Genomic DNA, 57,671 nt, shown 5'->3' with positions numbered 1-57,671 from the left:
CCTGGACGTCGACGCCGACGGTTACCCGAAGACGGCCCGGTTGGTCCTCGACGCCACGGTGCTCAAGGACACCATGGTGTTCGCCTACCGGTGGCCCGCCGACCGCAAGTCGGTGAGCTGGTCCCTGGTGTCCAGCACTCTGCTGAAGGCGCTCGAAGGCACATACCGCTTGTCGCCCAAGGGTTCTGGCACCGAGGTAACGTACGAACTGGCGGTCGATCTGATGATTCCGATGATCGGACTGCTCAAACGCAAGGCCGAGCGCCGCTTGACCGACACGGCGCTCAAGGACCTGAAGAAGCGAGTCGAGTCTGAGTGACGCGGACCCTGCTGGGCGTGCCAGGATCAGTCTGTTCGTCGGTAAGGGTGGAGTAGGTAAATCGACGGTGGCCACGGCCACCGCGGTGCGTGATGCCCGGGCCGGGCAGCGGGTCCTCATCGTGTCGACGGACCAGGCCCACTCCACCGGTGATGTGCTCGGCGCGGACGTCCCGCCGACCGGGCTGCGGACGCCGACGCAGGTTCCCGTCGATGACGGCGCCGGCGTCGTGCTGGACGCCCTGGCGCTCGACACCCTGGCGCTGCTGGAGGCCAGGTGGCGTGAGGTGGCCGCGGTGCTGGTCGCCCGGTTCCCGGACTCCGATGTGGGAGACGTTGCACCGGAGGAACTTTCGGCGCTGCCCGGGATTCAGGAGGTGCTGGGTCTGCACGAGGTCGCCGAGCTGGCGGCATCGGGCAACTGGGACCACGTGATCGTCGACTGCGCCTCGACCGCTGATGCGATGCGGATGCTGACGCTGCCGGGCGCGTTCGCCCTGTACCTGGAGAAGGCCTGGCCGCGGCACCGGCGCCTGTCGGTCGGTCTGGCCGATGCGAAGACGGCCGCCATGGTCGTCCTGGTCGAGCGCCTCGCCGCCGCCACCGAGGCGCTGGGGGAGCTGCTCGACCAGCCGGACGTCACCGCGCACCTGGTGCTCACCCCGGAACGGGTGGTGGTGGCCGAGGCGGTGCGGACGCTGGCGTCGCTCACCTTGATGGGCGTGCACGTGTCCGAGCTGATCGTGAATCAGGTTCTGATCCAAGACGATTCGTACGAGTATGTGAACCTGCCCGCGCACCCCGCCTTCGACTGGTATGCCGAGCGGATCGCCGAGCAGCGCAGCATGCTCAGCGATCTGGATGCCGCCGTCGGCGACGTGCGTCTGGTACTTGTGCCGCACCTGGCCGGCGAACCCATCGGGCCGAAGGCGCTCGGGGAACTGCTGGAGGTGTCGAGGCTGCGGCACGGCGCCGCGCCCCCCGCACCGCCGCGGCCCATCGTCGACCGGGAATCGGGCTCAGGATTGGCCGCTGTCTACCGGCTCCGGATAGAATTGCCGCAAATCGACCCGGGGTCTCTGACGCTGGGCCGCGTCGACGATGACCTGATCATCGGCTCGGGTGGCACCCGGCGCCGGGTCCCGTTGGCATCAGTCCTGCGCCGTTGCATCGTGACCGGCGCGTCGCTGCGCGGCTGTGAACTGACTGTCCGTTTTCGCCCCGACCCGGAGGTGTGGCCCAAGTGACGCACACCGATTTCGGGGCCGATTCCCTCGGCGACCTACCGATGGACCTGCGGCTGCTGGCCCAGGCGCTGCTCGACAAGATCGATCCCGTCGTCCGGTTGTCCGTGGCCATGCTCGCCGACGGCGAGAACCCGAGTGACTGCAACCAGGTGTGGTGCCCGGTGTGCGCACTGGTCGCCCTGGCCAACGACGAACAGCATCCGATGCTGACAGCCATCGCCGAACACAGCACGACGTTTCTCGACGCGGTGCGCGCCGCGCTGGCCCACCAGGGCCCCACCGGCCCGCACCCCGAGCCGCCGACGGACCCGTCCGGTCCGAGTGGCCGACACCGTCAGCCCGACGATCCGGTGCCGCCACCAGGTCCGGGTCGATATCAGTCCATTCCGGTATCTGTGGAGGAATGACCAGTCCGCTGCGGGCTGTGGTCGGGCCGACAGTCGGTGGGTAAAGTTGTCGGGGGCACCGTCCGGGGGCCCTCAGCGGGAGGTTCGATGTTCTTCTGGTTCTACAAGTACATCTTGATGGGCCCGTTGCTGCGTTTTCTGGGCCGTCCGAAGGTCACGGGGCTGGAATACGTTCCCGATCACGGCCCCGTGCTGCTGGCCAGCAATCACCTCGCCGTCGTCGACAGCTTCTACCTGCCGCTGGTGCTGCGCCGGCGAATTTTCTTCCTGGCCAAGGCCGAGTACTTCACCGGTACCGGCATCAAGGGCAAACTGATCAAGTTCTTCTATTCGTCGACCGGGCAGGTGCCCATCGACCGCACGAACGCCGACTCCGCGGCCGACGCGCTGACGGCCGCCGCCAAAATCCTCGACCAGGGCAAGCTGCTCGGCATGTACCCCGAGGGCACGCGGTCGCCGGACGGCAAGCTCTACAAGGGCAAGACGGGCCTGGCCCGCATCGCGCTGGAGACCGGCATCCCCGTCATTCCCGTCGCCATGATCAATACCGACGTCGTGAACCCGCCGGGAAGCAAGATGTGGCACTTCGCCCGCGTCGAGGTGAAGTTCGGTAAGCCGATGGACTTCCGCCGTTTCGAGGGTCTGGCCGGCAACCGGTTCATCGAACGCGCGGTGATCGACGAGGTCATGTACGAGCTGATGCGGCTGTCCGGCCAGGAGTACGTCGACCTCTACGCGGCCGATGTCAAAGAAGGCAAGACGCCGCCGCCGGCGATCAAAGCAGGCTGAGCGGCCAGAACGATAAGGCCGAGGATTGGTGTCACCCAGGTAGGTGGCCGCAATCCTCGGCTTTCGTCATTTCACTGGCGGCTGACCGCTTCGCCACCGTAACGTCGCGGCGGGAAATCGGCTTCTGGACCGCCGTGGGGTTACCGTCGCGCGGGCCGGGGGCCGGGGTCAGTTGGTCGCCGAGACCGGAGCGACGTGCTCGGTCGCATCGGCAGCGGGTGTGCCTCGGCCGGTGATGGTGCCCGCCGCGGCGATGACGGCCAGGCCCCACCACACGTACGAGCTGCCGATCACCTGACGCCACAGCGTCGCGTCGACCTCGTGGTGCTCGGGCAACAGCCGGATGGGCGTGCAGACCAGCAGGAACGCGCCGAGCGCGCTCACCGCGGCGAGGACGGCGCTGCGTTCCCGGTAGGCGACCACGGTGATGGTGACCATGGTCGGCAGGGCCCACACCCAGTGGTGCGACCACGACACCGGCGACACCACCAGACCGAACATCGCCACGCACATCAGCGCCAGCACCGGCTGTCCCGCGCGGAGCACGCGATGGGCCGCCCACACCGTCAGTGCCAGCACCGCGAAGCACAGCACGACCCAGAGCACGAACCGCGGCGTCGCCGACATCCCGAACCGCGCCAGCGTGCCGGAGATGTTCTGGTTGGTGTTCAGCGTCGCGGTGCCGATGCGGTCGGTGTTGCGGACCGTCTTGGTCCAGTACTCCCACGAGTCACCCCAGGCCAGCGCGAACGCGATCAGCGTGACCACGACCGACGACGCCACCGTGGTCAGCAGCGCGCGGAAATCACGGCGCAGCAGGAAGAACAGCAGGAACACGGCCGGGGTCAGCTTGAGGGCGATCGCCACCCCGAGCAGGACGCCGCGCGGCCACGGGGTGCGGCGGGGGACACAGTCGGCGATCACCAGCGTCATGAGGACGACGTTGATCTGACCGAAGTTGAAGTTGGACCGCACCGGCTCGAGGAACAGCACGGCCGGTCCGACGATGGCGACGGCGAGCCAGCAGCGGCGGGCCAGGGCCGAGCCTCCGAACGGTGAGTGCGGCCAGACATCCAGCCGCGTCAGCACGATCACGATCGACACCAGCAACAACACGAACGTCGTCACCGTGATGGCGACGCTCGCGGCGGGCAGGGGGAGCCAGGCGAACGGGGCGAACATGATCGCGGCCAAGGGCGGGTAGGTGAACGGCAGGTCGATGCCGGCCTCGGTACGGAAGATCGTGCTCTCGCTGTACAGCGGCGTGTTGTTGAGCCAGGCGCGGCCGCCCATCCGGTACACGTCGATGTCGATCCGGTACGGCGTATGACCCAGCAGCCGCCAGGCGCCCCATACCAACGTCAACATGGCCAGCAACTGCAACAGCCGCCAGGCCAGCCGTTGTCCGGAGGCGGGCCACGACCAAGTTCCCATACGCATCTCGCCGGACAGCCTATCGGGGGGACCGGCGCGTCGGCGCCCTGCGGGGCAGTGACACGCATGCACGGGCGTAAGTTTCTTCCCCGTGCGGTCGCCCCTACCTACGGAGTTCGTGTCCAGTGGGCGGCTGCCGTTGTTGTGGTGCCTGATTGCGTTCATCCTGACGTTTTTCGTGACCCGGACCGTGGTGCGCTACATCCGGGCCCACGCCGACAATCCGGCGCCGCGCAAGTGGTGGCAGCCGCGCAACATCGGCCATGGCGGCCTGCACATCCACCACGCGGTGATCGGCGTGGTGCTCGTGATGGTGTCGGGGGTGACGATGGTGACGCTCGCCGTCGACGGCGGCGTCCCGGAATTCACCGTGGCGGCAATCTTTTTCGGTATCGGCGCCGCCCTGGTCCTCGACGAGTTCGCGCTGATCCTGCACTTGTCCGACGTGTACTGGGCCGAGGACGGCCGCACCTCGGTCGACGCGGTGTTCGTCGCGATCGCGGTGGCCGGGCTGCTGATCCTGGGTTTCAACCCGTTGTCGTTCTTCGACATCACCGTCTGGCGTGACGACCAGGACGTGGCTGCCCGGATCATGGTCGTGGCGCTGGCCCTGATCACGCTGGCCATGGCGGTCATCGTGCTGCTCAAAGGCAAGGTGTGGACCGGCCTGATTGGGATGTTCATCACACCGCTGCTGGTCATCGGTGCGATCCGGCTGTCGCGGCCGCACGCGCCGTGGGCCCGTTGGCGCTACACGAGCCGGCCGCGCAAGATGCACAAAGCGCTGGAACGCGAGCGGTGGCTGCGCCGGCCGGTGGTGCGGGCGAAGCTGTGGTTACAGGATGCGATCGCCGGTATGCCAAAGTTTCCCGACGAAGCGGACGTGGACCAACAGCTCGACCGCGAGATCCACGCGGCACCCGCGCCGCCGGACCGAACGCCGACCGAGGTTGCCTGAATGAAGTTTTTTTACGACACCGAGTTCATCGACGACGGTCGCACCATCGACCTGATCTCGATCGGTGTGGCCGCCGAGGACGGGCGCGAGTACTACGCCGTCTCCTCGGAGTTCGACCCCGACCGGGCGGGTTCCTGGGTGCGCAAGAACGTGCTGCCGAAGCTGCCGTCGCCGTCGTCGCAGGTGTGGCGTTCGCGCCGGCAGATCCGGTCGGAGCTGGAGGACTTCTTCAACATCGACGGGGACGAGCCGATCGAGCTGTGGGCGTGGGTCGGTGCCTACGACCACGTGGTGCTGTGCCAGTTGTGGGGGCCGATGGCCGACCTGCCGCCGGCCATGCCGCGCTTCACCCGGGAACTGCGGCAGTTCTGGGAGGACTGCGGCAGTCCGCGGATGCCACCGCGGCCGCGCGATTCGCACGACGCGCTGGTCGATGCGCGACACAACCTGAACCGTTACCGGCTGATCGCCGAGATGATGACGGCGCCGCGGTAATTCAGGATCACCAGGCGCGGAACGGCACGCTGGCAACGGCGGCGTCGTTCGGGCCGAACTGGACCGTCAGCTGCAGCGTCCACAGGCCCGGCCGTGGCGCGGTGGCATATGTGCTGCGCCAGCGACCGTCGGGACCCACGGTGAAACGCACGGGCAGGGAGGCGATCTCGGCGCTCGACAGGGTGCCGCGCAGCCCGGTGGCGCCGGGCGCGGTGACGTCGATCGGGATGGCGCCGTGGCGCGTGGTGTCGAGATGCACCTGCGCCTGCCGGCCCTCATCGAGCGCCGCGGTGGCCGTGAACGCGGGGCCGTAGGTGGTACGGGCGGGCGGCTCGCCGGTGAGCACCGTGGTCATGACCAACACCAGCACCGCGAGCGCGGTTTCCAGCGGCACGGTGCGGCGCAGCCGCTCCGGGGTGAGCCGGCGCCGGCCGAGGTAGGCCAGGGCGGCCATGAGCGTGACCAGGAAAACCTTGGCGCACAAGGCCATTCCGTAGCCCGTCGACCACAGGGACTCGATCGGCGACACCTGCCGCCAGGCCTGGTACTCGCCGGTGAGCAGGACCGCCGCGACACAGCCGAACGCCACCCGGGACCAGCGCTGCAGGTCGTTGCTGCGCCGGGCGGGCAGGACCACCAGCGTCAGCAGACACAAACCGCCCAGCCACAGCGCCATGGCCAGCAGGTGGACGGTGGTGACGGTGGTGGCCAGCCACGGGTCCGGGCCGGCCGAGGCATGCCCGGAGGCGGCGACGCCGGCCGCGAGCGCCGTCGCGAGCACGACGAACAGCGCGGTACCGGCGCGCACGGTCGCCGCGAGCAGCACGAGCAGGGCTGCCTGCGCGTAGAGCGCGGCGTCGGGTCCGGTGGTGACGGCGGCGATGACGGTCGCGGCGGCCAGCAGCAGCCAGCCGATGCCGGCCAGGACCCGGGTGCGGCGCAGTGCGAGCGCCCACCCCCACACCAACCGGGCCGCCGCCAGCACCCCGACGTACAGCACCAGGCCGATGTACGTCAGACCGCGCGCGATGTCAGACGCCGCCGACGACGAGGCGACCGGATGAATGTCCGGCGGTGCGTCCGGTGCCTGCTGCACGCCGAAGCTCACCGACCCGGCCACCTCGTGCCCGTCGGCCGACATCAGCCGCCAGGTGGCCGTGTAGCTGCCGCGCGGCAGTCCCGGAGGTAGGTCGAGTTCGACGGTGGTGTCACCCGACCGCTGCCGGACGTCCCGGTCGACCCGGGCGCCGGTATTCGAAATCACCTGGACCGCACCCGGAATCAAGCGAACCGGCTCGTCGAACGTCAGTGTGACCCGGCTCGGCGCGGCCGGCAGGGTGGCGCCGTCGACCGGATCGCTGGAGACCAGGACGGCGTGCGCGTGTGCGAGGGGAGCCGGCAGCAGGAGCGCGAGCAGAGCCGCGAGCAGCGCTGCGACCGGCCTCAGTTCTCTAGTCGTGACTCGTCTTTCGTCGGGAAGACGCCAGGCTAGCGATCGCCACCAGCAGCGCGACCACCGACACGGCCAGCGCCGTCAGACCCGGCCAGGCGGGCGTCGCGGCAGCCGGGGCAACGGCTGCGGGCCGGTCGTGGTCGCCGCCGCCGGCGGGCTTCAGGTGCAGCGAGGGCGCCGGGTGCTCGGGCTCGGGCTGGCCCGGGTTGGCCTTCTCGTTCCAGTTGACCGTCTTGCCGTCGCTGTAGGTCTGGACAGCGGGCAGCGTCAGTGTGTTGACCTTGGGCAGCGGGCCGGCCGAGATGGCGAACACGTTGAACTGGTGCGGCGGGATGGGTGCATCCGGCGCGGTGGCCTTCCACTCGACGGACGAGACGTACTCGGTGACCTCGGCGCCGTCGTCGTCCTTCTGCGGGGTGGGCAGCTTCTTCTTGGTCAGGGTGGCGGTCCAGCCGGCCTTCTGCTGAGTGCTGACCGAGATGATCGGCTGGTCGTCGGGCAGCACGACCAGGAGGCCCGTGGTGGACGCGGTATCCGACTCGGTGGGCACGCGGAAGTTCAGTACGCCCCAGCCACCCTGGGGGGCGTCGCCGGTCACCTTGACGTGGGCGGCGGCCGGTGCGGCCAGGGCGACGGCGCACGCCGTCGTCGCGGTGACGGCGGCAATGACCCGAAAAGCCTTGGGGGTCTGGATCAGCTTGGGCATGTTGTCCTTTCGAGAGGGGTCAGACGGCCATGACGGCGAAGGCGGCGCTCATTCCGAACGCCATGAGCAGGTCGGCGTACGGGCGCTTCGGCCCGCGCACCAGCAGGTAGAACCACCACAGCGCGGCGGCGCAGAATCCGGCCGCGAGCACGACGCACACCGTCGTGAACCAGCCGGGGGGAGTCACGGCGATGGCGCCGTGACCGAGGTGGGCGCTGTGATGACCGGAAGCCTGTGCCGTCGCGACCGGAACACCGGCGTTCGGCGCCATCAGCAGACCCATCAGAGCCATCGCGGCCATCATCGTGCAGTGGTAGACGGGGTGCGGTAGCTCGAAGCCGAACAGGGCGAGGTAGGCGAAGTACAGGGCACCGGCCGTGAACACCAGCACGTACAGCAGCGGGGACACCCGCATACCGGCCGGCCAGAGCATCGCGATCATGCCCACTGACGCCACCGCGTGCAGGACCCCGACGCCGTGCTGCCCGGGTGCGCGTCGTCCGGCGCCCACGAACAGCAGCGCGGCCACCGCGAACACGGCGGTCAGCGCCCAGCGCAGGGCGGAATCGGCGATCACGCTGTCATTAGTCGTACGGAGTGGGTCTTCAGTTCCCGGACGGCTTGAACCGCATGTCGGGTTGCGACCGTTCCAGTGGCGTCAGCACCACACCCAGCCAGCACACGGCCGAGACCGCGGCCGCGACGAAACCCGCCAGCGGCCACCACACCGCGACCCGCGCCGGCGAGGTCTGGCACCACCAGACCGCACCGAACCCCGCCGCCGTGGCCACGCCCGACAGGTACAGTGCCGCGCAACTCACGCGGAACCGCTTGCGCCACAGCGCTGTTGCCGATGCCACGGCCGCCAGGGTGAACAGGATCGCGACGACCTTCAGCACCCACCGATGGGATTCCGACCAGCTGACCCCGGCAGACACCGCCAGCACGACGATCGCCGCGGCGGTGGGGTAGCCGCGGGCGGGACCGATCCAGACCTCGTCGAAAACCCGGCGCCCGATGGCGCGCAGCGTGTGCTCGAGGTCGATCGCATGGCGGGTGGACAAGCCGAACTCCGTTCAGTCTGTAGGCCAGTTTCGCAGAGTTGGTCGGATGCGCGGCGGCGCGGGTTCCGCGGTGGTTCAGCCCGCGCTCTGGTCCTGGTTTCCGGCGCGCAGCAGGTCGTCGCGGGCGCGGGCGACCCGGGAGCGGATGGTGCCGACGGGGCAGCCGCAGATTTCGGCGGCCTCGGCGTAGGACAGGCCCAGTACCTGGGTCAGCAGCAGCGCTTCGCGGCGATCGCTGTCGACGCCGTCGAGCAGCATGCGGATCTCGACGATGTCCTCGAACCGGGCGGTCGGCTGGTGCATGTCGACGACGGTCTCGGGCTCGATGGCCGCGCTGCTGCGCGGGCGGCACTGCTTGCGCCGGATGTGGTCGACGACGACGCGGCGCGCGATCGACAGCAGCCAGGTGCGCGCGGTCGACCGGCCGCGGAATCGCGACAGCGAGCCGAGGGCCCGCAGGTAGGTCTCCTGCGTCAGGTCGTCGGCATTGCCGGGCTCGTCGAGGTAGGCGACGGTGCGCCAGACATCGCGCTGGGTAGCCTTGATGAACTGGTCCAATGCGGCACGATCGCCCCGACCGGCAGCCAGTGCCAGGCGGGTCACTTCGTCGTCGTCGCCGCGGCTGTTCACGGCCCGACCATATGTGACGAGTGCCGGGAACTCACAGCCGGGCACGTCCGACCAATATTTTTGGGTAGCTCCGCTTCACGGGGACAATAGGAGGATGATGACGGCCGGCTCGGTGAGCACAGTGGTGGGCAGCGCCGACGACACGACAGTCGCTGCCGCAGCTGCCGACGAGGCCCGTCGGGTGCAGCTCGACGTCACCGGCATGACATGTGGCGCCTGTGCCGCGCGGGTCGAGCGCACGCTCAACAAGATGCCGGGTGTCCGCGCCTCCGTGAACTTCGGCACCCGCGTGGCGACGGTCGACGCGGTCCCGGAGGTCGCCGACACCGAGCTGTGCGATGTGATCCGCAAGGCCGGTTACGACGCCGAGCCGCGGTCCGGGGTCATCGCCGGGGACCGCGACGACGAAGACCTCTCGCACGCCCACTACCTGCTGCGCCGTCTGCTCGTGGCCGCGGTGCTGTTCGTCCCGCTCGCCGATCTGTCGGTGATGTTCGCCGTCGTGCCCAGCACCCGGATCACCGGGTGGCAGTGGATTCTGACGGCCCTGGCCCTGCCGGTCGTGACGTGGGCCGCTTGGCCGTTCCACCGCGTGGCCCTGCGCAACGCCCGGAACCGGGCCGCGTCCATGGAGACACTGATCTCGGTCGGCGTGACCGCCGCGACGGTGTGGTCGCTCTACACGATGTTCGCCGGACACCACGCCACCACGAGTACCGGCATCTGGCAGGCCCTGGCCGGCAGCGACGCCATCTACTTCGAGGTCGCCGCGGGCGTCACGGTGTTCGTGCTGGCCGGCCGCTACTTCGAGGCCCGCGCCAAGTCGAAGGCGGGCAGCGCGCTGCGGGCGCTCGCGGCGCTGAGCGCCAAGAACGTCACGATCCTGCTGGCCGACGGCTCCGAGATGGTCATCCCGGCAGAGGAACTCGCCGAGCAGCAGAAGTTCGTGGTGCGTCCCGGCCAGACGATCGCGGCCGACGGACTCGTGGTCGAGGGCTCGGCCGCCGTCGACACCAGTGTGATGACCGGTGAGGCCAAGCCGTTCCGGGCGACGCCGGGCAGTAGCGTCATCGGCGGCACGATCGTGCTCGACGGGCGCCTGATCGTGGAGGCGGCGGCGGTCGGTGCCGACACCCAGTTCGCCGGCATGGTGCGCCTGGTCGAGGAAGCGCAGGCCCAGAAGGCCGAGTCGCAGCGCCTCGCCGACCGCATCTCCTCGGTGTTCGTGCCGTGCGTCTTCGGCATCGCGGCGCTGACCGCGCTGGGTTGGGCCCTGGCGGGTGCGGGCCCCGACAAGGTGTTCGCCTGCGCGCTGGCGGTGTTGGTCATCGCCTGCCCGTGCGCCCTGGGCCTGGCCACGCCGACGGCCATGATGGTGGCGTCCGGACGCGGCGCCCAACTCGGCATCTTCCTCAAGGGGCACCGGTCGCTCGAAGCGATCCGGGCCGTCGACACCGTCGTCTTCGACAAGACGGGCACCCTGACGACCGGGCACCTGGCCGTCACTGCCGTCACCGCCGTCGACGGCTGGGCGGACGAGGACGTCCTGGCCCTCGCCGCGGCCGTCGAGTCTGCATCCGAGCATGCTGTCGCGGTGGCCATCACCACGGCAGCGCCCGAGCACGAGGCCGTCACCGATTTCCAGGCCGTGCCCGGCCGTGGCGTGGTCGGGACCGTGGGGGAGCGCGAGGTGCGCGTCGGCAAGCCGTCCTGGGCGGCCGGTCGTGCCGTGGTGCCCGCAGTCCTGGCCGAAGCGCGCCGAGGCGCCGAATCCCGCGGTGAGACAGTGGTTTTCGTCGCTGTCGATGGCCAGCTGTGCGGTGCTGTCGCTGTCGCTGACGCGGTGCGTGAATCAGCTGCGGGTGCCATCGCGGCGCTGCACGAGCGCGGGCTCAAGACCATCCTGCTGACCGGCGACAATCCGGCGGCCGCCGCCGCGGTGGGTGCCGCGGTGGGGATCGACGACGTCATCGCCGACGTCCTCCCGGACGGCAAGGTCGACGTCATCCAGCAGCTGCGCGACCGCGGCCGCATGGTCGCGATGGTCGGTGACGGCATCAACGACGGCCCGGCGCTGGCCTGCTCGGATCTGGGTCTGGCCATCGGCCGCGGCACCGACGTCGCGATCGGCGCGGCGGACATCATCCTGGTCCGCGACAGCCTGGATTCGGTGCCGCAGGCACTGGACCTGGCCAAGGCGACCATGCGGACCATCCAGATGAACCTGGTGTGGGCGTTCGGCTACAACATCGCCGCCATCCCGGTGGCGGCGGCCGGCCTGCTCAACCCGCTGATCGCGGGCGCGGCGATGGCCTTCTCGTCGTTCTTCGTGGTGTCGAACAGTCTGCGGCTGCGCAACTTCCGGTAGGCCCTACTGCTGGCCGCGCTGGCGGGCCAGTTCGCGCAGCATCGCGTTGTAGGCGTCCAGGTCGTCGTCGCCGTAGTTGGAATCCGAGTGCCGGTCCGAGCGCGATGCGGCGCGGCGATCCTGCTTGGCCCACTGGGCCACCAGCGCGATGACCACCAGGATCACCGGCAGTTCGCTCGAACCCCACGCGATGGCGCCGCCGAGGTGCTGGTCGGCGCCGATGCTCGACAGCCACGGCAGGCCGACGAACTTGTAGAACGACCCACCGATGGTGTCGGTCATGGTCATGGTCGCGATGCCGAAGAACGCGTGAAAAGGCATGACCGCGAACAACAATCCGAGCCGGCCCAGGAATGGCAGGCGCTTGGGGCCCGGGTCGATACCGATGATGCCCCAGTAGAAGAGGTAGCCGACCAGCAGGAAGTGCACGCTCATCAGCTCGTGGCCCCAGTGGTAACGGACCAGCGTGTTGAAGATCGGGGTGAAGTACACCGCGTACAGCGACGCGACGAACAGTACGAACGCCACGATCGGATTCGACAGTGCGGCCGTGACTTTCGAGTGCACGAGCCACAGGATCCATTCGCGCGGTCCCGGTGGTGCGCCGTCACCCGCCGGCGGCAGGGCGCGCAGCGCCAGGGTCACTGGGCCGCCGAGCACGAGCAGCACGGGGACGAACATGTTGAGCGTCATGTGCTCGCCCATGTGCACGCTGAACATCGCCGAACCGTAGGCCCGCACACCCGAGCTGCTGGTGAAAAGCAAGACGCCGCAGCCGATCAGCCAGGCGAGCAACCGGCCGACCGGCCACTCGTCGCCGCGGCGCCGCAGCTTCAGGTACGCGTACAGATAGGCCCCGGCAAGGACCAGCGCGCCGATGCCGATGAAGGTGTCGAACCGCCAGACCGTCAGCAGCCGAACGACATTCGGCGGGTCGGGCAGTTCGTAGCCGAGGAAGACGTCCCACGTCGTGTACTTGTGGTGCAGCAGGCGCGGCGCGGTCTGCACCGCCATGGCGGACACCGCGGCGAGCGCGGTGATCGCGGGCAGGCAGGTCGCCAGCAGGGACGGCTTCGCCCGGCGCAGTGCCGCGGCGTCGGTGATCCAGGACGCCGCCAGCGCGATCGCGGCGACGATGGCCCACCGCCCATAGTCGCTGCCCGTCAGGCCGGGGGGCCCGAGCTGGTCGGCCAGCAGCAGCACGCCGTAGATCAGCGCGACGGTGCCGCAGGCCACCTGGATGATCAGCACCCGCCGGTAGAGGTCGGCGGCCGGCGGACTGATGACGGCCGCGATCTTCGAGCCGGCCAGCACCGCCAGCGCCACCGCGAACACGATGACCGCGCTGGTCGTGTAGTCGTGGTCGGGTCCTTCGCTGGCATTGCCGGTCACCGGCAGCGCCAGGACCCCGATCACGCTGGGCAGCAGCAGCACGACCATGGCGATCCACCGCACGCTGAACCGCAGCGTCAGCGCCACGACCGCGGCGCACACTGTGGCGACGATCCAGCCACGGGCCATCTCGGATGCGCCGATGGCCTCACCCAGCCGGCCGCTCTCCACCAGTCGCAGCGCCGGGGCGCCGGCGTCGGTCGCCGCCTGCACCACCACCATGAACGCCGAGGCGACCAGCCAGACCAGCGAAACCCGTTCCAGCACAAGGTGGATGCGGAATGCGGGCGGGTCGATGACGCCCTTGGGGTCAGGCCGCGCGGTGGTGACGACGTACACCAGACCGCCGAGACAGATCGCGGCGGCGAAGATGGCCGTGAAGTAGCCCACCGGTTCGGCGCACGAGGTGAACGTGCCGGGGTAGCTGTCGCCCGTGGCGATGAAGCGCTGATCGCCCGAGATGAGGGCGTAGGTGACCAGGGCGGCGACCGCGGCCAGATAACCCAACAGCGGCAGGAGTTGGTCCCGTCGTTTCGCTCGCCCTGTAGCCAACCTGCCCGCCCGGTCCGAGCCCATCGAAATACCGGCCTTCCACCTGAAGAACTGATCGTGGCCAGTCTACGACCAGGTGTCGTAGAAATTTTCCGGGCGCAGGAACTCCTGGCGCCGCGCGCCGACCAATACAAGTTGTGAGTCATACCCAACTGCCCGAACCGGACGTTGCCGCCGCGGCCGATGCGTCGGCGTGGAAGCGCTTTCGCCCGGCACTGCTGCGGCTGCACTTCTACGCCGGCCTGTTCGTCGCGCCGTTCATCCTGATCGCCGCCGTCACCGGGCTGCTGTACGCGGTGATCCCGCAGATCGACAGTGCGGTGTACCGGCACGAACTCACCGTCGACCACGTCGGCGACCGGCAGCTGCCACTGGCCGCCCAGCTGGCCGCCGTCCGGTCCGCGCATCCGGAGGGCACCGTCACCAGCATCCGGCCGCCCGCCGCTCCGGACGAGACCACGCAGGTGACGCTCGCGGTGGACGACGTCCCCGCCGACTACGCGCGCACGGTGTTCGTCGACCCCTACACCGGCACGGTCCGCGGCGCCCTGACCACCTACGGCCAGTGGCTGCCGGTGCGGGCGTGGTTCGACGAACTGCACCGCAACCTGCACCTCGGGGCCTTCGGCCGGAACTACAGCGAGCTGGCGGCCAGCTGGTCGTGGGTGATCGCCGGCGTGGGCCTGCTGCTGTGGATCGGGCACAACAGGGGACAGCCGCGCCGGCTCGTCGTCCCGGATGTGCGGGCGACCGGGCGGCGCCGGCTGCTGTCGTGGCACGGCACCCTCGGGGTCTGGATCCTCGCGGCGGTGGCGCTGCTGGCGGTGTCCGGCATGACGTGGTCGCGGTTCGCCGGCGAGAACGTCGCCCAACTGCGGACGGCGCTGAGCTGGACCAGCCCGTCGGTCGACACCGCGCTGCCGGGGCAGACCGCTGGGCCGACGCTCGACGAGGCCGCCGCGCTGCGCGGTGCCGACGCGACGCTGCAGGTCGCCCACGAGGCGCACCTGCGGAATCCCATGTGGATGTATCCGCCGACGACGGCGGGGCAGGGCTGGCAGGTCGCCGAGCGCAAGCGCGACTGGCCGACGCAGTACGACGCGATCGTCGTCGACCCCGCCACGAGCACGGTGACGGCGCGGCTCGACTTCGCCGAGTGGCCGTTGATGGCGAAGATGACCGACTGGGTCATCGACCTGCACATGGGCATCCTGTTCGGCCTGGTCAACCAGCTGGCGCTGATCGCGGTCGCGCTCGCGATGATCGTCGCGATCGTGCTGGGGTACCGGATGTGGTGGCGACGGCGGCCGACCCGCGGTGCCGGGTTCGCCCTGCCGACCGGACAACGGCGCGGTGCGCTTTCGGCGTTGCGACCCTATGAAGCGGCGCTGCTGGTGCTCGCTCTCGGCGGCGTCGGGTACTTCGCCCCGCTGTTCGGACTCACCCTGGCCCTGTTCGTCGCGGTCGACGTGGCACTGGGCTGGCGTCAGCGGCAGCAGGCGTCCCGATGATCGCCGACATCTGGCTCCGGTTGCTCGTGACCGGGCTGTTTCTGCTGAGTGCGGCCCAGTGCGTCTACGCCCTGGCCAAGGCTCGCGAGGACCGAACCTGGCGCGACCAGACCAGCCGTGCGCTGCATCTGGTGATGGCCGTGGCCATGCTGGTCATGGCGTGGCCCGCGGGGATGTCTGTGCCGAACCGGCCGCCGCTGGTGTTCTTCCTGCTGGCGGCCGGCTGGTTTGCCGTCGTCCTGGTATTGCGCGCCGGCCATCGGGTGGCCGACGGCTATCACGCGGTGATGATGCTGGCCATGGCGTGGATGTACGCCGTGATGGACGGGCAGGTGCTGCCCGGTCAGTGCGCCGGAACAGCGGCCGAGGCGCCGCAGCAGGCGTCGTCGATGCCGTCGATGCCGGGAATGGACATGTCCGGGACGGCGACGCATTCGGGCCCGATGGGCGGCTGCGGACAGCCGTCGGCGTGGGTCGACGCGGTCAACTGGACGCTCACCGCCCTGTTCGGCGTCGCCGCATTGTGGTGGGCCATCCGGTACTTCGCGGTGCGGCAGGAGCGCCCCGACGCCCCGGCTCGTGCGTGGTTCGCCGTGGCCTGCCAGGCCATGGCGGCGGCCGGGATGGCGATCATGTTCGGCGTGATGGTCTAGGCGGCGTTGCCGTCGGTGGGCCACAGGTGGCCCCGGCGGCGGCCGCGCGACGCGTTGTCCGGCAGCGTGATGTCGTCGAGCGTGGGTGCCGCGTCGCGGCGCGGCCGTGGTGGCTCGTGCATGTGGCGGCGCCACACCAGCACGGTCAGCACCACGCCGGCCAGAACCGGCAGATGGCTCAGCATGCGAACCGCGCCGACCGCTCCGGTCAGTCCGTCGACGACGACGTAGCCGGTGAGCACGAGGGCGAACACGCCGCCCACGACAGCCAGGCCCATGGCCGCGGCGGGGCGGGCGGCCGCGACCAGCATGGCGACGCCGAGCGCGACGGACCAGGCCGTCGACTCGTTGACCACGTGCCCGCCGGCGGCATGCCCGACGTGCACGCCGACGCTGACGCCCGCTGCCTGCAGGACGGCCAGGACGAGCTGGACCGCGCCCACGGCCGCGAGGCCGATGCGCACCCAGTCGAGGCCGGCGCGGGTTTCGGGCAGGGCGGGTTGCGAGACCGTGTCGGCCACTGCCGTCATCCGGGTGCGGTCGGCGGCGATCAGCCCGCGCAGCAGTTCCATCTGGCTGTTCAGCTCGTCCTGCCACTGCCGGCACTCGGGGCAGGCCGCCAGGTGCTCGTCGACGCGGCGCGCGGGTACGGGTTCATGCTCTCCGTCCATGCGCGCGGACAGCGCCTCCCGGGCAATCTCGCACTCCACATCGTCAATAGTCGCGCACCGGGCCCGGTTTTCTCCCGGCGGTCCCAAATCCGTCGATCGGGGCCGAATTGGCGGGTAAATAGTCGCTGGTCGGCGCCGGTACCATAGACACGTGAACTGGACCGTCGACGTACCCATCGACCAGCTGCCCGAGCTGCCCCCGCTGCCCGAGGACCTGCGCACGCGCCTTGCCGACGCGCTGTCCCGTCCGGCCGCGCAGCAGCCCAGCTGGCCTGCGGATCAGGCGGCCGCGATGCGCAAGGTGCTCGAGAGCGTGCCGCCCATCACCGTGCCGTCCGAGATCGAGAAGCTCAAGCTGCAGCTGGCCGACGTGGCGCAGGGCAAGGCATTCCTGCTGCAGGGCGGCGACTGCGCCGAGACGTTCGTCGACAACACCGAGCCGCACATCCGGGCCAACATCCGGACCCTGCTGCAGATGGCGGTCGTGCTGACGTACGGCGCCAGCATGCCGGTGGTCAAGGTGGCCCGCATCGCGGGGCAGTACGCCAAGCCGCGCTCGTCGGACACCGACTCGCTGGGCCTGACGTCCTACCGCGGTGACATGGTCAACGGTTTCGACCCGGACCCCGCCGTGCGGGTGCATGACGCGTCGCGCCTGGTGCGCGCCTACGCCAACGCGAGCGCCGCGATGAACCTGGTGCGGGCGCTGACCTCGTCGGGTCTGGCGTCGCTGCAGCAGGTGCACGAGTGGAACCGTGAGTTCGTCCGCACGTCGCCGGCGGGTGCCCGGTACGAGGCGCTGGCGGCCGAGATCGACCGTGGCCTGAACTTCATGACGGCGTGCGGCGTGAACGACCGCAATCTGCAGACCGCCGAGATCTACGCCAGCCATGAGGCCCTGGTGCTCGACTACGAGCGCGCGATGCTGCGGTTGTCGACCGAATTCGACGAGCCGCGTCTGTACGACCTCTCCGCGCACTACGTGTGGATCGGTGAGCGCACCCGTCAGCTCGACCACGCGCACATCGCGTTCGTGGAGACCATCGCCAACCCCATCGGCATCAAGATCGGCCCGACGACGACGCCCGAGATGGCGGTCGAGTACGTGGAACGCCTTGACCCGCACAACATTCCGGGCCGGCTCACGCTCGTCAGCCGGATGGGCAACGGCAAGGTGCGCGACGTGCTGCCGGGCATCATCCAGAAGGTGGAGGCTTCCGGCCACCAGGTCATCTGGCAGTGCGACCCGATGCACGGCAACACCCACGAGAGCTCGACGGGTTACAAGACCCGGCACTTCGACCGCATCGTCGACGAGGTGCAGGGCTTCTTCGAGGTGCACCGTGCGCTGGGCACGCACCCGGGTGGCATCCACGTCGAGATCACCGGCGAGAACGTCACCGAATGTCTTGGTGGCGCACAGGATATCTCCGACGACGACCTGGCCGGCCGCTACGAGACGGCATGCGACCCGCGTCTGAACACCCAGCAGAGCCTGGAGCTGGCGTTCCTCGTCGCCGAGATGCTCCGCGACTAGCTTTCCCGCCGAGGGGCCACTTACCGCACGTTTTTCCGGGAAATCCGTGCAGTAGGTGGCCTTTCGGTGTTTCTAGAACAGCCCGTCGATGTTGGTGCCGAGCGTCCAGGCGCCGGCGGCGACCAGTGCCGTCAGCGTCAGGATCGCGATGAGCCAGAACAGCACCGCCCGGCGCGAGCGCTGCCGCGCCCAGGCGAAGTCGTCGAGGTCGATGCCGGCGAATTGCTTTGCCGCCGCCGGGGATTCGAACAGCGCGGGATCCATCGCCGGATCCATCGTGAATTGCAGGGTGTGCTGCGGCGCCGGCTTCGGTGCCGGGGCCCGGCCGGTCGCGACAGTGGTGCGATCCGCGCGGCCACGCTGGGCGGCCGCCGCGGTGTGCTGCGCCGAGTTGGTCGGCGCCGGCACCCGGAATTCGGGCAGATCGAGATCGGCGACGATCGCGGCGAGCTCGGCCGCCATGTCGCCGGCGTCGAGGTAGCGGTCGTCGGCGACCCGGGCCGTCGCGCAGGCCACCAGGTCGTCGAATTGCTTTGGCACACCGGCGATTGCCGCGCTCGGCGGCGGCACGTCCTGATCGAGTCGCTGATACGCGACGCTGAGGGGACTGTCGCCGGTGAACGGTGTGGTGCCGGTCAATAGCTCGTACGCCAGGATGCCGACGGAGTAGACGTCGCTGCGCGGGTCGGCGTCGCCGGTGCTGACCTGTTCGGGGGACAGGTATGCCGCGGTGCCGAGGATGACGCTCGTCGACGTGATCTTGGCCTCAGCGACGGCGCGCACCAGCCCGAAGTCGGCGATCTTGACCTCACCGCTGTCGGAGATCAGGACGTTCTCGGGCTTGATGTCGCGGTGCACCAGGCCCGCCTGGTGGGCCACCGCCAGGCCGTCGAGCATGGGGGCCAGCACGGCCGCCGCCGCGTGTGGCGGCATCGGGCCGCGCTCACGCAACAACTCACGCAGCGTTCCGCCCTCGACGAGCTCCATCACCAGGAACGGGTGACGACCGTCGAATCCCTGGTCGTAAACCGCCACCAGCCCTGGGCTTTTCAGGCCGGCCGCGGCCCGGGCCTCGCGCTGGAAGCGGGTCAGAAACTGCTGATCGCCCGAATACCGCGAATCCATGACCTTGAGTGCGACCAGGCGGTCGAGCCGGGTGTCCAGGCCGCGGTACACCGTGGACATACCGCCACTGGCAATCGGTGCATCCACCCGGTAGCGCCCGTCCAGCACCGCACCGATCAGTGGGTCCGGTTGGTGGGATGGCTGCACCTGGCAATGGTACGGCTCTAGAATCTCCCGGGTGAGCAGCATTCCGGCCGCAGAGGACGTTATCGGTCCCGATGAAGCGGTCTACGACCTTCCCGCGGTGGCATCCATGCTGGGTATCCCGGTGACCAAGGTGCATCAGCAGTTGCGGGACGGGCATCTCCTCGGAGTGCGCCGGAACGGTGCCATCGTCGTGCCCAAGGTCTTCTTCGACGCCAAGGGTCATGTGGTCAAGCAACTGCCGGGCCTGCTGGTCGTGCTGCGCGACGGCGGCTACGACGAAACCGACATCGTGCGTTGGTTGTTCACCGCCGACGAGTCGCTGACGCTGAGCCGTGACGGCAGCACCGAACGCACCACCAACGCGCGTCCGGTGGATGCCCTGCATTCGCACCAGGCCAGGGAAGTGCTGCGGCGCGCCCAGGCGATGGGCTACTGACGGCACCGCCGTCGATGGGCTACCGACGGCACCGCCGTCGATGGGCTACTGCACCTGGTCGGGCGCCAGCAGCCCACCCAGCACCGGCGCCATGATCCGCACGATGTCCTCGTCGGACGCGGCCGCCAGGTCCGGGAACTGCAGCAGGTAGCGCTGGCTGGCGATGCCCATCAGCACGGCGCTCAGCAGGGCCGCCCGCAGCCGGGCGTCGGGGCCGTCGATGGTCGCCGCGACGGACGTGACGGCCTGATCGGTCACCTGGGTTCGTAGCAGCTCCAGCGCGTCCGGGCTGGTCATCGCGGTGCGCAGGAGGACCGCCATGGGGCCGTCGGGGTCGGCGGCCCAGGCGCCGAGCAGGCCGCGCAGGAAGTTCTGTGCGGTTTGCGCGGGATCGGCGGTGGTCAACTCGTCCACCGGGACGGTCCACTGCACCGCTTCGTGGAACAGGTCCTGCTTGCTGCCGAAGTGCTTGATCACCGACGCCTTGTCGACGCCGGACAATTCGGCGATGCCGCGGATGGTGGCCTTCTCGTAGCCGGCCTCGGCGAACACCTTTCGCGCGGCCAGCAGAATCCGCTGCCGCGTGCGCTGGCCCTTGCGCTCGGGAGTCGCTGCCGTCATGGCTCACATCCTCTCAGGGAACAAAAGTAAACGCGCGGTGCGTTATTCTGGCGAACATTCGACGAGGAGGAAAGATGATCGACTGGGACGGCGCCTACCGCGGTGAGGACGCGCCCGCATGGAACATCGGCGCGCCGCAACCCGAGTTCGCGGCATTGATCGACCGGGACGGAGCTGTCCGGGGCGAGGTACTCGATGCCGGCTGCGGATATGCCGAGCTCGCCCTGGCTCTCGCGGCGCGGGGCCACACCGTGCACGGCATCGACCTGACACCGACGGCCGTCGCGGCGGCGACCGCGGCCGCGGCCGAACGGGGTTTGCGCACAGCCACTTTCGAGCAGACGGACATCAGCGCGTTCACCGGGCACGACGGGCGGTTCGGCACCATCTTCGACAGCGGCCTGCTGCATGCCCTGCCCGCCGACCTGCGTGACGGCTACCTGCGGTCCGCTTATCGCGCGGCGGCGCCGGGTGCCGCGTTCTACATCCTGGCCTTCGGCACCGGCGCGTTCGGCGACCACGACGGCCCGGGACCCACCCAGTTCACGGAAGACGAACTGCGCCAGGTCGTCTCGCGGCACTGGCAGGTCGAGAGCATCCGGCCCGCACAGCTGCAGGCCGGCACGGGCGCGGACACCGTCCAGCTGTCCGGCCACCTCGTCGTCGCCCGGAAGGCGTGAGCATGACGTTCACCGCGGCCGAGCGGGATTTCCTGCGGACGCAACCCATCGGCCGGCTCAGCACCATCGGACCGGGCGGCCAGCCGCAGATTCGGCCGGTCGGAGTGCACCTCGGCCCCGGTGGGACCATCGATATCGTCGGCCACGCCCTCGCCTCGACACAGAAGTGGCGCAACGTGATCGCCGCTCCGAAGGTGGCGTTCATCGTCGACGAGGTGCGCTCGGTGACGCCACCGCGGGCGCAGGGTGTCGAGGTCAGGGGCACGGCGCAGGCCCTGCCAGGAGCGGGTCGCACGGACGGCGGCCTCACCGGCGACGTCATCCGGATCACGCCCACCCGGATCGTCGCGTGGGGCATCGACGGCGAGGGTACGCGGGCCCGGAACGTCTAGGCGGCGCTGTCGGCGGGCTTGGCGGACTCCGGCTGCTCGGCCTGTTCGGGTGCATGCGCCAGCGAATACCACGCTGCCACAGCGCATCCCGTCGCCAGGATGACGTGCAGCCAGGAGTACATGCCGTGCGATCCGTCGGGTTTGAAGATCACCATGATCCAGGTCGAGAACCCGGCGATCGCGGCGACGGCCGACCGGCTCTGCGCCAGTGCCGAGACGATCGCCAGCGGCCAGGTGTAGTACCACGGCAGCGCGGCAGGGACGAACAGCACCACGACCGCCATCACCAGCGCGATGCCGATCAGGGCTTCGCGGTCGGTGTGCCGGAATCGCCACCACAACAAGGGAAGTGAGATCGCGATGATCGCGATGCCGATGATCCGGGTGACGTCCAGCACGGCGTAGAAACTGACAGTGGTGAACAGCCCGCCGATGGCGTGGATCAGGTTGGCCACCGCCGTCGGGATGGTCAGCCAGTTGACGATCTTCACCGAGCCGGCCAGTGCCGTCAGCCAGCCGAGCCCGACGCCTGCGGCCACCGTCACCACGGCGAACACCACGGTGAAGATCGCCCCCGATGCCGCGGTCGCCACCAGCCACGCGCGGACCTGACCCCACGGGTGCCGTTCGCGCAACTGGCGCATCCAGACCCACACCATGAACGGAAGTGCCAGTCCCGCGGTGGCTTTCACCGCCACCGCGAGGGCGATCACGCTGACGCCGGCAATGGGATGCCGTTCGAAGGTCAGCGCGATGGCGGCCATCATCAGACCGACCATCAGCATCTCGTTGTGGACGCCGCCCATCAGATGGATGATCACCAGCGGGTTGAGGACGCAAATCCACAGGGCGGCAGCACCGTTGGCGCCGACGTGCCGGGCGACGCGGGGCGCCGCCCAGATCAGCATGACCAGGCCGGGCAGCATGCACAGCCGCAGCAGCATGGTGCCCTCGACCACGTGGTCGCCGACGATCATGGTGACGAACTTGGCCACCAGGATGAAAGCCGGTCCATACGGTGCGGTGGTGGTGGTCCAGATCGGACTCACGTTGTCCAGCAGCGAGTTCGGGTTGTCGACCGGCCCGACCAGATAGGGGTCCAACCCGTCGCGCAGCAGCGCGCCCTGCGCCAGGTAGGAGTACGTGTCGCGGCTGAACACCGGCACGCTCAGCAGCAGCGGCGCCAGCCAGAAACCGGTCGTCGCGATCATCGTGTAATCGGTCGCGGTCCGATCCACGACGCGCCGGCCCAGCGCCAACCAGGCGATCAGCATGAGTGCCACGCCGGTCCACAGCAGGATCGACGACAGCACCAGCCCGTGGCCGAACCGGAACCAGGACAGGTGCATCGACTCGAGCAGGGGATCGTGCTGCCGGGTGCTCCCTGCGCCCAGACCGCCGAGGGCGATCAGGACGGCGCCGGCGAAGCCGAGTAGCGCGGGCCGGCCCTCGTCGGATCGTCCGAAGGCGGTGAGCCGGGCCAGCGCCCCGGGCGCCGTGGTCGAGGTCGACATGCCTACGCGGACCGGTTTGACGCGCGCCGGGCGAGTTCGGTGAGTCCGGCCTTGGCACCCTCGTCGATGGGGGCCGCGGCGAGGGCGTCCAGTCCGCGTTGGGTGAGCAGCGTGATGCGCTGTTCGACAGCGCCCAGTGCGCCGACGGCCTCGATCACGCCGCAGAGTTCGCCGACCTGGCCGTCGGTCAGATCGGTGCCGATCAGGTCACGCAGCAGGGTCGCCGCGGCGGGGTCGGAGGTCTCGGCCAGTTCCACGGCCTCGGCCAGTAGCACGGTGCGCTTGCCCGAGCGCAGGTCGTCACCCGACGGCTTGCCGGTGACGGCCGGGTCGCCGAACACCCCGAGTACGTCGTCGCGCAGCTGGAACGCGATGCCCAGGTCGGTGCCGACCGCGTGGAAGATCTTCTGCACGTCGGGCCGGTCGGCGGCGGCCGCGGCGCCCAGCTGCAACGGCCGGGTCACGGTGTAGGACGCGGTCTTGTAGAGGTTCACGTTCATGGCCGAGGCCACGGTTTCGGCGCCACTGGACTCGGCGACGATGTCGAGGTACTGACCGCCGAGGACCTCGGTGCGGATGTGTGCCCACACCTCGTTGACGCGCCGGCGCGCGTCGGCCGACAGGTCGGCGTTCGCGACGATGTCGTCGGCCCAGGACAGGGCCAGGTCGCCGAGCAGGATTGCCGCGGACAGCCCGAACTGCTCGGACGACCCACGCCAGCCCTGCCGGCGGTGCCGCTCGGCGAACAGCCGGTGCACGGTCGGCAGGCCGCGCCGGGTCGCCGAACAGTCGATGACGTCGTCGTGGACCAGGGCACAGGCCTGCAGCAGCTCCAACGCGGAGAACAGGCGCAGTACCGCCGGGTCGGCCGGGTGGCCGGGGTCGGGGGCGACCGCGCGCCAGCCCCAGTAGGCGAAGGCCGGGCGGACGCGCTTGCCGCCGCGCAGGACGAACTCTTCGAGTGCTCCCGTCACATCGGCGTAGGCGTCGCCGATGTAGGCGCTGTCCCGCCGGCGCTCGGCGAGATAGTCGCGCAGTTGATCTGTGATGGCATTCGCCAGCTCGCCAGCCGACGGACCTGCGGCATCGACGCTCAGCGCGCGTCCCCTCTCCTGACCCCGAAATTGTGCATCCAGATTAGAGGGTGTCGGGTCAGCGGTCGGACGCAGTGACAAAGTCACTCGTCGGACACCGTGACAACGTCACCCATCGGACGGTGCGGCGGACTTGGGGGAGCGGTCACGGCTCCAGTAGGCGAGGCCGCCGATGACGCCGGCGATCGCGAAGGCCAGGACGGCCATCCAGATGGCGGCCGTGGTGAAGGAGCGCGCGCTCGGGTCGGTGTAGCGGGCCTGGGCCTTCATGGTGGTCACGATGCCGGGCTTGAGCTTCCACTGGACGATGTCGCTGGCCACCCGCTCGCCGTTGGTCGACGTGACGTCGCCGGGGAACGCCACCGACAGCGTGACGTCGGAGTCCGGGTCGCTCAGCGTCGTCAGGTCGACGCGGCCTTCGAGGATCACCAGGTCACCGGCGCGGCGCAGGGAGATGTCGGCACCGGCCGAGTCGCGGCTCAGGTTGGCCAGCTGCGGCACCTCGGAGAAGTTCAGGTCCGAGAACACCGCCTCGGAGCCGACGTAGTCGTCCTTGCGGTAGTCCGAGACCACGACCTTCTGCGCGAACGGCAGGTTGTTGGTCAGCTGCGGACCCTTGTCGTCCGCGTTCTTTGCCTTCGCGGCGGCCACGATCTGACCGGACACCCGGTCGTCGGGCGAGATGGTGAGCGAGGTGTGGACGCGCACGCAGCCGACGGCCAAGGGGAGCAGCATCAGAAACAGCAGCAAGGCACGCAGGTGGCGGCGGCGGTTCACGCCGTTATCGTGCCAGATGGGGGCGGCCACAGCGGCTCAGAGTGGCAGGGCCCGGCCGAGAATGGCGAACGGCCGTGGATCACCGGGGAAGAAGTAGCTGCGCATGACGTCGTGGAAATCGAGCCGGCGGTACAGCTTCCAGGCCCGGTTGTCTTCGCCGTGGATCTCCGGGGTGGACAGCAGGACGTGGGATTCGGTGGTGGTGGCGAGCAGTCGCCGGGTGAGCGCCTCGCCGAGTCCCTGCCCCTGGGCCCGCGGGTGGATGTGCAGCTCGGTGAGTTCGAAGTACCCGTTCATCAACTGTCCGATGCGCTCGCTGGGGGTGCCGACGTGGCGCAGGCCGGTCGCGACCTGTTGGTACCACCACTGATCGGGCGCACCGCGATACCCGTAGGCGACCCCCAGCATGGGTGCGGATCGGAGTGCCGCCTCCGGCGCCTCGTCGGCAGTGGGAACGTCGAACGCCGCGACTCCCGTCCAGCCTTCGCGGCGGGTGTGTTCCAGCCACATCGAGGCCCGCTGGCGTTCGGTGCCCCGCGGGTAGCGCATCGCGTCGACGTAGACGGACAGCGCGTCGTCGAGGCGGTGCTGCATGTCAGCCGGCGACAGATCGGTCAGGAGCGTCGCCACAGTAGTGAGCCTTTCGGTGCGGCAGGAACGTTGGTGTCGGGTTGCTGAACAGGCGCTGTCGCCCGGCCGACGTCCCAGTCTTACAATTCGGGAGTCTGAAGTATGTGGTACGTGTCTGTGTGACCTCGTATCATGACTGTTAGGTATCCGTGACCACGGGTGCAGACGTCAGGAGCCGCTGCCGGCAGCGGTGTGAGTTGGGAGGCGCGGATGCCACTCTCCGATCATGAGCAGCGCATGCTCGACCAGATCGAGAGTGCGTTGTACGCCGAGGACCCGAAGTTCGCTTCGAGCGTCCGGGGCGGCACGCTGCACGCGCCGTCGGCGCGACGTCGACTGCAGGGCGCGGGGCTGTTCGTCCTGGGTCTGGCATTGCTGGTGCTGGGTGTGGCCTTTCGGATCCTGTGGATCAACCAGCTGCCGATCCTGAGCGTCATCGGTTTCGTGGTGATGTTTGCCGGTGCCGTTTTCGCGGTGACCGGGCCCCGGGTGCTCTCGAAGGAGAAGTCGGCACAGTCGGGCGGCAAGTCCAAGCGAGCCCGGGCCGGCAACTCGTTCACCAACCGCATGGAAGACCGGTTCCGTCGCAGGTTCGACGAATAGACGCTGACGCGTGACGCAGGGGTAGCCGATTCGGCTGCCCCTGTTTTTATTTGTTGACGCGTCCGGCGACGGTGTGACGAGCGACACGCCGATTCGGTAGCGAAATTTGCCGGCGACGACGCGCGCCGCAATTTCTCAGGGGCTGCGCTCCGCGGCTCCCCACAACGCCCCACCAATCTCCCGCACGGCCCTCCAGCTGGGGTTTCAGCGGTCTTCCAGGCGGTTTGCTGCCATCCTCCACTCCTCATTTCTCGTGATTGCTGCGTCAGGTGGGGCAGATAAGGCGATTTTTAGACTTGAGATGGAGAGAAGTGGGGGATTGTGGGGTAATGTGGCGGACGTCGGAGAGACCGGACTCCGGAGTGGTGGGAGGTGCCTGATGTTCCTGGGTACCTACACGCCGAAGCTCGACGACAAGGGGCGACTGACGTTGCCCGCCAAGTTCCGCGATGCACTGGCAGGAGGGTTGATGGTCGCCAAAAGTCCAGATCACAGCCTCGCCGTGTACCCGAGGGTCGAGTTCGAGGCCGAGATCGCCCGCCGCGTGGCGAGCACTCCCCGGAACGATCCCGCCGCTCGTGCCGACCTGCGCGTTTTCGCCGCGGGCGCCGACGAGCAGCATCCCGACGCTCAGGGCCGCATCACCCTGTCGGCCGATCACCGTCGCTACGCGAGCCTGACCAAGGAGTGCGTCGTGATCGGTGCGGTGGACTACCTCGAAATCTGGGATGCCGCGGCCTGGCAGGCCTACCAAGAAACTCACGAAGAGAACTTCTCCGCGGCAAGCGATGAAGCGCTCGGCAGCACCCTTTGACCTGCAGGCCCGTGCAGCGTGGCCTCTGCCCGAACCGGCCCTGGCGTACTTCCCCAACGTCAGGTTCGCGAACTCGGACAGAGACCTCGCTGCAGGGGCCGCACAAATCCACCAGCTGAAGCCTTTTGGGGGTGTTGCGTTGACCGATCGCCGTCCGCACATTCCGGTGCTGCTGGACCGCTGCGTCGAACTGTTGGCCCCGGCACTCACCCGCAACGGCGCCGACGGTGCCGGCGCCGTCATGATCGACGCGACACTGGGCGCCGGTGGCCACTCCGAAGCCTTCCTCACGCGGTTCCCGGCTGTGACGCTCATCGGCCTCGACCGCGACCAGACCGCGCTGCGGCTGGCGTCCGAGCGCCTCGCGCCGTTCGGTGACCGGGTGCACCTGGTGCACACCCCGTACGACGGCATCGACGAGGCACTGACCCAATCCGGTTACCGCCCAGGTGAATTGGACGCCATCCTGTTCGACCTCGGGGTGTCCTCGATGCAGCTCGACCAGGCGGAGCGCGGTTTCGCGTACGCGCAGGACGCGCCGCTGGACATGCGCATGGACCAGACCTCGGGCCTGACCGCGGCCGACATCCTGAACACCTACGACGCCAGGGCGCTCACCCGCGTGCTGCGGGAGTACGGCGAGGAGAAGTTCGCCTCGCGCATCGCCGGCGCGATCGTCCGGGAGCGCGCCCGCCGGCCGTTCACCACGACGACCGAGCTGGTCGAACTGCTCTACGCGGTGATCCCGGCCCCGGCCCGTCGTACCGGTGGGCATCCGGCCAAGCGGACGTTCCAGGCGCTGCGCACCGAGGTCAACGGTGAGCTGGACTGCCTGCGGGCGGCCATCCCCGCCGCGCTGGACGCGCTGCGCCCCGGCGGCCGGATCGCGGTCGAGGCGTATCAGTCGCTGGAAGACCGGATCGTCAAGGGGTACTTCACCGATGCCATCGCATCGCGTAGCCCGGAGGGTCTGCCCGTGGAGCTGCCCGGCTACGAGCCGCTCTTCACCTCGTTGACCCGCGGCGCCGAGCGGGCCGATGAACACGAACTCGAATCGAATCCGCGTAGCGCGTCCGTTCGCCTGCGCGCACTGGAAAAAGTTGTCACAAGGGGAGGTCTGTGATGGCAAAGCGGCCAGCACCGGTACGCGGCGGCAGTGCTCGACGGGACTCCGACCCCGATCCGCGCCGCCGCACCACGCGTCGCGACGGTGACGACGTGGCGTCGCGTCGCGAGGGCGGCAAGCGGGAAGCCAAGCGCGACAACAAGGCTGACGCCCGCGTCAAGCGCGGAAAGCGTGACGTCCGGCCGCAGCGGTCCAAGCCCACCGGTGCCGGTCCGCAGACCACACCGTTCGCCCGGCCGACGGCGGCGCCGTCGCGTCCCAAGAGCGCCTCGCAGGCCAAGGCCCGGGCCAAGGCTCGGAAGGCCAAGGCACCCAAGGTTATTCGTACCCCGCTGCGGGAGCGGCTGCTGATCCGTATTGCCGAGATGGATCTGAACCCGCGGCATCTCATCGCGCGGGTGCCGTTCGTCGTCCTGATCATCGGGGCACTGGGCATGGGCCTCGGCGTCACGCTGTGGTTGTCGACCTCCGCGGCCGAACGGTCGTACGAGCTGGGCCGTGCCAAGGAGATCAATCAGGCTCTGCAGCAACAGAAAGAGGCCCTCGAGCGGGACGTGCTGGTCGCGCAGGCCGCGCCGGCCCTGGCCGACGCGGCGCGCAACCTCGGCATGATCCCGTCGCGCGACACCGCGCACCTGGTGCAGGACCCCACCGGTAACTGGCTGCTGGTCGGCAGTCCGAAGCCGGCGCAGGGCGTACCGCCACCACCGCTCAACACGCCACTGCCCGAGGCGGCTCCGCCCGCCCCGCGGCCCGCCGCAGCCCCGGCTGCTGCGCCGGCCCCGGCACCCGCCGCCGCGCCCGCGCCGTCTCCGGCCGGTGTGCCGGCTCCGGTTTCTCCCGTTCCGGGCGCTGTTCCGGCCCCGGCCGCGGCGCCGGCACCCGTCGTGGTCGACCCGCGCGAGCAGGTCGTGCACGCCCCGGCGCCCGCGGCTCCGGTGCTCCCGGTCCCGGCGCCCGCCCTCGCGGCGCCCGTACCGGCGGCTCCGGCGCTCCCGGTGCCCGGACAGGGCACGCTGCCCGGCCCGGCGCTGCAGCCTGAGGCCGCGCTTCCGGCCCCGGTCGCACAGGCTCCGCTGCCCGTCCCGGCCCCGGTCGCACAGGCTCCGCTGCCCGTCCCGGCCCCGGCTGTGCCGGCCCCGGTCCCGGCTCAGTTGCCGGCGCAGCCCGCCCCCGGCCTTCCCGCATGAGCGGCGCGCGACCCCGCAAGCCCGGCGCCGCGCGGACGGACGCGCCGCGCAAGCGCCCAGCCGCCAAACCGCGCACCGCGCAACCACATTCGGCCCATGACCGGCGCACCCGCGAAGCCGTCGTGCCCGAGGGCCGCACCGGCTCCTTCGGGTTCCGTCACAAACTCGGCAACATCATCATCGCGCTGGTGCTGCTGACGGCGGCCGTGCAGCTGTTCTTCCTGCAGGGCCCCCGGGCCGCCGGCCTGCGCGCCGAGGCGGCCAGCCAGCTCAAGGTCACCGACGTGCAGAAGGCGGTGCGCGGCAGCATCGTCGACCGCAACAGCGCCAAGCTGGCGTTCACCATCGAGGCCCGCGCCCTGACCTTCCAGCCCAACCGGATCCGCCAGCAGCTGACCGAGGCGAAGGCCAAGACCCCGGCGGCGCCGGACCCGGACAAGCGGCTCAACGAGATCGCCGTCGGCGTGGCCGGCCTGCTGAACAACAAGCCCGACGCCGCGACCCTGGCCAAGAAGATCACCGGCCGGGACTCGTTCGTGTACCTCGCGCGGGCGGTCGATCCGGCGATCTCCGACGCGATCACCAAGAAGTACCCCGAGGTCGGCGCCGAGCGTCAGGACATCCGGCAGTACCCCGGTGGCTCGCTCGCCGCGAACGTCGTCGGCGACATCGGCTGGGACGGCCACGGCCTGCTCGGCCTCGAAGACTCCTTCGACGCAAAGCTTTCCGGCACCGACGGTTCGGTCACCTACGACCGCGGTTCGGACGGTGTGGTGATCCCCGGCAGCTACCGGGACCGGCACGACGCCATCAACGGCGCCACCATCCAGCTCACGCTCGACAACGACATCCAGTACTACGTCCAGCAGCAGGTGCAGCAGGCCAAGGACATGTCCGGCGCGCACGACGTCTCGGCGGTGGTCCTGGATTCGAAGACCGGCGAGATTCTCGCCATGACGAACGACAACACCTTCGACCCGGCGCAGGAACTGAGCCGGCAGGACGACAAGCAGATGGGCAACCTGCCTGCGACGTCGCCGTTCGAGCCGGGCTCGGTGAACAAGATCGTCACCGCGGCGTCGGTCATCGAGTTCGGGCTCTCGAATCCCGATGAGGTGCTGCAGGTTCCGGGCAGTTACAACATGGGTGGCGTCACCATCCGCGACGCCTGGGGCCACGGCACCGACCCGTACACCACCACTGGCGTCTTCGGGAAGTCCTCGAACATCGGCACCCTGATGCTGGCCCAGCGGGTCGGCCCGGAACGTTTTGCGGACATGCTGACGAAGTTCGGCCTCGGCCAGCGCACGGGTTCGGGCCTGCCGGGTGAGAGCGCGGGCCTGGTTCCGCCGATCGATCAGTGGTCGGGCAGCTCCTTCGCGAACCTGCCGATCGGACAGGGCCTTTCGATGACGCTGCTCCAGATGACGGGCATGTACCAGGCCATCGCGAATGACGGCCTGCGCATCCCGCCGCGCATCGTCAAGTCGATCGTCTCGGCCGACGGCGCGCACCAGGACCAGGCGGCGCCCGAAGGCGTTCAGGTCGTGTCGCCGCAGACCGCGGCGACGCTGCGCAACATGTTCCGCGCGACGCTCCAGCGTGACCCGCGCGGCACCCAGCAGGGCACCGGCTGGCCGGGCGCGGTCGAGGGCTACCAGATGGCCGGCAAGACCGGTACCGCCCAGCAGATCAACCCGGCATGTGGCTGCTACTACGACGACGACCACTACTGGATCACCTTCGCCGGCATGGCCCCTTCGGACGACCCGCGCTACGTCGTCGGGATCATGGCCAACAACCCGCAACGCAACGCGGACGGCTCGCCGGGCCACTCCATGGCACAGCTCTTCCACAACATCGCGGCATGGCTGATGCAGCGGGAGAACGTGCCGCTGTCGCCGGACCCCGGTCCGCCGTTGGTCCTGCAGGCCACCTGACGGGCGGGAGACCCGTGTCCGGCCCGGTACTGTGTCATGGCCATGTCTTCGCCTACCTTGCGCCCCGCTGATCCTGTCGGAGCCGCGCTGGGCTCGTTGGCCGACCACGTCGGCGCAGCGCAGCCGTCCGAGGTGCAGGCCCGGGAGCTGCGGGTCACCGGTGTCACGCTGAGCAGCCGCGACGTCGTCGCCGGTGATCTGTTCGCGGCGCTGCCGGGATCGGCCGCTCATGGTGCGCGGTTCGCCGCCGACGCCGTCGCGGCCGGCGCCGCCGCCGTGCTGACCGACCACGAGGGCCTGGAGCTTCTCGACGTGGATGTGCCCGTACTCGTGCACCCCGACCCGCGGGCGGTTCTGGGCGAGGTCGCCGCCGAAATCTACGGCCGGCCCTCGGAGCGGGTGCGCGTCATCGGTGTCACCGGGACCTCCGGCAAGACCACGACCACCTATCTGGTGGAAGCGGGGCTGCGCGCCGCCGGGCGGGTGGCCGGGCTGATCGGCACCGTCGGCATCCGGATCGACGGCCGCGACCTGCCGAGTTCCCTGACCACCCCCGAAGCGCCGGCGCTGCAGGCGCTGCTGGCCACCATGGTCGAGCGCGGTGTCGACACCGTCGTCATGGAGGTGTCCAGCCATGCGTTGGCGCTGGGCCGGGTGGACGCCCTGCGGTTCGCCGCCGGCGGTTTCACCAACCTGTCGCGCGACCATCTGGACTTCCATCCGACGATGGAGGACTACCTGGACGCCAAAGCCCGGCTGTTCCAACCTGATTCGCCCAATCACGCGGAAGTGTCGGTCGTCTGCGTGGACGACGACTGGGGCCGGAAAATGGCGGCTCGGGCCGTCGATCCGGTGACCGTCAGCACCACCGGCGACGCCGACTGGACTGTCACCGACGTCGAAGCAGACCGTGGTGGTCAGCAGTTCACCGCCGTCGGGCCCGACGGCGCCCGGCACGCGCTGCGGATCGGCCTGCCCGGTGGCTACAACGTCGCCAACGCGCTGCTGGCGGTGGCACTGCTCGACGCGGTGGGCGTCACTCCCGAACGGGCGGCACCCGGACTGGAGACCGCCACCGTGCCCGGCCGCCTGCAGCCCGTCGATCGCGGGCAGGACTTCCTGGCCCTCGTCGACTACGCGCACAAGCCCGGCGCCCTGGAGGCGGTGCTGCAGACGCTGCGCCCGCAGACCCAGGGCCGGCTGGCGGTGGTGTTCGGCGCCGGCGGCAACCGGGACGCCGGGAAACGCGAGCCGATGGGACGCATCGCCGCGGAACTTGCCGACCTGGTCGTGATCACCGACGACAACCCGCGCGACGAGGATCCCGATCTCATCCGGGCCACCATCGCGGCAGGTGCCGCCGATGGCCCGGCCGAGGTGGTGGTGATCGGTGACCGGCGCGCGGCCATCGACCACGCCGTCGCCTGGGCCCGCGCCGGGGACACCGTCCTGGTCGCGGGCAAGGGCCACGAGTCGGGCCAGACAAGCGCAGGCCATACCCGTCCCTTCGACGATCGTGATGAATTGGCCGCCGCGCTCGATGCCGCGGCCGGGAAAGCTGGGGAGTCACCCGCATGATCGACCTGACCCTGGCCGAGATCGCCGACATCGTCGGCGGCGAGCTGTCCGACATCACGCCCGAGGCTGCCGCCGCGACGCGTGTGACCGGAACCGTCGAATTCGACTCGCGGGCCGTCACCGCGGGCGGGCTGTTCCTGGCCCTGCCGGGCGCCCGGACCGACGGACATGACTTCGCCGCGGGTGCGGTGGCGGCGGGTGCTGTTGCGGTGCTGGCGGCGCGGCCCGTCGGCGTGCCGGCCATCGTCGTGAAACCGGTTGCCGGACAGGTTGATTCGGCTTCGGGTGCGCTGGAGCACGACACCGACGGCTCGGGTGCCGCAGTGCTGGCCGCCCTGGGCAAGCTGGCCCGCGCGGTGGCCGACCGGCTGGCCGCCGGGGGCCTGCGGATCATCGGTGTCACCGGCTCGTCGGGCAAGACGTCGACCAAGGACCTGCTGGCAGCGGTGCTGGCACCGCTGGGTGACGTGATCGCGCCGCCGGGATCGTTCAACAACGAGCTCGGCCATCCGTGGACGGTGCTGCGGGCCACCGGTGACACCGACTTCCTGGTGCTGGAGATGTCCGCGCGGCACCCCGGCAACATCGCCGCGCTCGCCGCGATCGCGCCGCCGTCGATCGGTGTGGTGCTCAACGTCGGTACCGCCCACCTCGGCGAGTTCGGTTCGCGCGACGTCATCGCCGCGACGAAATCCGAGCTGCCACAAGCTGTTCCGGCGTCGGGTGTCGTCATCCTCAACGCCGACGACGGCGCCGTCGCGGCCATGGCGGAGACCACCGCGGCCCGCGTGGTGCGGGTATCGCGGTCGCCCGGCGCCGACCTGTGGGCCGGTGACGTCACCCTCGACGAGCTGGCCCGCCCGCGCTTCACGCTGCACGCGGGGGAGCAGCAGGTCGACGTCGCGCTGGCGGTGCACGGCGACCATCAGGTGTCGAACGCGCTGAGCGCCGCCGCGGTCGCACTGGAATGCGGCGCGACCCTGCAGCAGGTGGCCGACGCACTCGCCGGCGCCGGCCCCGTCTCGAAACACCGTATGCAGGTCACCACGCGGGCCGACGGCGTCGTCGTGGTGAACGACGCCTACAACGCCAACCCCGACTCGATGCGGGCGGGCCTCAAGGCACTGGCCTGGATGGCCAAGTCGGCGCGCGCCGAATCCGGCGTGCCGGTGCGTAGCTGGGCGGTGCTCGGCGAGATGGCCGAACTGGGTGACGATGCGATTGCCGAACATGACAGCATCGGTCGACTGGCCGTGCGTTTAGATGTGTCACGACTGGTTGTCGTCGGAACCGGGAGGACTATGGGCGCCATGCAACACGGCGCGGTGATGGAAGGTTCGTGGGGCAGCGAGGTATCGCCCGTCCCCGATGCCGAGGCCGCGCTTGATTTGCTGCGCGCCGAGCTGGAGCCCGGCGACGTCGTGCTGGTCAAGGCCTCGAACTCCGCGGGGCTCGGCGCGTTGGCCGAGGAGCTGGCGCGGGAGGGGCAGGCATGATCCAGATCCTGTTCGCCGTCGGTATCGCGCTCGCGGTATCGATCGTGCTGACGCCGGTGCTGATCCGGCTCTTCACCCGCCGGGGCTTCGGCCATGAGATTCGCGAGGACGGGCCCGCCAGCCACCAGAAGAAGCGCGGCACACCGTCGATGGGCGGTGTCGCGATCGTCACCGGCATCTGGTGCGGCTACCTCGGTACCCACCTGGTCGGGCTGCTGGTCGACGGCGAAGGGCCGTCGGCCTCGGGCCTGCTGGTGCTGGCGCTGGCGACGTCGCTGGGCGCCGTCGGCTTCATCGACGACCTGATCAAGCTCCGCCGGGCCCGCAACCTGGGTTTGAACAAGACCGCCAAGACGGTCGGTCAGCTGGTGTCGGCCGTCCTGTTCGGCGTGCTGGTGCTGCAGTTCCGCAACGGCTATGGGCTGACGCCGGGAAGCGCCGGTCTGTCGTATGTGCGCGAGATCGCGACGGTGACGCTCGGCCCGGTGCTGTTCGTACTGTTCATCGTGGTGCTGGTCAGCGCGTGGTCCAACGCGGTCAACTTCACCGACGGCCTGGACGGGCTGGCGGCCGGAGCCATGGCGATGGTCAGCGCGGCGTACGTCCTGATCACGTTCTGGCAGTACCGCAACGCGTGCGCCACCAGCCCGGGCCCGGGCTGCTACAACGTCCGGGACCCGCTGGACCTGGCGCTGGTCGCGGCCGCGACCGCGGGCGCCTGCATCGGTTTCCTCTGGTGGAACGCCGCGCCGGCCAAGATCTTCATGGGCGATACCGGCTCGCTGGCGCTCGGCGGCATCATCGCAGGGCTGTCGGTGACCAGCCGGACCGAGACGCTGGCCATCGTGCTCGGCGCCCTGTTCGTCGCTGAGGTGACCTCGGTGGTGGTCCAGATTCTGGCCTTCCGCACCACGGGGCGCCGGGTGTTCCGGATGGCGCCGTTCCATCATCATTTCGAGCTGGCCGGCTGGGCCGAGACCACGGTGATCATCAGGTTCTGGTTGCTCACCGCCATCGCCTGCGGCCTCGGGGTGGCACTGTTCTACAGCGAGTGGCTGTCGGCGGGTGGCCGTTAGACACGCGGCTCCCAGCCGACATTCAGCATTTGCGCGGTGGTGCTGGAGCCCGCTGTTAGGGTTCGCGCCATGAACGTCGAGAAATACCTGGTCGGACCCGTTGTCGTGCTGTCGGGCGCGGCGCTGATCGCCGGTTGCGGCGGTACGGACGGCAAGTCCGGGAGCGGCGGCCAGGTCGCGGCGAAGTACGACATCTCGAAGATCGGCGGCGCCAAGGGCAGCCTGCCGCCGGGTTACGACCCGATGGACCTGGAGGCGGACACCGTCACCCAGGAGAAGCTCGATGCGCCCGGTGTCGGCGCGCTCACCACCACGCCGCCGTCGGTCGTCACTCCCGCCGAGTGTGCGTCGCTGCTCAAGCCGCTCGCGCCAGCTGGCGTCGGAGCCAAGACCGCGGGCTTCATCGGCAGCAACCAGGAGGGCCACACCGTCATCGTGATGGCGGCCGAGGCGGCCGGCACCGTCGGCGAACTGGGCCACGCGGGCTGCGACCACATCACCGTCGACTCGACCGACGGCGTCACCGCGACCGTCGACCGCGTCCCCGGCCCCGACATCGCGGGCGCAAAGACCATGGGCGTGCAGGCGCACATCACCGCAAACGGCAAGCCCACCGAGGAAACGACCTACACCGCCGTCCTGGGCGACAAGACCGTGGCCGTCGTCCAGGCCGACGTCGACCCCCAGGTCGCCAAAGACCTCCTCGTCAAGGCGGTTGCGGCGATCAAGAGCTGACTGCTCGCGCGGGAGTGTCCTGCGCCGCGCCGCGAACGTAACGAGGTGGCGGCAGCACGGCCCGATTTTCGCCGTGCGGTTGCATTCGCGTCGGGCCGCCGCTGAGTGTGGGCCCTCGGCCCACTGTCAACGAGGTGCGGCGGTCACTCGTGGCCATGTGACGACTGACTCCTGGCAAATCGCCCCATTCCGGCGACACGCGCCGGATGTGCCGCGCCCCGCGGGCGCGACAGGGGAGGATTTTGGGATGCAAGGGACAGTTGTGGTTTTTGTGACCAATGTGAACGACGAGGTCGGGTAGTCACATGCCGGACATCCTTGCAAAGCTCCGTCGGGGCAAAGCCGGTCCGGAAGGCCCGCAGGCCCCGGACGAGACGAACCCGAGCGCCACCGAGGACGGTGGCAAAGACACGGGCAAAAACGCGGCCGCGGAGTCGGCCACGAAGTTCACACCACCCAAGCGGCAGGGCCCCCGGGCCCGGTTCGGGGCCTGGCTGAGCCGGCCGATGACGTCGTTCCACCTGGTCATCGCGTGCGCGGCACTGCTGATCACGCTGGGCCTGACGATGGTGCTCTCGGCCTCGGGCGTGCACTCGTACGACGAGGACGGCTCGCCGTGGACGATCTTCGCCAAGCAGGTGCTGTGGACGATCATCGGCCTGTTCGCGTTCTACATCGCGCTGCGGGTGCCGATCTCGTTCATCCGCCGGCTGGCGCTGCCGGCCTTCGTCGTCAGCCTCGTGCTGATCGCCCTGGTGCTGATCCCGGGCATCGGCCACCTGTCCAACGGTGCCCGCGGCTGGTTCGTCGTCGCCGGTTTCTCCATGCAGCCGTCCGAGCTGACCAAGATCGCGTTCGCGATCTGGGGTTCCCACCTGCTCGCGACCCGTCGCATGGAACACGCCGGGCTCAAAGAACTGCTGTTCCCATTGCTGCCCGCGGCGGTGCTGGCCCTCGGCCTGATCGTCGCCGAGCCCGACCTCGGCCAGACCGTCTCGGTCGGCATCGTCCTGCTGGGTCTGCTCTGGTACGCCGGCCTGTCGCTGAAGATCTTCGCCACCTCGCTGGTGGCCGCGATCGCCGCGGCCGCCATGCTCGCGGTGTCCGCCGGTTACCGTTCCGACCGCGTGCGCGCCTGGCTGGATCCGGACTCCGATCTGCTGGGTATCGGTTACCAGTCACGCCAGGCCAAGTACGCACTCGCCAACGGGGGCATGTTCGGCGACGGGCTGGGGCAGGGCACCGCGAAGTTCAACTACCTGCCCAACGCGCACAACGACTTCATCTTCGCGATCATCGGCGAGGAACTCGGTTTCATCGGCGCGGCGGGCCTGCTGGCGCTGTTCGGCCTGTTCGCCTACACCGGTATGCGCATCGCCCGCAGGTCGGTCGATCCGTTCCTGCGGCTGCTGACCGCCACCACGACGCTGTGGGTGGTCGGCCAGGTGTTCATCAACGTCGGTTACGTGCTCGGCCTCCTGCCGGTCACGGGCATCCAGCTGCCGCTCATCTCCGCCGGTGGAACAGCAACGGCCACAACGCTTCTCCTGATCGGCCTGATCGCCAATGCGGCACGTCACGAGCCCGAGGCGGTGGCCGCGCTGCGGGCGGGCCGCGACGACCGCATGAACCGGATCCTGCGGCTGCCGCCGCCGGTACCGTACTCGCCGACCACCCTGGACTCGGCCCGGGACCGGCTGCGCGGCCGGGGCGACAAGGCCGGCGACAAGCCGGTGCGCAAGCCCGCGGCCCGGCAGACCAAACCCGCCAAGCCGGCAAAGCCCACCAGGTCCGCGCGGCCCACCCGGCAGGCCACCAGGCAGGAACCCCCGGCCCGGCAGCGCCGGACCGACGCCCCGAGGCGCACGCGACGTACCGAGGAACCGGACCGGCGGCCGGACCGCGCCCGCAGTAAGCGTGGCAATCCCGTACCGGCCGACGGTGCCGGACGGCGTGCAAGGCAAAATGGTGACCTCAAGGGTCAACAAAGACGTGACCCGCGCCGGTCGGACCCAGGGGTCCGCACATTGGAAGGTCAGCGGTACGGGTGAGTCAGGATTGGGTGTGAGTTCGGGCCCAGGCGAGCGGAGCGACGGGGAAGCGCACCGAGGTGAGCGGGGAACTCGCGGCATCTCGGTGGTGCTGGCCGGAGGTGGCACCGCGGGCCACATCGAACCCGCGATGGCGGTCGCCGACGCGCTGGTGGCGCTGCGGCCCGACGTCCGGATCACGGCCCTCGGCACGGCCCGCGGACTGGAGACCCGACTGGTCCCCGAACGTGGCTACGACCTCGAGCTGATCACCCCGGTTCCGTTGCCGCGCAAGCCTTCTGCTGACCTCGCCCGGCTGCCGCTGCGGGTTCGGGCCGCGGTCCGCGAGACCCGTGACATCCTCGACGCCGTCCAGGCCGACGTCGTCGTGGGATTCGGCGGCTACGTCTCACTGCCCGCCTACCTCGCCGCGCGCGGCGGGGGACTGCGCCGCCGCCGCGCCGTCCCGGTCGTGGTGCACGAGGCCAACGCCAGCGCGGGCTGGGCAAACAAGGTCGGTGCCCGCTCGGCGTGCCGCGTGCTGGCCGCGGTGCCGGATTCGGGGCTCAAGGGCGGCGAGGTCGTCGGGATCCCGGTGCGCGAGTCGATCACCTCACTCGACCGGGTCGCGCTGCGCGCGGAGGCCCGCAGGTTCTTCGGGTTCGCCGACGACGCCCGCGTGCTCCTGGTGTTCGGTGGATCCCAGGGCGCGCAGTCGCTGAACCGCGCCGTCTCCGGCGCGGCCGAAAACCTGGCGGCGCAAGGTGTTTCGGTGCTGCACGCCTACGGTCGCAAGAACACCCTCGAACTGCCCGACCCGGCGCCGGGTGCCCCGCCGTACGTCGGTGTGCCGTACCTCGACCGCATGGATCTGGCCTACGCGGCAGCCGATCTGGCCATCTGCCGGTCCGGCGCCATGACGGTCGCCGAGGTCAGCGCGGTCGGTCTGCCCGCGGTCTACGTGCCACTGCCGATCGGCAACGGCGAGCAACGACTCAACGCACTACCGGTGGTCGACGCCGGCGGCGGCCTGCTGGTCGACGACGCCGAGTTGACCCCGGACTTCGTCACCGAACGGATCGGAACTTTGATGCGCGACACCGCCGCACTGGATCAGATGACGACGGCGGCCGCGCTGGCCGGCCATCGCGACGCGGCCCGGCGGGTGGCGCAGATCGCTCTCGACGTGGCAGCAGGTGTCCGATGACGGCGCGCGAGCTGCCGCCCGGGCTGGCCCGGGTGCACATGGTCGGTATCGGCGGTGCCGGGATGTCCGGTATCGCCCGGATCCTGCTGGACCGCGGCGGCCAGGTGTCCGGCTCGGACGCCAAGGAATCCCGTGGTGTCGCGGCGCTGCGGGCGCGCGGGGCCGAAATCCGGATCGGGCACGACGCGTCGTCGCTGGACATGCTGCCGGGCGGGCCGACCGTCGTGGTCAGCACGCACGCCGCCATCCCCAAGGACAACCCCGAGCTGGTGGAGGCCCGGCGGCGCGGCATCCCGGTGATCATGCGCCCGGTCGTGCTCGCCAAACTGATGGACGGCTACCGCTCGGTGCTGGTGACCGGCACGCACGGCAAGACCACGACGACCTCGATGGTCATCGTGGCGTTGCAGCACAGCGGTTTCGACCCGTCGTTCGCCGTCGGCGGCGACCTCGGCGAGGCCGGCACCAACGCGCACCACGGCAGCGGTGACTGTTTTGTCGCCGAGGCCGACGAGAGTGACGGTTCGCTGCTCGAATACACCCCCGACGTGGCGGTGGTGACAAACATCGAGGCCGACCACCTGGACCATTTCGGCAGCGTCGAGGCCTACACCGCGGTGTTCGACGACTTCGTGGCCCGGCTGCGTCCCGGTGGCGCGCTGGTGGTGTGCGCCGACGATCCGGGTGCCGAAGCACTGGCCCAGCGGTCGGCGGAGCGCGGCGTTCGGGTACTGCGGTACGGCATGGGCGGTGGGCAGCGCATCGATCTGGAGGCGACGCTGCTGAACTGGCAGCAACAGGGCACCGGTGGGGTGGCGGCCATCCAACTGGCGGGCGAGCCGCACCGCCGCGGCATGCGGTTGTCGGTGCCGGGCAAGCACATGGCGCTCAACGCCCTGGCCGCGCTGTTGGCGGCCCGGGAGGTCGGCGCCGATCCGGAGGCCGTGCTCGACGGGCTCACCGGGTTCGAAGGCGTGCGGCGCCGCTTCGAGGCGGTCGGAACCGCTTACGGCGTCCGGGTTTTCGACGACTACGCGCACCATCCCACCGAGGTACGGGCGACCCTTGAGGCGTTGCGGGCGGTGGCCGGCACGTCCCGGTCCATCGTCGTGTTCCAGCCCCACTTGTATTCGCGGACACAGACTTTCGCGAAAGAGTTCGGCCAGGCCCTGGACCGTGCCGACGAGGTGTTCGTCCTGGACGTCTATGCCGCGCGAGAGGTCCCCCTGGCCGGTGTCAGCGGTGCGAGCATCGTCGAGCACGTCTCGGCGCCGGTGCATTACGTGCCGGACTTCTCCGCGGTGGCCGAGCAGGTGGCTGCCAAGGCCGGCCCCGGCGACGTCATCGTCACCATGGGCGCCGGCGACGTCACGCTGTTGGGCCGCGAGATCCTGACCGCACTGGAGGTCAAGGCCGACCGCGCCGCCCCGGGACGGCCCACGCCGTGACAGCCGAGGACGGCTCGGGGGAGCCGGCTGCCGAACCTGTTGTGGCGCAGGGCGATACGGTGCAGGGTGAGACGGCGGACGACGGTGCGCCGGAGGGTATCGAGCCGGACACCGCGGGCGCGGAGCCCGCAGCCGAGACGGCGCCGGACGCCGCGTCGGCCGATCCCGCGTCACCCGACTACGAGGGGCCCCGTCGCCGCGCCCGGCGCGAGCGCGAGGAACGCCGCGTCGCACTGGAGCGGGCCAGGGCTCTCGAGCAGGCGCGTCAGGAGGCCCGGCGCCGTGCGGCGGGCCTGTCGGAGCAGCCCAAGGCGCCCACGCGGGGCGTCATCCGCGGGCTGAAGCTGTTGCTGTGGTCGGCGGTGACGGCCGTCGTCGCCGTCGCACTGGGTCTGGTGCTGTACTTCACGCCGATCATGGCGGTCCGCCACACGGTGGTCACCGGCCTGGCGACCCTCACCGAGGACGAGGTGAACGCGGCGGCCGCGGTCAAACCGGAAACGCCACTGCTGCAGGTCAATACGGACGCGGTGGCCGAACGGGTCGCCACGATCCGGCGGGTGGCCAGCGCCCGGGTACAGCGCGAGTACCCGTCCACCCTGCGGATCACGGTGCTGGAGCGCGTCCCGGTGGCGGCCAAGGAGTACCCGGACGGCCCGCACCTGTTCGACCGCGACGGCGTGGATTTCGCGACCGAGCCGCCGCCGCAGGGACTGCCGTACCTGGATGCCGACAATCCCGGCCCGAAGGATCCGGCGACCCTGGCGGCCCTCGAGGTCCTGTTGTCGCTGCGTCCCGAGGTGTTCAGCCAGGTCGCACGTGTCGGGGCGCCATCGGTCGCCGGTGTCACGCTCACGCTGAACGACGGTCGCGAGGTCATCTGGGGAACCACGGACCGCACCGAGGAGAAGGCGCTCAAGCTCGGTGCGCTGCTGACGCAGCCGGGGCACACCTATGACGTGTCCAGTCCCGACCTGCCCACTGTGAAGTAGCTCATCGTTCGCGTCGCCTCGCGCGCCCCGCCCAAGAAAAATCGCGTGAACTCTCGGCGCGCCTGCACGGCTGCGGCGCGGCCGCCCCCTACCGTTCTGTTTGCGCGGAACAACTTGACATAACTCTAACCCTATGGTTGAGGTTTAGGGTTTTGATTCGAGAAGTTTTGCTCCGGACAAGACAAGCCAGGGAGGAAGACGTCAGATGACACCCCCGCATAACTACCTCGCCGTCATCAAGGTGATCGGTGTCGGCGGCGGCGGCGTCAACGCCGTCAACCGCATGATCGAACAGGGCCTGCGTGGCGTCGAGTTCATCGCGATCAACACCGATGCACAGGCGCTGCTGCTCAGTGAGGCGGACGTCAAGCTCGACGTCGGCCGTGATTCGACCCGTGGCCTGGGCGCCGGCGCCGACCCCGAGGTCGGCCGCAAGGCTGCCGAGGACGCCAAGGACGAGATCGAAGAGCTGCTGCGCGGCGCCGACATGGTGTTCGTCACCGCCGGCGAGGGTGGTGGCACCGGTACAGGTGGCGCGCCCGTCGTCGCCTCCATCGCCCGCAAGCTCGGCGCGCTGACCGTCGGCGTCGTGACCCGCCCGTTCTCCTTCGAGGGCAAGCGCCGCTCGAACCAGGCCGAGACCGGCATCCAGGCGCTGCGCGAGAGCTGCGACACCCTGATCGTCATCCCCAACGACCGCCTGCTGCAGATGGGCGACGCCGCCGTCTCGCTGATGGACGCGTTCCGCAGCGCCGACGAGGTGCTGCTCAACGGTGTGCAGGGCATCACCGACCTGATCACGACCCCGGGTCTGATCAACGTCGACTTCGCCGACGTCAAGGGCGTCATGAGCAGCGCCGGCACGGCGTTGATGGGTATCGGTTCGGCCCGCGGTGACGGTCGCGCGCTCAAGGCAGCCGAGATCGCGATCAACTCGCCGCTGCTCGAGGCCTCGATGGACGGCGCCCAGGGCGTGCTGATGTCGGTGGCCGGTGGCAGTGACCTGGGTCTGTTCGAGATCAACGAGGCCGCGTCGCTGGTGCAGGATGCCGCGCACCCCGAGGCCAACATCATCTTCGGAACCGTCATCGACGATTCGCTGGGCGACGAGGTCCGGGTCACGGTCATCGCGGCCGGGTTCGACACCGCCGGCCAGAGCCGCAAGCCCGTCACCTCGGCGGTGCCGGGTGCGACGGCGACGGCGACGCCGGCTGCCGGTGGTGCGCACCGCGCACAGACCTTCGGGGCGGCGAGCGCGGGCAAGCTCGGCGCCTTCAACGCCGACCCGGGCAGCGTCCCGGCGGCGACCAACGGTGTGACGGTGAGCGTCGGCGGCCGTGGCGACGACGATGACGACGTCGACGTGCCGCCGTTCATGAAGCACTGACGATGTCCGAGTGGCGCGGATACGCCGGATAAAATTTGTCATCGTGACGTTCCGTATCCGCAGAGTGACTACGACGCGTGCGGGCGGGGTCTCCAAGGCCCCGTTCGACACGTTCAACCTGGGTGACCACGTCGGCGACGAGCCAAAGGCCGTGGCGGCCAACCGGACTCGGCTGGCCGAGGCCATCGGGCACGGCCCGCTGGTGTGGATGAACCAGGTGCACGGTGACCATGTCGAAGTTGTCGAGGGCCCTGGAACTGGAGCCGGGGGAGCCTACGACAACACCGACGCCCTGGTCACCGCGACGCCGCGGCTTCCGCTCGCGGTGATCACGGCCGACTGCGTGCCGGTGCTGTTGGGTGATCCACGCGCTGGTGTGGTGGGCGCGGTGCATGCCGGACGGGTCGGCGCGCAGATGGGCGTGGTGCTGCGCACGGTCGAGGCGATGCAGAAGCTCGGCGCGCAGGTGCAGGACATCTCGGTGCTTCTCGGTCCGGCGGTCAGCGGACGCAACTATGAGGTGCCCTACGAGATGGCCGACGACGTCGAGGCGGTGCTGCCGGGCAGCATCACCACCACCGCCCGCGGCACCGTGGGTCTCGACTTGCGGGCCGGTATCGCCAAGCAGTTGGCGGGGGTGGGGATCAAGGCCATCGACATCGACCCGCGCTGCACGGTCGATGATCCGAATCTGTTCAGTCACCGACGCGGCGCCCCGACCGGGCGGCTGGCGTCGGTGGTGTGGATGGAATGACCAGCGCGCCGCGCGAGGCCGAATTGGCCGCGTCGCTGGCCCGGATTCAGGCGCGGATCGACGCTGCCGCGGCAGCCGCCGGCCGGGATCGGGCCGACATCGAATTTCTTCCGGTCACCAAATTCTTTCCGGCGAGTGATGTTGTTGCACTGTTCGGATTGGGCTGTCGGGCATTCGGCGAATCGCGCGAGCAGGAAGCTGCGGGCAAAGTCGCCGAGGTGTCGGCCGCGTTGTCGGACAAGAAATTGATCACAGCGCCCCGCGAATTGTTGGATGCGTCATCGAACATAGAGTCGAACAATGCAATTCGGTGGCACATGATCGGCCGAATTCAACGCAACAAAGCGCGCGCCGTGGCGCGCTGGGCGGCGGTGGCGCATTCGGTCGACACCGGGCCGTTGATCACCGCGCTGTCCCGCGGCGCGATCGAAGCGCTGGATCAAGGCCGCAGGTCCGAGCCGTTGCAGGTGTATATCCAGGTCAGTCTCGACGGGGATCCGGCCCGCGGCGGTGTGCCGGTGGACCGGCCTGATCTGGTCGACGAACTGTGCGCGGCCGCGCACGCCGCCCCGGGTCTGGGTCTGGCGGGCCTGATGGCCATCCCGCCGCTGGCCGGCGAGGCCGAGGCGGAGTTTGCGCGGCTGGAGGCTGAATTGCTCAGGGTCCAAACGCAATACCCGCACCAGCTGGGGTTGTCGGCGGGCATGTCGAATGACCTGGAAGTTGCGGTGCGACACGGGTCAACGTGTGTGCGTGTCGGTACCGCGCTTATGGGACCGCGTCCTCTAACGTCACCATGAGTAGTCACTCCAGTCACACTTACATCACAGTCACCAAACACCACATTCTTAGCTAGGGGCATCCGATGAGCACACTGCACAAGGTCAAGGCCTACTTCGGTATGGCGCCAATGGACGACTATGACGACGAGTACTACGACGACGAAGACCGTCCGGCTCGCGAGTACGCGCCGCCGCGTCGCCCCCGCGACGAGCGCTTCGAGGACGAGGGCTACGGCCGTGGCGAGCCTCGCGGCTACGACGACCGCATGGGCCGCGAATACGAAAGTGCCCCAATGGGTTACCGCGGTGGCTACGACGAGATGCCGGCCCGCGGCCCGCGCGAGTTCGAGCGTCCGCGCTTCAACACCCTGCGTGGGGCCACCCGTGGCGCCGTGGCGATGGAGCCCCGCCGCATGGCCGAGCTGTTCGAGGCCGGCAGCGCGCTGGCCAAGATCACGACCCTGCGTCCCAAGGACTACAGCGAGGCCCGCACCATCGGTGAGCGCTTCCGCGACGGCACCCCGGTGATCATGGATCTGGTGTCGATGGACAACGCCGACGCCAAGCGCCTCGTGGACTTCGCCGCCGGCCTGGCCTTCGCGCTGCGTGGCTCGTTCGACAAGGTCGCCACCAAGGTCTTCCTGCTGTCGCCGGCCGATGTCGACGTCAGCGCCGAAGAGCGTCGCCGGATCGCCGAGGCGGGCTTCTACAGCTACCAGTAGCACTACTGGTATCACCGAATAGCTCCACGCAAGACCCCTTCGGCCCCCGGCCGGAGGGGTCTGCGTTAGGTAGGCTCGCTCTCAAGCGCCGACATCAGTCGGCGCTTTTCCCGCGCTAGTGAGGTCTGTTGCATTGACCCTGTTCTTCGACATTCTGGGTTTTGCGCTCTTCGTCTTCTGGCTGCTGCTGATCGCCCGTGTGGTGGTGGAGTTCATCCGTGGGTTCAGCCGCGACTGGCAGCCGAGGGGACTGACCGTGGTGATCCTCGAAGCGATCATGACGGTGACCGATCCTCCGGTGAAGCTGTTGCGGCGCTTGATCCCGCCGCTGACCATCGGGCCGGTCCGGGTCGACCTGTCCATCGTGGTGCTGCTCATGGTGGTGTTCATCGGCATGCGGCTGTCTTTCGATCAGGTCGGGGCCTGACCGCGCGGTTCCCCTGACCTGCAGAAGCGCATTAATTACATTTATGTGATTAATGCGCTTCTTTCGTTTTGGTCAATTCGTGCCGAGCGTGCGGCAAGCGTTGCCGAATTCCAATGAAACATTGAAATTCGTTCTTAATTCCGGACCTCGCCTGCAACCGACGGGTCTGCTGTGACAGGATGGACGCCAGTTACTCCACGATCGCTCTACACTTTGATCGCTCTACACTTTGACACCGATTGACGGTCCAGACTGCAAGGGGGCAGAAGATGCCGCTAACTCCGGCTGACGTCCACAACGTCGCATTCAGCAAGCCGCCGATTGGCAAGCGCGGTTATAACGAGGATGAGGTCGATGCATTCCTCGATCTCGTCGAGACCGAGCTGACCCGGCTGATCGAAGAGAACAGCGATCTGCGGCAGCGGGTCGCCGAGCTCGACGCCGAGCTCCAGTCCGCCCGCACCGGCCAGCCGGTCGCGGCTCCGGTCTTCACCCCGCCCGCACCGGAGCCCGAGCCCGTCGCGGCAGCCGCGCCGGTGGCCGCTCCTGTCGCTGCGCCGGTCGGCGAGGACCACCACGTCCGCGCGGCCAAGGTGCTGAGCCTGGCCCAGGACACCGCCGACCGTCTCACCGGTTCGGCCAAGGCCGAGGCCGACAAGACCCTCGCCGACGCCCGCGCCCAGGCCGATGCCCTGGTCAGCGATGCCAAGCGCACCGCCGAGACCACGGTCGCCGACGCCAAGGCACGCGCCGAGGCCATGCTGGCCGACGCGCAGACACGTTCGGAGACCCAGCTGCGTCAGGCCCAGGACAAGGCAGACGCCCTGCAGGCCGACGCCGAGCGCAAGCACACCGAGATCATGGGCAACATCAACCAGCAGCGCACGGTGCTGGAAGGCCGCCTCGAGCAGCTGCGCACGTTCGAGCGCGAGTACCGCACTCGCCTCAAGACCTACCTGGAGTCCCAGCTCGAAGAGCTCGGCCAGCGCGGCTCTGCCGCTCCGGCGGATTCGGCGGCCGGTGGCGAGGGTGCTGGCTTCGGCCAGTTCAACCGGGGCAACAGCTGACGGCTGACCAATGCTGATCATTGCCCTGGTCCTTGCCCTCATCGGGCTGACCGCGTTGGTGACCGCGATTGTCACCAGCAATGAGCTGATCGCCTGGGTGTGTATCGGCGCCAGCGTCATCGGGGTGTTGCTGCTCATCGTCGACGCGCTGCGGGAACGCTCCCGCGGCGGCGCGGCACAGGCCGACTCCGCCGGTGCCGACGACGAAGCCGCCGCCGATACCGCTGTGGTGGCCGCCGTGGACTACCCCGAGGACGACGCCGAGGCCGAATCGGAAACGGTTGTCGCCGAAGCGGTTTCGGACGACGAGGCCGACGCTGCCGTGGCTGAGGCCGAAGAGTCCGAAGGTGACGAGGCCGAGGCGGCGGCGGAATCCGCGGAATCCGAAACTGCCGACGAGCCTGAGGCTGCCGAAAAGGCCGAGGACGCCGACGCTGCGGACGCCGACGAAGCCGACGAGCCTGCGGCCGCCGCCGACGAGGCGGAGGAAGCAGAAAGCGCCGAAGCCGGAAGCACCGAAGAAGCCAAGGCGGACGAGGACGAGGCCAAGAAGGCCTGAGCCCCGGCGCTCCCGATTTCACCCTGATAGCACCGCCGCGACGGATTTCCGTCGCGGCGGTGCTATTTCTTCATCGCGAGCCGGCCAGAGAAGTGCCTGGCTGCCGTCGCCAGGCCTTTGCGATGCGGTGATTGAAGCCAGGTGCCGTCTGCGGCCGCCGGAGGTCCCTGAGCTCAATAACCGCCGCGGATCGCCACCGCGATTGAACTCACGTACTTCTCGAGACCCCTCCGGCGTGATCGGCCACGTGATCGGTGCCGCTGTCGGCAGCCATGAGCGCTGGCCGGGTCGCGCCCGGGTTATTTCGAGCTTGTTGCGTCGATACGTCGGCCGTGAATCACGCGGGTCACGAACCACAGGGTGCTCCAAGTGAGTCCCTATTGACTTTGCTGACACCGAAGGGCAACAGCTGCGGCATGGGGCGTCCGTACATATGTAGCCAACCTATTTCCGTACTGGGAGGCCTGGAGGCACTGTGAGTCTGTTGAGTCGTAACCGCGACATCGAGCACTGGGATGCTGAGGATGTTGCTGCGTGGGACGCCGGTAACAAGGACATCGCCAAGCGGAATCTGATCTGGTCGATCTTCGCCGAGCATGTCGGTTTCTCCGTCTGGTCCATCTGGTCGGTGATGGTGCTGTTCATGCCGCAGGCCGTCTATGGCATCGATGCGCTGGGCAAGTTCGTCCTGGGTGCCGTCCCGATCGCGGTGGGTGCTTTCATGCGCATTCCCTACACCATCGGACCGGCCAAGTTCGGTGGCCGCAACTTCACCATCTTCAGCGCATTGATGCTGGCCATCCCGTGTGCGCTGACCATGTACTTCATGATGCATCCGGGCACGTCGTACACGACGTTCCTGATCGTCGCGGCGGTCGCCGGTTTCGGTGGCGGTAACTTCGCGTCGTCGATGACCAACATCAACGCCTTCTACCCGCAGCGGTTGAAGGGCTGGGCGCTCGGCTTGAACGCCGGCGGCGGCAACATCGGTGTCCCGGCCCTCCAGATCATCGGCCTGGTCGTCATCGCCACCCTCGGCAACCGTCGTCCGGAGGTCGTGTGTGCCATCTACCTGGTGCTGCTGGCGGCCGCGGCCCTGGGCGCCGCGCTGTTCATGGACAACATCCAGGGGCAGAAGTCGAACCTGTCGGCGATGGTCGAGGCCATGAAGTTCCGCAACTCGTGGGTGATGTGTTTCCTCTACATCGGCACCTTCGGTTCGTTCATCGGTTTCAGCTTCGCGTTCACCCAGATTCTGAACATCAACTTCACCGCGCAGGACGTCGCGCCGCTGCTCGAGAAGTACCACGTAGCATCGGTGGCCAAGCTGCCGAAAGAAGCCGCCAAGGAGCTCGCCAAGGCCACCTTCGACGCCTCCATCCACACCGCGTGGATCGCGTTCCTGGGCCCGCTGCTCGGCTCGATCTCGCGCCCGTTCGGCGGCAAGCTGGCCGACAAGATCGGTGGCGGAAAGATCACGCTGTACACCTTCGTCGCGATGACGCTCGTCACCGGCGTGCTGGTGAGCACCGGCATGTGGGACGACGCCACCAAGGGCCCGGCGACGGGCGCTCAGATGGCGGTCTACATCACCGCGTTCATGGTGTTGTTCATCCTGACGGGCATCGGCAACGGCTCGACCTACAAGATGATCCCGTCGATCTTCGAGGCCAAGGCGCAGGGTAAGGACGAGTTGGGTGCCGCGGAGAAGATGCTGTGGTCGCGCAGCATGTCGGGTGCCCTGATCGGCTTCGCCGGCGCGGTCGGTGCGTTCGGCGGCGTGCTCGTCAACATCGTGCTCCGGACGTCCTATGCGGGTCCGTCGCATTCGGCGACCAGCGCGTTCTGGGTTTTCCTCGGTTTCTACGTGGTGTGCGGCATCGTCACGTGGTTCGTGTTCCTGCGCCAGCCGCACCTGCGGGCGGCGACGGGCGAGCACGTCGGCCGGGACTTCGTGCCGGCTACCTAGCGGCCGGCCGGGAATGCCCCGCGGGAGTGCCCCGCGGGGCATTTCCGCGCCTGTGATCCAGATAACTGGTCCAACCAGTTGACCAGTTGTCGTGGCGACCCCGATCATTGAGCTCATGGACATCGCCCCCGTCGCGCGGTCAGCGGTCAGCGACTCGGTCTTCGCGCACCTCGTCGACGAGATCCTGTCCGGCCGCGTCGCGGTCGACGAGGCGCTGCCGTCCGAGCGCGAGCTGGCGCTGGCCTTCGCGGTGAATCGGCATGCCATCCGGGAAGCGCTCAAGCGGCTGCAGCAGGCCCGCCTGGTGCGAATCAGCCACGGTGGCAAGACGCGGGTCCAGGATTGGCGCCAAACTGCCGGTCTGGACGTGCTCAGCACCCTCGCGGCCACTGGCGCGGTACCGGCGTTGCAGATCGCCCGCGACATCATGGTGATGCGCCGGTCTGTGGCCGCCGATGCGGCCCGGCTGTGTGCGGGCAACGCCACCGACGACCAGCTGGCGACCATCGCCGCCGCGGCCGCGGCGTACCCGGCGCAGCGCACCGACGAATCCTTCGCGGTGGACCTGACGTTCTGGACCGCGATCATCGACGGCAGCGGCAACCTGGCCTACCGGCTCGCGTTGAACACGCTGGTCGCGGCGTTCGCCGACATCGGCTTCGACTCGATCGCCGACCTCGGCATGGCGGCCGAACTGGCCGACCGCGACGCCCACATCACGCTGGCAGAGCACCTCGTCGCCCGCAACGCCGACGACGCTCATCGCGTAGCCGACGAGCTGCTGGGCCGCGTCGTCGACACCCTTTCCGCTCAGCAGTAGGAGTCACTGCCCATGTTCGATCTGATCCTGCACGCCGTGCCGGTGTTCGTGATCTGTCTCGTGCTGGAGGCACTGTCGTTCCGCTTCCTGCCGGATGACGACGAGGTCGGTTACGAATTCCGGGATTCCCGAACGAGTCTCACGATGGGTATCGGCAACGTCGTCATCAACATCGGCTGGAAGCTGGTGGTCCTGGCGGCGTTCAGCGCGGCCTACCTGGTGACGCCGGTACATCTGCCGGCCGACAATCCGCTGACCTGGATCGCGCTGTTCGTCGCCGACGACTTCGTCTACTACTGGTATCACCGCACGCACCACACGATTCGCCTGTTCTGGGCCAGCCACGTCGTGCACCACTCCAGCGAGCACTACAACCTGTCGACCGCGCTCCGGCAGACGTGGACGCCGTTCACGGCGCTGCCGTTCTGGTTGCCCTTGGCGTTCCTCGGCTTCTCGCCGTGGATGATCCTGCTGCAGCAGTCCGTCAGCCTCCTGTACCAGTTCTTCATCCACACCGAGAGGGTCGGAAAGATGTGGCGGCCCATCGAGTTCGTGATGAACACGCCGTCGCATCACCGCGTGCACCACGGGTCCAACGACCAATACCTGGACACCAATTACGGTGGCATCCTGATCATCTGGGACCGGCTGTTCGGCAGTTTCCGGCCCGAAGGTGAGCGCGTGGTCTACGGCCTGACCAAGAACATCAAGACCTTCAACCCGCTGCGGGTGGCCACTCATGAATACACCGCCATCTGGCGCGATGTGCGCGTGGCCAAGACCTGGAAGCAGCGTTTCGGCCACACCTTCCGCGGGCCGGGATGGTCACCGGACACCGCGTAACCGGGGTCACAGATTTCCGGCACGTTTCGACCGTGAGTCCGACACGAAAAATGGTGCGCACCAGGACGTGACGATCATGTGCGCTCGGTTTGACGCGCAGTACATAGTCGCGCAACGGCTGCGGAATTGACAGCCCGTAGAACTGAGCACATGACCACCGCAGGGCCGCACACGACACGCAGCGCGTGCTCGTACTGCGGTGTCGGTTGTGGCATTTCGGTTGAAACCCGCCCCGACGCCGGTACCGGGCTGCCCGTGATCGCCCGTGTGTCCGGGGACCGCTTGCACCCCGCCAATTTCGGGCGGCTGTGCACAAAGGGCGCCACGCACGCCGATCTGGTGGCCGCGGACGACGGCCGGCTCACCACCGCGCTGTTGCGGCGGGGCGGTGAGATGGTCAGCATCACCACCGACGACGCCACCGCGGAAGCCGGCCGCCGGCTGCGCGCCATCATCGACGAGCACGGCCCCGACGCTGTGGCGCTGTACGTTTCGGGTCAGATGACCATCGAAGCCCAGTACCTGGCCAACAAGCTGGCCAAGGGCTTCATCCGCACCGTGCACATCGAATCCAACTCCCGGTTGTGCATGGCGAGCGCCGGCACCGGATTCAAGCAGTCGCTGGGCGCCGACGGCCCGCCCGGGTCGTACACCGATTTCGACTGTGCCGACCTGTTTTTCGTCATCGGCGCCAACATGGCCGACTGCCATCCGATCCTGTTCCTGCGGATGGCCGACCGGATTGCCGGCAAGAACGGGCCGGGCGCCAAGCTGATCGTCGTCGACCCGCGCCGCACCGCGACCGCCGAGAAGGCCGATCTCTTCCTGCAGATCAAACCAGGCACCGACCTGGCGCTGCTCAACGGTCTGCTGCACCTGTTGGTCGAAAGCGGCGCGATAGACCACGAATTCATCGCCGAGCACACCGAGGGCTGGGAGGCCATGCCCGCGTTCCTCGCCGACTATCCGCCGGCGAAGGTCGCGGCGATCACCGGACTACCCGAAGCCGACATCCGCCGCGCCGCCGAGATGATCGCCGAGGCAGGGGAGTGGATGTCGTGCTGGACCATGGGCCTGAACCAGAGCACCCACGGCACCTGGAACACCAACGCCATCTGCAACCTGCACCTGGCCACCGGAGCCATCTGCCGGACCGGCAGCGGCCCGATGTCCCTGACCGGCCAGCCCAACGCCATGGGCGGCCGCGAAATGGGTTACATGGGACCGGGTCTGCCCGGGCAGCGCGCCGTCACGTCGGCCGCGGACCGGGCGTTCGCCGAAGAGCAGTGGGTGCTGGAACCCGGCACCATCCGCACCGACGTCGGGCCCGGCACCATCGAGATGTTCCGGCAGCTGGCCACCGGTGACATCAAGGCGGTATGGATCATCTGCACCAATCCCGTTGCCTCCGTGGCCAATCGGCGGACCGTCATCGACGGCCTCCAGGCCGCCGAACTGGTGATCACCCAGGACACCTACCAGGACACCGCGACCAACGCGTACGCCGACATCGTGCTGCCCGCCACGCTGTGGGCGGAAGCCGACGGCGTCATGGTCAACTCCGAACGCAACCTCACCCTTTTACAGCAGAGCATCCCCGCCGCCGGTGACGCGCGGCCCGACTGGGAGCTGATCTGCAACGTCGCCCGGCACATGGGGTTCGGAGACGATTTCGACTACAAGTCCAGCGAGGACATCTTCACCGAAATCCGGCAGTTCACCAACCGCCGGACCGGTTACGACCTCAGCGGCGTGACCTACGAGCGGCTGCGGGAGACCCCGCTGCAGTGGCCCTGTCCGCCGGACAGCGGCGACCGCAACCCGATCCGCTACCTCAACGACGGCGTCAGCCAGGACCTGTTCGTCGGCGCGGACGGGCGTCGTCCGCGGCTGGCGTTCCCGACGCCGTCGCGGCGGGCGGTGTTCCACGCGCGCCCGCACATGGACGCCGACGAACTGCCCGACGACGAATTCCCGTTGGTGCTGAACACCGGCCGGCTGCAACACCAGTGGCACACCATGACCAAGACCGGCAAGGTGGAGAAGCTCAACAAGCTCACCGGGAAGCCGTTCATCGAGATTCATCCGACCGACGCGGCGGGCCTCGGCATCACCGATGGTGCGCCGGTCCAGGTTTCGTCGCGCCGCGGCACGGCGGTCCTGCCGGCCGTCCTGACCGACCGGGTGCGGGCGGGCAACTGCTTCGCGCCGTTCCACTGGAACGACCAACAGGGCGACCAGCTCACAATCAATGCCGTCACCAACGATGCGGTGGACCCCGCTTCGTTGCAGCCCGAATTCAAGGTGTGCGCGGTGCGCCTGGCGCCGGTCGTGACCGAGCCCGCCGTCGCACCTCTGGCCGCGCTCACCGGTGCCGGGACGCACCCACTGGCCGCCGCACTCGGCCTGGCCGGACCTCCCGAGCTCAACGACACCGAAAAGGTCTACCTGTCAGGCTTTTTCAGGGGTATCCAGCAGTCCGCCGGGGTCCCGGTGCTGCCTGCGTCGGCGCCTGTCAGCCGCACGGTGCGGCTGTGGGTCGACGGGGCGCTGGCCGGCGCGCACAGTGTCTCGCTTCCGGCTGCCGCCATCGATGTGCAGTCGGAGCCGGCGCCCTCGGGCCCGCTGGTGCTGTGGGCGTCGCAGACCGGCACGGCTGAGGAGTTCGCCGCGGGGCTGGCCGCGCGGATCCCTGGGGCCCGGCTGCAGGTGCTCGACGACACCGCGCTGGACGACGTCGCCGCTGCGAGCGAAGTGCTGGTCGTGACAAGCACTTTCGGGGACGGTGGACCACCCGACAACGGCGCCGACTTCTGGGATCGCCTGAGTGCCGGGGATGCGCCGGACCTGTCCGGGGTGCGGTATTCCGTGCTCGGGATCGGCGACCGGGCCTACGAGAACTTCTGCGGCTACGCCAAATCCCTGGACGGCCGCTTCACCGAACTGGGGGCCACCGCGCTGCTGGACCGCGCGGACTGCGAGGTGTACGACGACGAGCCGCTTGCGCAGTGGACCGATGCTGTTGTCGAGTTGGCCGCGCCGGCCCCGCAGGCAACGACCGCACCTGCCGTGCCGGCCAGGCCCGCTCCCAGACCCGCCAGGCCCTTCACCCGTAACAACCCGCTGCCGGTCCCGTTGTGCCGCAACACTCTGCTGACCACCGGCGGCACGAAGGAAGTCCGCCAGATCGGCTTCGACCTGTCCGGCCACGACGTCAGCTATGGCGTCGGTGATGCGCTCGGCGTGGTGGTGGCCAACTCCCCGGAGGCCGTATCGGCATGGCTGGCGGCCACCGGGCTCTCGGGCGACGAGGTCATCGAGATCGACGGCGACGAAACCGCACTCCGCGATGCGCTGACCACGTCGTACGACATCTGCAAGGTGTCACCGAACCTGATCAACTTCCTGGCCGACCACAGTGGCGCCAAGGCGCTGCGGGCGCCCCGGGAAGAACGCGACCGCTGGCTCGACGGCCGCACCGGCCTGGACCTGGTCGAAGAGTTCAAGGTCCGTGCGGAGCCCGAGGAGTGGCGAGATGCGTTGGTGCGCCTGGCGCCGCGCTCCTACTCGATCTCGTCCAGCCCGCTGGTGAGCCCCGACGAGGTGCAGCTGACGGTGTCGGTGGTCCGTTACGAGGGCGTCCGCGGCGGCATCCGGCACGGCGTCGCGTCCACATACCTGGCCGACCGGGCGCAGACGGTTCCGGTGTTCCTGCAGTCGGCGCCGCACTTCCGGCCGCCCGAGGACGCGCTGACTCCGATGATCATGGTCGGCCCCGGCACGGGTATCGCGCCGTTCCGTGGCTTCCTGCACGAGCGCCGGGCACTGGGCCACACCGGCCGCAACTGGCTGTTCTTCGGCGACCAGCACCGGGCCGAAAACTATTACTACCAAGACGAATTGGAGGCCTTCGCCGCAGACGGGCTGCTGACCCGGCTGGACACCGCGTTCTCCCGGGACCAGGCGCGCCGGGTCTACGTACAACACAGGATGCGCGAGCACGGCGAGATCCTGTGGCGCTGGCTCGAGGACGGCGCGCACTTCTACGTGTGCGGCGACGCGACACGGATGGCCAAGGACGTCGACCTGACGCTCACCCACATCATCAAGACCCACGGCGGCATGTCCGAATCGGCAGCACACGACTACAAGCGTGAGCTGATCGCCGACAAGCGCTACGTCCGCGACGTCTACTGATCTGCCTGCCGGGCCAGGCGGTCCGGCGGTACCGCTGCACACCCGGCCGTTTCAGGGTTGACTGGAGCTTGCCGGAAGGAGCGATGTCGATGGTCATCGAGTCAGATGCAGCATCGGGGCCACCGCTTGCGGTCCCGCCCCGGGGCGCTGCCCGCCACATCAGGTTGACGTCCCACAGCGGCGCCGCCGACGCCCTGCCGATCCACTGGGGCGCGGCCACCGCTGCCGAGCGCGGCCCGGTGATCGGGACCACCACCACGCGGGCGCACCGCAACGTGATCGGCACCCACAGCGGGTCCTACAGCGTCTACCGGGCATTGGCGGTGGCCGCCGGTGCACTCTCGCCCGAGCACCGTGCCGACCTGACCAACACCGCTCCGACCGATGTCATCGGCCCGTACCCCCAGTGGAGCGATCCCGCGGCGATCGTGAGCCTGGACCCGTGGGGTGCCATGGTCGCGGAGGCGTTCACCGCCGAACTGGCCGCCGGCCACGACATCCGGCCGACCATCGCCATCACCAAGGCCCATGTGATCCTGCCGGAGGTCGGTGAGGCGATCGTCAAGGGCCGGCTCCGCCCGGACGGTCGGGTGCTGCTGGACAACGGCGCCGCCTTGGTGACCAAGGCGGCCATCGAGCCGGTCTGGTTCCTCCCCGGGGTTGCGGCGCGATTCGGTTGCAGCGAAACGGAACTGCGCCGCGTGCTGTTCGAGGAGACCGGCGGCATGTACCCCGAGCTCGTCACGCGCAGCGATCTGGAGGTCTTCCTGCCACCCATCGGCGGGCAGACCGTCTACATCTTCGGCGAGGCCCGCGACCTCGCCGATCCCAACGTCGAGTTGACCGCCCGCGTGCACGACGAGTGCAACGGCTCAGACGTGTTCGGCTCCGACATCTGTACCTGTCGGCCGTATCTCACCCATGCCATCGAGGAGTGCATCCAGGGTGCGCAGCGCGGCGGGGTCGGGCTGGTGGCCTACTCCCGCAAAGAGGGTCGCGCCCTGGGCGAGGTCACCAAGTTCCTGGTGTACAACGCGCGTAAGCGTCAGGTGGGTGGCGATACCGCCGACCAGTACTTCGCCCGCACGGAATGTGTTGCCGGAGTTCAGGATATGCGGTTCCAGGAACTCATGCCCGACGTGCTGCACTGGCTGGGTATCCGCAAGATTCACCGGCTGGTATCGATGAGCAACATGAAGTACGACGCCATCACCGGCTCGGGCATCGAGGTCGTCGAACGCGTCAACATCCCCGACGATCTGATCCCGGCCGATGCCCGCGTCGAGATCGACGCCAAGACCGCCGCCGGTTACTTCACGCCCGGGCCCGTGCCCGACGCCGAGGAACTCAAGATCGCCAAGGGCCGCGGACTCACGACATGACGATCAGCACCGGCACCGGCACCGGCACCGGCACCGGCATCGACAGCGCCGTCGCCGTCGGCATCCTGCGCAGCACCGCAGCCATCCGTGAACGTGCCGACTTTCTCCTGAATCGAGCGCGCGCGGGGGAGTCGCGCTGGTTCGTGGTCGACGACGAAGCCCTGGCGCAGGCCGCCGGCCTCGTCGCCGCGGTCACCCGCACGCGATATCCCGACCTGGCGATCCCGTACCACAGCCGCTGGCGCCATTTCGAGGCCGGCGGCGTCGACCGCACCGCCGATCTGCGTGCCCGGCTGGATGCGCTGGACCCGCCCGCGCGGGCCCGGGCGATGATCGACCTGGCCGTCGTCAGTGTGCTGCTCGACGCCGGCGCTGGTCCCGACTGGGGCTACGTGGAACCGACTACCGGGCAACGCTTTACGCGGTCCGAGGGACTGGGTGTGGCCAGTTGGCATGCGGTTGCCGACGGGACGTTCTCCAGCGACCCGGCCCAGCCCTGGCAGGTCGACGCCGCGGCACTGCGCACCATCGACGACGCCGCCCTCGGCCGGGTATTTCAGGCCGGGCCCGACAATCCGCTGGTGGGGCTCAGCGGCCGGGTACAGCTGCTGCGCCGCCTCGGTGCCGCCCTCGAGAGTCATCCCGACGTCTTCGGGCCGCAGGGGCGTCCCGGTGGCCTGTTCGACGTGTTGGCCGGCCCGGCAGTCGATGCGCACGACATCCTCGTTCTGCTCCTCGACACCCTGTCCGGGGTCTGGCTGTCCGACAACGACATTGGCGGTACCCCGCTCGGTGACTGCTGGCCCCACCCGGCGGTGCCGGGGGTGGGCTTGTCACAGGGGTGGATGCCGTTCCACAAGTTGTCGCAGTGGCTGACCTACTCGCTGCTGGAGCCGTTCGAGTGGGCGGGCGTGCCGGTCACCGGG

At 69.1% G+C, this 57,671-nt stretch carries 52 protein-coding genes and 1 pseudogene (2 of these 53 only partly in view); 39 read left to right on the top strand and 14 right to left on the bottom strand.

All coding sequences use genetic code 11. The annotated features are described in order from the left end of the window. The 4 genes from QRN63_RS13370 to QRN63_RS13355 all read left to right on the top strand — a co-directional run. Positions 1-319: the 3' portion of an SRPBCC family protein gene (locus QRN63_RS13370; protein ID WP_285031222.1), read on the top strand. It extends 119 nt beyond the left edge of the window; only the last 319 of its 438 coding nucleotides appear in the window; its start codon lies beyond the left edge, outside the window; it ends in the stop codon at positions 317-319. After that, positions 312-1,565 (top strand): ArsA family ATPase, encoded by a 1,254-nt coding sequence (locus tag QRN63_RS13365; protein ID WP_285031372.1) that lies wholly within the window; start codon positions 312-314, stop codon positions 1,563-1,565. The genes QRN63_RS13370 and QRN63_RS13365 overlap by 8 nt, the downstream gene beginning before the upstream one ends. Beyond that, entirely contained in the window at positions 1,562-1,972 is a 411-nt protein-coding gene (locus tag QRN63_RS13360; protein WP_267316705.1) for a hypothetical protein, read from the top strand. The genes QRN63_RS13365 and QRN63_RS13360 overlap by 4 nt, the downstream gene beginning before the upstream one ends. A gap of 87 nt (positions 1,973-2,059) precedes the next feature. Next, a complete protein-coding gene (locus tag QRN63_RS13355; RefSeq protein WP_267316706.1) occupies positions 2,060-2,761 on the top strand; it encodes a lysophospholipid acyltransferase family protein in 702 nt (233 codons plus the stop codon). A gap of 168 nt (positions 2,762-2,929) precedes the next feature. Here the strand turns inward: QRN63_RS13355 and QRN63_RS13350 are convergent, their stop codons facing one another. Beyond that, positions 2,930-4,195: a glycosyltransferase family 87 protein gene (locus tag QRN63_RS13350; protein WP_267316707.1), complete on the bottom strand. Its 1,266-nt coding sequence runs from the start codon at positions 4,193-4,195 to the stop codon at positions 2,930-2,932. 118 nt (positions 4,196-4,313) lie between these two features. Between QRN63_RS13350 and QRN63_RS13345 the strand changes: the two genes are divergently transcribed. Both QRN63_RS13345 and QRN63_RS13340 read left to right on the top strand, forming a co-directional pair. Beyond that, positions 4,314-5,153, top strand: coding sequence for a hypothetical protein (locus QRN63_RS13345; protein ID WP_267316708.1), 840 nt, complete (start codon positions 4,314-4,316; stop codon positions 5,151-5,153). Continuing rightward, entirely contained in the window at positions 5,154-5,648 is a 495-nt protein-coding gene (locus tag QRN63_RS13340; protein ID WP_267316709.1) for a polyadenylate-specific 3'-exoribonuclease AS, read from the top strand. Between the two features lie 7 nt (positions 5,649-5,655). Here the strand turns inward: QRN63_RS13340 and QRN63_RS13335 are convergent, their stop codons facing one another. The 5 genes from QRN63_RS13335 to sigC all read right to left on the bottom strand — a co-directional run bounded on the left by QRN63_RS13335 (position 5,656) and on the right by sigC (position 9,501). Continuing rightward, positions 5,656-7,050 (bottom strand): copper resistance CopC/CopD family protein, encoded by a 1,395-nt coding sequence (locus tag QRN63_RS13335; protein ID WP_285031371.1) that lies wholly within the window; start codon positions 7,048-7,050, stop codon positions 5,656-5,658. 49 nt (positions 7,051-7,099) lie between these two features. Then, positions 7,100-7,807 (bottom strand): YcnI family protein, encoded by a 708-nt coding sequence (locus QRN63_RS13330; RefSeq protein ID WP_285031220.1) that lies wholly within the window; start codon positions 7,805-7,807, stop codon positions 7,100-7,102. Between the two features lie 19 nt (positions 7,808-7,826). Then, on the bottom strand, positions 7,827-8,384 hold the full coding sequence (locus tag QRN63_RS13325; protein WP_267316711.1) for a DUF5134 domain-containing protein: 558 nt from the start codon (positions 8,382-8,384) through the stop codon (positions 7,827-7,829). A gap of 28 nt (positions 8,385-8,412) precedes the next feature. Continuing rightward, a complete protein-coding gene (locus QRN63_RS13320; RefSeq protein ID WP_285031219.1) occupies positions 8,413-8,871 on the bottom strand; it encodes a hypothetical protein in 459 nt (152 codons plus the stop codon). A 75-nt stretch (positions 8,872-8,946) separates the two neighbouring features. Then, entirely contained in the window at positions 8,947-9,501 is a 555-nt protein-coding gene (sigC, locus tag QRN63_RS13315) for an RNA polymerase sigma factor SigC (protein ID WP_061006820.1), read from the bottom strand. A gap of 202 nt (positions 9,502-9,703) precedes the next feature. Between sigC and QRN63_RS13310 the strand changes: the two genes are divergently transcribed. After that, complete coding sequence (locus QRN63_RS13310; RefSeq protein WP_502888130.1) at positions 9,704-11,869, top strand: heavy metal translocating P-type ATPase; 2,166 nt, start codon at positions 9,704-9,706, stop codon at positions 11,867-11,869. Between the two features lie 3 nt (positions 11,870-11,872). On the opposite strand, the gene QRN63_RS13305 is transcribed toward QRN63_RS13310, so the two are convergent. Continuing rightward, positions 11,873-13,837, bottom strand: coding sequence for a cytochrome c oxidase assembly protein (locus QRN63_RS13305; RefSeq protein WP_285031217.1), 1,965 nt, complete (start codon positions 13,835-13,837; stop codon positions 11,873-11,875). A 113-nt stretch (positions 13,838-13,950) separates the two neighbouring features. Here QRN63_RS13305 and QRN63_RS13300 point away from each other — a divergent pair, with 113 nt between their 5' ends. Both QRN63_RS13300 and QRN63_RS13295 read left to right on the top strand, forming a co-directional pair. Further along, a complete protein-coding gene (locus QRN63_RS13300; protein ID WP_285031216.1) occupies positions 13,951-15,324 on the top strand; it encodes a PepSY-associated TM helix domain-containing protein in 1,374 nt (457 codons plus the stop codon). Next, positions 15,321-15,977: a DUF5134 domain-containing protein gene (locus tag QRN63_RS13295; RefSeq protein WP_285031215.1), complete on the top strand. Its 657-nt coding sequence runs from the start codon at positions 15,321-15,323 to the stop codon at positions 15,975-15,977. The genes QRN63_RS13300 and QRN63_RS13295 overlap by 4 nt, the downstream gene beginning before the upstream one ends. On the opposite strand, the gene QRN63_RS13290 is transcribed toward QRN63_RS13295, so the two are convergent. Further along, a complete protein-coding gene (locus QRN63_RS13290) occupies positions 15,974-16,687 on the bottom strand; it encodes a zf-HC2 domain-containing protein (protein ID WP_285031214.1) in 714 nt (237 codons plus the stop codon). The genes QRN63_RS13295 and QRN63_RS13290 overlap by 4 nt on opposite strands. 112 nt (positions 16,688-16,799) lie before the next feature. On the opposite strand from QRN63_RS13290, the gene QRN63_RS13285 reads away from it, so the two are divergent. Continuing rightward, positions 16,800-18,185: a class II 3-deoxy-7-phosphoheptulonate synthase gene (locus tag QRN63_RS13285; protein WP_020103604.1), complete on the top strand. Its 1,386-nt coding sequence runs from the start codon at positions 16,800-16,802 to the stop codon at positions 18,183-18,185. Between the two features lie 72 nt (positions 18,186-18,257). On the opposite strand, the gene QRN63_RS13280 is transcribed toward QRN63_RS13285, so the two are convergent. Then, complete coding sequence (locus QRN63_RS13280; RefSeq protein ID WP_285031213.1) at positions 18,258-19,499, bottom strand: protein kinase domain-containing protein; 1,242 nt, start codon at positions 19,497-19,499, stop codon at positions 18,258-18,260. Here QRN63_RS13280 and QRN63_RS13275 point away from each other — a divergent pair. Next, a complete protein-coding gene (locus tag QRN63_RS13275) occupies positions 19,489-19,893 on the top strand; it encodes an Rv2175c family DNA-binding protein (protein WP_267316720.1) in 405 nt (134 codons plus the stop codon). The genes QRN63_RS13280 and QRN63_RS13275 overlap by 11 nt on opposite strands. A gap of 45 nt (positions 19,894-19,938) precedes the next feature. Here QRN63_RS13275 and QRN63_RS13270 read toward each other — a convergent pair whose 3' ends face one another. Then, positions 19,939-20,514, bottom strand: a complete 576-nt coding sequence (locus QRN63_RS13270) for a TetR/AcrR family transcriptional regulator (RefSeq protein ID WP_285031212.1) — start codon at positions 20,512-20,514, stop codon at positions 19,939-19,941. Between the two features lie 74 nt (positions 20,515-20,588). On the opposite strand from QRN63_RS13270, the gene QRN63_RS13265 reads away from it, so the two are divergent. Further along, a complete protein-coding gene (locus QRN63_RS13265) occupies positions 20,589-21,194 on the top strand; it encodes a class I SAM-dependent methyltransferase (RefSeq protein ID WP_285031211.1) in 606 nt (201 codons plus the stop codon). Positions 21,195-21,196: 2 nt separating this feature from the next. Then, entirely contained in the window at positions 21,197-21,586 is a 390-nt protein-coding gene (locus QRN63_RS13260) for a PPOX class F420-dependent oxidoreductase (RefSeq protein ID WP_285031210.1), read from the top strand. Here QRN63_RS13260 and QRN63_RS13255 read toward each other — a convergent pair. The 4 genes from QRN63_RS13255 to QRN63_RS13240 form a co-directional block, all read right to left on the bottom strand. After that, positions 21,583-23,100: an alpha-(1->6)-mannopyranosyltransferase A gene (locus QRN63_RS13255; RefSeq protein WP_267316724.1), complete on the bottom strand. Its 1,518-nt coding sequence runs from the start codon at positions 23,098-23,100 to the stop codon at positions 21,583-21,585. The genes QRN63_RS13260 and QRN63_RS13255 overlap by 4 nt on opposite strands. 2 nt (positions 23,101-23,102) lie before the next feature. Then, complete coding sequence (idsA2, locus tag QRN63_RS13250; RefSeq protein ID WP_285031370.1) at positions 23,103-24,161, bottom strand: bifunctional (2E,6E)-farnesyl/geranyl diphosphate synthase; 1,059 nt, start codon at positions 24,159-24,161, stop codon at positions 23,103-23,105. 141 nt (positions 24,162-24,302) lie between these two features. After that, on the bottom strand, positions 24,303-25,001 hold the full coding sequence (locus tag QRN63_RS13245) for an LppM family (lipo)protein (RefSeq protein WP_285031209.1): 699 nt from the start codon (positions 24,999-25,001) through the stop codon (positions 24,303-24,305). 6 nt (positions 25,002-25,007) lie between these two features. After that, positions 25,008-25,601: a GNAT family N-acetyltransferase gene (locus tag QRN63_RS13240; protein WP_267316725.1), complete on the bottom strand. Its 594-nt coding sequence runs from the start codon at positions 25,599-25,601 to the stop codon at positions 25,008-25,010. A gap of 210 nt (positions 25,602-25,811) precedes the next feature. On the opposite strand from QRN63_RS13240, the gene QRN63_RS13235 reads away from it, so the two are divergent. The 26 genes and pseudogenes from QRN63_RS13235 to QRN63_RS13110 all read left to right on the top strand — a co-directional run. Next, positions 25,812-26,204, top strand: coding sequence for an SCO2097 family morphological protein (locus tag QRN63_RS13235; protein WP_267316726.1), 393 nt, complete (start codon positions 25,812-25,814; stop codon positions 26,202-26,204). A gap of 379 nt (positions 26,205-26,583) precedes the next feature. Continuing rightward, positions 26,584-27,018, top strand: a complete 435-nt coding sequence (gene mraZ / locus QRN63_RS13230) for a division/cell wall cluster transcriptional repressor MraZ (protein WP_267316727.1) — start codon at positions 26,584-26,586, stop codon at positions 27,016-27,018. Then, a complete protein-coding gene (gene rsmH / locus QRN63_RS13225) occupies positions 26,993-28,141 on the top strand; it encodes a 16S rRNA (cytosine(1402)-N(4))-methyltransferase RsmH (protein WP_285031206.1) in 1,149 nt (382 codons plus the stop codon). Before mraZ ends, rsmH begins: the two co-directional genes overlap by 26 nt. Next, positions 28,141-29,334: a cell division protein FtsL gene (gene ftsL / locus QRN63_RS13220; protein ID WP_285031205.1), complete on the top strand. Its 1,194-nt coding sequence runs from the start codon at positions 28,141-28,143 to the stop codon at positions 29,332-29,334. The genes rsmH and ftsL overlap by 1 nt, the downstream gene beginning before the upstream one ends. Further along, on the top strand, positions 29,331-31,274 hold the full coding sequence (locus tag QRN63_RS13215; RefSeq protein ID WP_267316729.1) for a peptidoglycan D,D-transpeptidase FtsI family protein: 1,944 nt from the start codon (positions 29,331-29,333) through the stop codon (positions 31,272-31,274). The genes ftsL and QRN63_RS13215 overlap by 4 nt, the downstream gene beginning before the upstream one ends. A 36-nt stretch (positions 31,275-31,310) precedes the next feature. Then, complete coding sequence (locus tag QRN63_RS13210) at positions 31,311-32,852, top strand: UDP-N-acetylmuramoyl-L-alanyl-D-glutamate--2,6-diaminopimelate ligase (RefSeq protein WP_285031204.1); 1,542 nt, start codon at positions 31,311-31,313, stop codon at positions 32,850-32,852. Beyond that, positions 32,849-34,348 carry a UDP-N-acetylmuramoyl-tripeptide--D-alanyl-D-alanine ligase gene (locus QRN63_RS13205; RefSeq protein ID WP_285031203.1) on the top strand — a complete coding sequence of 500 codons (1,500 nt, stop codon included), beginning with the start codon at positions 32,849-32,851 and terminating at the stop codon, positions 34,346-34,348. Before QRN63_RS13210 ends, QRN63_RS13205 begins: the two co-directional genes overlap by 4 nt. After that, positions 34,345-35,424 (top strand): phospho-N-acetylmuramoyl-pentapeptide-transferase, encoded by a 1,080-nt coding sequence (gene mraY / locus QRN63_RS13200; protein ID WP_285031202.1) that lies wholly within the window; start codon positions 34,345-34,347, stop codon positions 35,422-35,424. The genes QRN63_RS13205 and mraY overlap by 4 nt, the downstream gene beginning before the upstream one ends. A gap of 69 nt (positions 35,425-35,493) precedes the next feature. Next, the gene (locus QRN63_RS13195; protein ID WP_285031201.1) at positions 35,494-36,159 is read left to right on the top strand and encodes a DUF5642 family protein; all 666 of its coding nucleotides are present in this window, start codon (positions 35,494-35,496) and stop codon (positions 36,157-36,159) included. Between the two features lie 305 nt (positions 36,160-36,464). After that, the gene (gene ftsW / locus QRN63_RS13190; RefSeq protein ID WP_285031200.1) at positions 36,465-38,210 is read left to right on the top strand and encodes a putative lipid II flippase FtsW; all 1,746 of its coding nucleotides are present in this window, start codon (positions 36,465-36,467) and stop codon (positions 38,208-38,210) included. Positions 38,211-38,223: 13 nt separating this feature from the next. Beyond that, on the top strand, positions 38,224-39,396 hold the full coding sequence (murG, locus tag QRN63_RS13185) for an undecaprenyldiphospho-muramoylpentapeptide beta-N-acetylglucosaminyltransferase (RefSeq protein ID WP_502888126.1): 1,173 nt from the start codon (positions 38,224-38,226) through the stop codon (positions 39,394-39,396). Continuing rightward, a complete protein-coding gene (murC, locus tag QRN63_RS13180; protein ID WP_285031199.1) occupies positions 39,393-40,844 on the top strand; it encodes a UDP-N-acetylmuramate--L-alanine ligase in 1,452 nt (483 codons plus the stop codon). The genes murG and murC overlap by 4 nt, the downstream gene beginning before the upstream one ends. After that, complete coding sequence (locus QRN63_RS13175) at positions 40,841-41,836, top strand: cell division protein FtsQ/DivIB (RefSeq protein WP_502888125.1); 996 nt, start codon at positions 40,841-40,843, stop codon at positions 41,834-41,836. Before murC ends, QRN63_RS13175 begins: the two co-directional genes overlap by 4 nt. A gap of 205 nt (positions 41,837-42,041) precedes the next feature. Further along, positions 42,042-43,223, top strand: a complete 1,182-nt coding sequence (gene ftsZ / locus QRN63_RS13170; RefSeq protein ID WP_285031198.1) for a cell division protein FtsZ — start codon at positions 42,042-42,044, stop codon at positions 43,221-43,223. 43 nt (positions 43,224-43,266) lie between these two features. Beyond that, complete coding sequence (gene pgeF, locus QRN63_RS13165; protein WP_285031197.1) at positions 43,267-43,977, top strand: peptidoglycan editing factor PgeF; 711 nt, start codon at positions 43,267-43,269, stop codon at positions 43,975-43,977. Beyond that, positions 43,974-44,777, top strand: coding sequence for a YggS family pyridoxal phosphate enzyme (locus QRN63_RS13160; RefSeq protein ID WP_285031195.1), 804 nt, complete (start codon positions 43,974-43,976; stop codon positions 44,775-44,777). The genes pgeF and QRN63_RS13160 overlap by 4 nt, the downstream gene beginning before the upstream one ends. Positions 44,778-44,842: 65 nt before the next feature. Next, positions 44,843-45,481 (top strand): cell division protein SepF, encoded by a 639-nt coding sequence (locus tag QRN63_RS13155; RefSeq protein WP_267316739.1) that lies wholly within the window; start codon positions 44,843-44,845, stop codon positions 45,479-45,481. 133 nt (positions 45,482-45,614) lie between these two features. Next, positions 45,615-45,908, top strand: coding sequence for a YggT family protein (locus tag QRN63_RS13150; RefSeq protein ID WP_020103629.1), 294 nt, complete (start codon positions 45,615-45,617; stop codon positions 45,906-45,908). Between the two features lie 269 nt (positions 45,909-46,177). After that, on the top strand, positions 46,178-46,975 hold the full coding sequence (wag31, locus tag QRN63_RS13145) for a DivIVA-like cell division protein Wag31 (RefSeq protein WP_285031193.1): 798 nt from the start codon (positions 46,178-46,180) through the stop codon (positions 46,973-46,975). A 10-nt stretch (positions 46,976-46,985) separates the two neighbouring features. Beyond that, a pseudogene (locus tag QRN63_RS29650) lies at positions 46,986-47,357 on the top strand (hypothetical protein); the annotation flags it as partial. Positions 47,358-48,009: 652 nt separating this feature from the next. Continuing rightward, positions 48,010-49,503, top strand: coding sequence for a nitrate/nitrite transporter (locus QRN63_RS13135; RefSeq protein ID WP_285031191.1), 1,494 nt, complete (start codon positions 48,010-48,012; stop codon positions 49,501-49,503). A 115-nt stretch (positions 49,504-49,618) separates the two neighbouring features. After that, the gene (locus tag QRN63_RS13130; protein WP_285031190.1) at positions 49,619-50,323 is read left to right on the top strand and encodes a FadR/GntR family transcriptional regulator; all 705 of its coding nucleotides are present in this window, start codon (positions 49,619-49,621) and stop codon (positions 50,321-50,323) included. A gap of 12 nt (positions 50,324-50,335) precedes the next feature. Next, entirely contained in the window at positions 50,336-51,166 is an 831-nt protein-coding gene (locus tag QRN63_RS13125; RefSeq protein ID WP_285031189.1) for a sterol desaturase family protein, read from the top strand. A 150-nt stretch (positions 51,167-51,316) separates the two neighbouring features. Beyond that, positions 51,317-55,363 carry a bifunctional nitrate reductase/sulfite reductase flavoprotein subunit alpha gene (locus QRN63_RS13120; RefSeq protein ID WP_285031188.1) on the top strand — a complete coding sequence of 1,349 codons (4,047 nt, stop codon included), beginning with the start codon at positions 51,317-51,319 and terminating at the stop codon, positions 55,361-55,363. Positions 55,364-55,452: 89 nt separating this feature from the next. Continuing rightward, complete coding sequence (locus QRN63_RS13115) at positions 55,453-56,745, top strand: GTP cyclohydrolase II (RefSeq protein ID WP_285031187.1); 1,293 nt, start codon at positions 55,453-55,455, stop codon at positions 56,743-56,745. Beyond that, positions 56,742-57,671, top strand: the 5' portion of a protein-coding gene (locus QRN63_RS13110; protein WP_285031186.1) for a URC4/urg3 family protein. It continues 324 nt past the right edge of the window; 930 of the gene's 1,254 nt are visible here — the first part of the coding sequence; the start codon lies at positions 56,742-56,744; its stop codon lies off the right edge, out of view. The genes QRN63_RS13115 and QRN63_RS13110 overlap by 4 nt, the downstream gene beginning before the upstream one ends.

The sequence above is a fragment of the Mycolicibacterium sp. lyk4-40-TYG-92 genome (assembly GCF_030209435.1).
Classification (GTDB): domain Bacteria; phylum Actinomycetota; class Actinomycetes; order Mycobacteriales; family Mycobacteriaceae; genus Mycobacterium.
Note: the sequence above shows the minus strand (reverse complement) of the source record. Positions and strands in the feature narration are given on the sequence as shown.

Excerpts from the sequence above, each read along its gene's own strand:
- QRN63_RS13215 (WP_267316729.1), top strand. The coding sequence starts at position 29,331 with ATGAGCGGCGCGCGACCCCGCAAGCCCGGCGCCGCGCGGACGGACGCG.
- QRN63_RS13160 (WP_285031195.1), top strand. The coding sequence starts at position 43,974 with ATGACCAGCGCGCCGCGCGAGGCCGAATTGGCCGCGTCGCTGGCCCGG.
- QRN63_RS13265 (WP_285031211.1), top strand. The coding sequence starts at position 20,589 with ATGATCGACTGGGACGGCGCCTACCGCGGTGAGGACGCGCCCGCATGG.
- wag31 (WP_285031193.1), top strand. The coding sequence starts at position 46,178 with ATGCCGCTAACTCCGGCTGACGTCCACAACGTCGCATTCAGCAAGCCG.
- ftsL (WP_285031205.1), top strand. The coding sequence starts at position 28,141 with ATGGCAAAGCGGCCAGCACCGGTACGCGGCGGCAGTGCTCGACGGGAC.
- QRN63_RS13340 (WP_267316709.1), top strand. The coding sequence starts at position 5,154 with ATGAAGTTTTTTTACGACACCGAGTTCATCGACGACGGTCGCACCATC.
- QRN63_RS13120 (WP_285031188.1), top strand. The coding sequence starts at position 51,317 with ATGACCACCGCAGGGCCGCACACGACACGCAGCGCGTGCTCGTACTGC.
- ftsZ (WP_285031198.1), top strand. The coding sequence starts at position 42,042 with ATGACACCCCCGCATAACTACCTCGCCGTCATCAAGGTGATCGGTGTC.
- QRN63_RS13255 (WP_267316724.1), bottom strand. The coding sequence starts at position 23,100 with ATGTCGACCTCGACCACGGCGCCCGGGGCGCTGGCCCGGCTCACCGCC.
- ftsW (WP_285031200.1), top strand. The coding sequence starts at position 36,465 with ATGCCGGACATCCTTGCAAAGCTCCGTCGGGGCAAAGCCGGTCCGGAA.
- mraY (WP_285031202.1), top strand. The coding sequence starts at position 34,345 with ATGATCCAGATCCTGTTCGCCGTCGGTATCGCGCTCGCGGTATCGATC.
- QRN63_RS13130 (WP_285031190.1), top strand. The coding sequence starts at position 49,619 with ATGGACATCGCCCCCGTCGCGCGGTCAGCGGTCAGCGACTCGGTCTTC.
- QRN63_RS13195 (WP_285031201.1), top strand. The coding sequence starts at position 35,494 with ATGAACGTCGAGAAATACCTGGTCGGACCCGTTGTCGTGCTGTCGGGC.
- QRN63_RS13280 (WP_285031213.1), bottom strand. The coding sequence starts at position 19,499 with ATGCTGCTCACCCGGGAGATTCTAGAGCCGTACCATTGCCAGGTGCAG.
- QRN63_RS13125 (WP_285031189.1), top strand. The coding sequence starts at position 50,336 with ATGTTCGATCTGATCCTGCACGCCGTGCCGGTGTTCGTGATCTGTCTC.
- QRN63_RS13235 (WP_267316726.1), top strand. The coding sequence starts at position 25,812 with ATGCCACTCTCCGATCATGAGCAGCGCATGCTCGACCAGATCGAGAGT.
- QRN63_RS13305 (WP_285031217.1), bottom strand. The coding sequence starts at position 13,837 with ATGGGCTCGGACCGGGCGGGCAGGTTGGCTACAGGGCGAGCGAAACGA.
- QRN63_RS13295 (WP_285031215.1), top strand. The coding sequence starts at position 15,321 with ATGATCGCCGACATCTGGCTCCGGTTGCTCGTGACCGGGCTGTTTCTG.
- QRN63_RS13260 (WP_285031210.1), top strand. The coding sequence starts at position 21,197 with ATGACGTTCACCGCGGCCGAGCGGGATTTCCTGCGGACGCAACCCATC.
- QRN63_RS13115 (WP_285031187.1), top strand. The coding sequence starts at position 55,453 with ATGGTCATCGAGTCAGATGCAGCATCGGGGCCACCGCTTGCGGTCCCG.
- mraZ (WP_267316727.1), top strand. The coding sequence starts at position 26,584 with ATGTTCCTGGGTACCTACACGCCGAAGCTCGACGACAAGGGGCGACTG.
- QRN63_RS13210 (WP_285031204.1), top strand. The coding sequence starts at position 31,311 with ATGGCCATGTCTTCGCCTACCTTGCGCCCCGCTGATCCTGTCGGAGCC.
- QRN63_RS13350 (WP_267316707.1), bottom strand. The coding sequence starts at position 4,195 with ATGGGAACTTGGTCGTGGCCCGCCTCCGGACAACGGCTGGCCTGGCGG.
- QRN63_RS13270 (WP_285031212.1), bottom strand. The coding sequence starts at position 20,514 with ATGACGGCAGCGACTCCCGAGCGCAAGGGCCAGCGCACGCGGCAGCGG.
- QRN63_RS13155 (WP_267316739.1), top strand. The coding sequence starts at position 44,843 with ATGAGCACACTGCACAAGGTCAAGGCCTACTTCGGTATGGCGCCAATG.
- QRN63_RS13330 (WP_285031220.1), bottom strand. The coding sequence starts at position 7,807 with ATGCCCAAGCTGATCCAGACCCCCAAGGCTTTTCGGGTCATTGCCGCC.
- QRN63_RS13310 (WP_502888130.1), top strand. The coding sequence starts at position 9,704 with ATGACATGTGGCGCCTGTGCCGCGCGGGTCGAGCGCACGCTCAACAAG.
- rsmH (WP_285031206.1), top strand. The coding sequence starts at position 26,993 with ATGAAGCGCTCGGCAGCACCCTTTGACCTGCAGGCCCGTGCAGCGTGG.
- QRN63_RS13205 (WP_285031203.1), top strand. The coding sequence starts at position 32,849 with ATGATCGACCTGACCCTGGCCGAGATCGCCGACATCGTCGGCGGCGAG.
- murC (WP_285031199.1), top strand. The coding sequence starts at position 39,393 with ATGACGGCGCGCGAGCTGCCGCCCGGGCTGGCCCGGGTGCACATGGTC.
- QRN63_RS13355 (WP_267316706.1), top strand. The coding sequence starts at position 2,060 with ATGTTCTTCTGGTTCTACAAGTACATCTTGATGGGCCCGTTGCTGCGT.